The 56039-nt window shown below is 66.1% G+C and carries 53 protein-coding genes and 1 tRNA gene (1 of these 54 running past the window's edge); 27 read left to right on the forward strand and 27 right to left on the reverse strand.

All coding sequences use genetic code 11. The annotated features are described in order from the left end of the window. Nucleotides 1–88 precede the first annotated feature (88 nt). From mobC to hutI, 7 genes are all read right to left on the reverse strand, one after another. On the reverse strand, nt 89–457 hold the full coding sequence (gene mobC / locus HUW43_RS11330) for a plasmid mobilization relaxosome protein MobC (protein WP_188237512.1): 369 nt from the start codon (nt 455–457) through the stop codon (nt 89–91). Between the two features lie 295 nt (nt 458–752). Next, nucleotides 753–1583 (reverse strand): MaoC family dehydratase N-terminal domain-containing protein, encoded by an 831-nt coding sequence (locus tag HUW43_RS11335; protein ID WP_188237513.1) that lies wholly within the window; start codon nt 1581–1583, stop codon nt 753–755. Then, nucleotides 1583–2746: an acyl-CoA dehydrogenase family protein gene (locus HUW43_RS11340; RefSeq protein ID WP_188237514.1), complete on the reverse strand. Its 1164-nt coding sequence runs from the start codon at nt 2744–2746 to the stop codon at nt 1583–1585. The genes HUW43_RS11335 and HUW43_RS11340 overlap by 1 nt, the downstream gene beginning before the upstream one ends. Before the next feature lie 149 nt (nt 2747–2895). Next, entirely contained in the window at nt 2896–4557 is a 1662-nt protein-coding gene (gene hutU, locus HUW43_RS11345) for a urocanate hydratase (protein ID WP_188237515.1), read from the reverse strand. Then, entirely contained in the window at nt 4554–5357 is an 804-nt protein-coding gene (hutG, locus tag HUW43_RS11350) for an N-formylglutamate deformylase (protein ID WP_188237516.1), read from the reverse strand. Before hutG ends, hutU begins: the two co-directional genes overlap by 4 nt. Next, entirely contained in the window at nt 5357–6877 is a 1521-nt protein-coding gene (hutH, locus tag HUW43_RS11355) for a histidine ammonia-lyase (protein ID WP_188237517.1), read from the reverse strand. Before hutH ends, hutG begins: the two co-directional genes overlap by 1 nt. Further along, nucleotides 6874–8085 carry an imidazolonepropionase gene (hutI, locus tag HUW43_RS11360; RefSeq protein WP_188237518.1) on the reverse strand — a complete coding sequence of 404 codons (1212 nt, stop codon included), beginning with the start codon at nt 8083–8085 and terminating at the stop codon, nt 6874–6876. Before hutI ends, hutH begins: the two co-directional genes overlap by 4 nt. Before the next feature lie 29 nt (nt 8086–8114). Between hutI and HUW43_RS11365 the strand changes: the two genes are divergently transcribed. The 10 genes from HUW43_RS11365 to HUW43_RS16025 all read left to right on the forward strand — a co-directional run bounded on the left by HUW43_RS11365 (nt 8115) and on the right by HUW43_RS16025 (nt 18589). Further along, complete coding sequence (locus HUW43_RS11365) at nt 8115–9464, forward strand: formimidoylglutamate deiminase (RefSeq protein ID WP_188237562.1); 1350 nt, start codon at nt 8115–8117, stop codon at nt 9462–9464. Continuing rightward, on the forward strand, nt 9461–10141 hold the full coding sequence (locus HUW43_RS11370; RefSeq protein WP_188237519.1) for a UTRA domain-containing protein: 681 nt from the start codon (nt 9461–9463) through the stop codon (nt 10139–10141). Before HUW43_RS11365 ends, HUW43_RS11370 begins: the two co-directional genes overlap by 4 nt. 141 nt (nt 10142–10282) lie before the next feature. Continuing rightward, on the forward strand, nt 10283–10855 hold the full coding sequence (locus HUW43_RS11375; protein ID WP_188237520.1) for a hypothetical protein: 573 nt from the start codon (nt 10283–10285) through the stop codon (nt 10853–10855). Nucleotides 10856–10870: 15 nt separating this feature from the next. Continuing rightward, nucleotides 10871–12772 (forward strand): RiPP maturation radical SAM C-methyltransferase, encoded by a 1902-nt coding sequence (locus HUW43_RS11380; RefSeq protein WP_188237521.1) that lies wholly within the window; start codon nt 10871–10873, stop codon nt 12770–12772. Then, on the forward strand, nt 12769–14307 hold the full coding sequence (locus HUW43_RS11385) for a radical SAM/SPASM domain-containing protein (protein WP_188237522.1): 1539 nt from the start codon (nt 12769–12771) through the stop codon (nt 14305–14307). Before HUW43_RS11380 ends, HUW43_RS11385 begins: the two co-directional genes overlap by 4 nt. Continuing rightward, nucleotides 14304–15329 (forward strand): hypothetical protein, encoded by a 1026-nt coding sequence (locus HUW43_RS11390; RefSeq protein WP_188237523.1) that lies wholly within the window; start codon nt 14304–14306, stop codon nt 15327–15329. The genes HUW43_RS11385 and HUW43_RS11390 overlap by 4 nt, the downstream gene beginning before the upstream one ends. Further along, nucleotides 15322–16338: a JmjC domain-containing protein gene (locus HUW43_RS11395; RefSeq protein WP_188237524.1), complete on the forward strand. Its 1017-nt coding sequence runs from the start codon at nt 15322–15324 to the stop codon at nt 16336–16338. The genes HUW43_RS11390 and HUW43_RS11395 overlap by 8 nt, the downstream gene beginning before the upstream one ends. Then, nucleotides 16338–17282: a trypsin-like serine peptidase gene (locus tag HUW43_RS11400; RefSeq protein ID WP_188237525.1), complete on the forward strand. Its 945-nt coding sequence runs from the start codon at nt 16338–16340 to the stop codon at nt 17280–17282. The genes HUW43_RS11395 and HUW43_RS11400 overlap by 1 nt, the downstream gene beginning before the upstream one ends. A gap of 144 nt (nt 17283–17426) precedes the next feature. Beyond that, on the forward strand, nt 17427–18236 hold the full coding sequence (locus HUW43_RS11405; RefSeq protein ID WP_188237526.1) for a universal stress protein: 810 nt from the start codon (nt 17427–17429) through the stop codon (nt 18234–18236). 95 nt (nt 18237–18331) lie between these two features. After that, the gene (locus HUW43_RS16025; protein ID WP_223181488.1) at nt 18332–18589 is read left to right on the forward strand and encodes a transposase; all 258 of its coding nucleotides are present in this window, start codon (nt 18332–18334) and stop codon (nt 18587–18589) included. 193 nt (nt 18590–18782) lie between these two features. Here the strand turns inward: HUW43_RS16025 and HUW43_RS11415 are convergent. The 3 genes from HUW43_RS11415 to moaA all read right to left on the reverse strand — a co-directional run bounded on the left by HUW43_RS11415 (nt 18783) and on the right by moaA (nt 20735). Beyond that, a tRNA-Asn gene (locus tag HUW43_RS11415) sits at nt 18783–18857 on the reverse strand. Nucleotides 18858–18917: 60 nt separating this feature from the next. Continuing rightward, a complete protein-coding gene (locus tag HUW43_RS11420; protein ID WP_188237527.1) occupies nt 18918–19688 on the reverse strand; it encodes an NAD kinase in 771 nt (256 codons plus the stop codon). A gap of 30 nt (nt 19689–19718) precedes the next feature. Continuing rightward, nucleotides 19719–20735: a GTP 3',8-cyclase MoaA gene (gene moaA, locus HUW43_RS11425; protein ID WP_317450860.1), complete on the reverse strand. Its 1017-nt coding sequence runs from the start codon at nt 20733–20735 to the stop codon at nt 19719–19721. 59 nt (nt 20736–20794) lie between these two features. Here moaA and HUW43_RS11430 point away from each other — a divergent pair, with 59 nt between their 5' ends. After that, a complete protein-coding gene (locus HUW43_RS11430; RefSeq protein ID WP_188237529.1) occupies nt 20795–21991 on the forward strand; it encodes a GGDEF domain-containing phosphodiesterase in 1197 nt (398 codons plus the stop codon). A gap of 24 nt (nt 21992–22015) precedes the next feature. Here HUW43_RS11430 and mfd read toward each other — a convergent pair whose 3' ends face one another. Both mfd and HUW43_RS11440 read right to left on the reverse strand, forming a co-directional pair. Further along, nucleotides 22016–25531 carry a transcription-repair coupling factor gene (gene mfd, locus HUW43_RS11435; protein WP_188237530.1) on the reverse strand — a complete coding sequence of 1172 codons (3516 nt, stop codon included), beginning with the start codon at nt 25529–25531 and terminating at the stop codon, nt 22016–22018. Then, complete coding sequence (locus HUW43_RS11440; protein ID WP_188237531.1) at nt 25528–25788, reverse strand: succinate dehydrogenase assembly factor 2; 261 nt, start codon at nt 25786–25788, stop codon at nt 25528–25530. Before HUW43_RS11440 ends, mfd begins: the two co-directional genes overlap by 4 nt. A 171-nt stretch (nt 25789–25959) precedes the next feature. Between HUW43_RS11440 and recG the strand changes: the two genes are divergently transcribed. Beyond that, the gene (recG, locus tag HUW43_RS11445; protein WP_188237532.1) at nt 25960–28026 is read left to right on the forward strand and encodes an ATP-dependent DNA helicase RecG; all 2067 of its coding nucleotides are present in this window, start codon (nt 25960–25962) and stop codon (nt 28024–28026) included. Between the two features lie 168 nt (nt 28027–28194). On the opposite strand, the gene HUW43_RS11450 is transcribed toward recG, so the two are convergent. Next, nucleotides 28195–28536 carry a PilZ domain-containing protein gene (locus tag HUW43_RS11450; protein WP_188237533.1) on the reverse strand — a complete coding sequence of 114 codons (342 nt, stop codon included), beginning with the start codon at nt 28534–28536 and terminating at the stop codon, nt 28195–28197. A gap of 74 nt (nt 28537–28610) precedes the next feature. Further along, nucleotides 28611–29837, reverse strand: coding sequence for a tyrosine--tRNA ligase (gene tyrS, locus HUW43_RS11455; protein WP_188237534.1), 1227 nt, complete (start codon nt 29835–29837; stop codon nt 28611–28613). Nucleotides 29838–29878: 41 nt separating this feature from the next. On the opposite strand from tyrS, the gene HUW43_RS11460 reads away from it, so the two are divergent. From HUW43_RS11460 to HUW43_RS11470, 3 genes are all read left to right on the forward strand, one after another. Continuing rightward, nucleotides 29879–30427, forward strand: coding sequence for a DOMON-like domain-containing protein (locus HUW43_RS11460; RefSeq protein WP_188237535.1), 549 nt, complete (start codon nt 29879–29881; stop codon nt 30425–30427). Next, a complete protein-coding gene (locus HUW43_RS11465) occupies nt 30424–31632 on the forward strand; it encodes an exo-beta-N-acetylmuramidase NamZ domain-containing protein (RefSeq protein WP_188237536.1) in 1209 nt (402 codons plus the stop codon). Before HUW43_RS11460 ends, HUW43_RS11465 begins: the two co-directional genes overlap by 4 nt. A gap of 158 nt (nt 31633–31790) precedes the next feature. Beyond that, a complete protein-coding gene (locus HUW43_RS11470; protein WP_188237537.1) occupies nt 31791–33035 on the forward strand; it encodes a M24 family metallopeptidase in 1245 nt (414 codons plus the stop codon). Between the two features lie 128 nt (nt 33036–33163). On the opposite strand, the gene HUW43_RS11475 is transcribed toward HUW43_RS11470, so the two are convergent. The 3 genes from HUW43_RS11475 to HUW43_RS11485 all read right to left on the reverse strand — a co-directional run bounded on the left by HUW43_RS11475 (nt 33164) and on the right by HUW43_RS11485 (nt 36182). Then, the gene (locus HUW43_RS11475; protein WP_188237538.1) at nt 33164–34021 is read right to left on the reverse strand and encodes a DUF817 domain-containing protein; all 858 of its coding nucleotides are present in this window, start codon (nt 34019–34021) and stop codon (nt 33164–33166) included. Then, nucleotides 34014–34820 carry a lipid II flippase Amj family protein gene (locus HUW43_RS11480; protein ID WP_188237539.1) on the reverse strand — a complete coding sequence of 269 codons (807 nt, stop codon included), beginning with the start codon at nt 34818–34820 and terminating at the stop codon, nt 34014–34016. The genes HUW43_RS11475 and HUW43_RS11480 overlap by 8 nt, the downstream gene beginning before the upstream one ends. Before the next feature lie 183 nt (nt 34821–35003). Then, on the reverse strand, nt 35004–36182 hold the full coding sequence (locus HUW43_RS11485; protein WP_188237540.1) for a vWA domain-containing protein: 1179 nt from the start codon (nt 36180–36182) through the stop codon (nt 35004–35006). A gap of 385 nt (nt 36183–36567) precedes the next feature. On the opposite strand from HUW43_RS11485, the gene HUW43_RS11490 reads away from it, so the two are divergent. Together HUW43_RS11490 and HUW43_RS11495 are read left to right on the forward strand one after the other, a co-directional pair. Then, a complete protein-coding gene (locus HUW43_RS11490) occupies nt 36568–37491 on the forward strand; it encodes an alpha/beta fold hydrolase (protein ID WP_188237541.1) in 924 nt (307 codons plus the stop codon). Between the two features lie 215 nt (nt 37492–37706). After that, entirely contained in the window at nt 37707–38495 is a 789-nt protein-coding gene (locus tag HUW43_RS11495; RefSeq protein ID WP_188237542.1) for a helix-turn-helix domain-containing protein, read from the forward strand. Nucleotides 38496–38535: 40 nt separating this feature from the next. Here HUW43_RS11495 and HUW43_RS11500 read toward each other — a convergent pair whose 3' ends face one another. Continuing rightward, nucleotides 38536–38949 carry a hypothetical protein gene (locus HUW43_RS11500; RefSeq protein WP_411157943.1) on the reverse strand — a complete coding sequence of 138 codons (414 nt, stop codon included), beginning with the start codon at nt 38947–38949 and terminating at the stop codon, nt 38536–38538. A gap of 7 nt (nt 38950–38956) precedes the next feature. Here HUW43_RS11500 and HUW43_RS11505 point away from each other — a divergent pair, with 7 nt between their 5' ends. Continuing rightward, entirely contained in the window at nt 38957–40114 is a 1158-nt protein-coding gene (locus HUW43_RS11505) for a serine hydrolase domain-containing protein (RefSeq protein ID WP_223181485.1), read from the forward strand. Nucleotides 40115–40249: 135 nt separating this feature from the next. Here HUW43_RS11505 and HUW43_RS11510 read toward each other — a convergent pair whose 3' ends face one another. Both HUW43_RS11510 and pdxH read right to left on the reverse strand, forming a co-directional pair. Further along, the gene (locus tag HUW43_RS11510) at nt 40250–41071 is read right to left on the reverse strand and encodes a PhzF family phenazine biosynthesis protein (RefSeq protein WP_188237544.1); all 822 of its coding nucleotides are present in this window, start codon (nt 41069–41071) and stop codon (nt 40250–40252) included. Then, on the reverse strand, nt 41068–41646 hold the full coding sequence (gene pdxH / locus HUW43_RS11515) for a pyridoxamine 5'-phosphate oxidase (RefSeq protein ID WP_262926803.1): 579 nt from the start codon (nt 41644–41646) through the stop codon (nt 41068–41070). Before pdxH ends, HUW43_RS11510 begins: the two co-directional genes overlap by 4 nt. Before the next feature lie 132 nt (nt 41647–41778). On the opposite strand from pdxH, the gene HUW43_RS11520 reads away from it, so the two are divergent. From HUW43_RS11520 to HUW43_RS11550, 7 genes are all read left to right on the forward strand, one after another. Further along, entirely contained in the window at nt 41779–42696 is a 918-nt protein-coding gene (locus tag HUW43_RS11520; RefSeq protein WP_188237545.1) for a DnaJ C-terminal domain-containing protein, read from the forward strand. Nucleotides 42697–42699: 3 nt separating this feature from the next. Beyond that, nucleotides 42700–43767 (forward strand): YihY/virulence factor BrkB family protein, encoded by a 1068-nt coding sequence (locus tag HUW43_RS11525; RefSeq protein WP_188237546.1) that lies wholly within the window; start codon nt 42700–42702, stop codon nt 43765–43767. Nucleotides 43768–43784: 17 nt separating this feature from the next. Continuing rightward, on the forward strand, nt 43785–44612 hold the full coding sequence (gene fabI, locus HUW43_RS11530; protein WP_188237566.1) for an enoyl-ACP reductase FabI: 828 nt from the start codon (nt 43785–43787) through the stop codon (nt 44610–44612). Further along, nucleotides 44605–45135: a GNAT family N-acetyltransferase gene (locus HUW43_RS11535; protein ID WP_188237547.1), complete on the forward strand. Its 531-nt coding sequence runs from the start codon at nt 44605–44607 to the stop codon at nt 45133–45135. Before fabI ends, HUW43_RS11535 begins: the two co-directional genes overlap by 8 nt. 3 nt (nt 45136–45138) lie before the next feature. Beyond that, nucleotides 45139–46215 (forward strand): chorismate synthase, encoded by a 1077-nt coding sequence (gene aroC, locus HUW43_RS11540; protein ID WP_188237548.1) that lies wholly within the window; start codon nt 45139–45141, stop codon nt 46213–46215. Nucleotides 46216–46316: 101 nt separating this feature from the next. Next, entirely contained in the window at nt 46317–48107 is a 1791-nt protein-coding gene (locus HUW43_RS11545) for an SLC13 family permease (protein WP_188237549.1), read from the forward strand. A 96-nt stretch (nt 48108–48203) separates the two neighbouring features. Further along, nucleotides 48204–49508, forward strand: a complete 1305-nt coding sequence (locus tag HUW43_RS11550; RefSeq protein WP_411157944.1) for a dicarboxylate/amino acid:cation symporter — start codon at nt 48204–48206, stop codon at nt 49506–49508. 9 nt (nt 49509–49517) lie between these two features. Here HUW43_RS11550 and HUW43_RS11555 read toward each other — a convergent pair whose 3' ends face one another. After that, entirely contained in the window at nt 49518–50333 is an 816-nt protein-coding gene (locus HUW43_RS11555; RefSeq protein ID WP_188237551.1) for a hypothetical protein, read from the reverse strand. Between the two features lie 159 nt (nt 50334–50492). On the opposite strand from HUW43_RS11555, the gene HUW43_RS11560 reads away from it, so the two are divergent. Both HUW43_RS11560 and HUW43_RS11565 read left to right on the forward strand, forming a co-directional pair. Then, on the forward strand, nt 50493–51902 hold the full coding sequence (locus HUW43_RS11560) for a cytochrome P450 (RefSeq protein WP_188237552.1): 1410 nt from the start codon (nt 50493–50495) through the stop codon (nt 51900–51902). 66 nt (nt 51903–51968) lie between these two features. Next, nucleotides 51969–52685 (forward strand): extensin family protein, encoded by a 717-nt coding sequence (locus HUW43_RS11565; RefSeq protein WP_317450861.1) that lies wholly within the window; start codon nt 51969–51971, stop codon nt 52683–52685. Here the strand turns inward: HUW43_RS11565 and HUW43_RS11570 are convergent. The 6 genes from HUW43_RS11570 to sufC all read right to left on the reverse strand — a co-directional run. Further along, complete coding sequence (locus HUW43_RS11570) at nt 52682–53119, reverse strand: GNAT family N-acetyltransferase (RefSeq protein ID WP_188237553.1); 438 nt, start codon at nt 53117–53119, stop codon at nt 52682–52684. The two genes, HUW43_RS11565 and HUW43_RS11570, sit on opposite strands and share 4 nt — an antisense overlap. Before the next feature lie 2 nt (nt 53120–53121). Next, on the reverse strand, nt 53122–53472 hold the full coding sequence (locus tag HUW43_RS11575) for a HesB/IscA family protein (RefSeq protein WP_188237554.1): 351 nt from the start codon (nt 53470–53472) through the stop codon (nt 53122–53124). 115 nt (nt 53473–53587) lie between these two features. Further along, the gene (locus HUW43_RS11580; protein ID WP_188237555.1) at nt 53588–54058 is read right to left on the reverse strand and encodes an SUF system Fe-S cluster assembly protein; all 471 of its coding nucleotides are present in this window, start codon (nt 54056–54058) and stop codon (nt 53588–53590) included. Beyond that, nucleotides 54055–55299, reverse strand: coding sequence for an aminotransferase class V-fold PLP-dependent enzyme (locus HUW43_RS11585; protein ID WP_188237556.1), 1245 nt, complete (start codon nt 55297–55299; stop codon nt 54055–54057). The genes HUW43_RS11580 and HUW43_RS11585 overlap by 4 nt, the downstream gene beginning before the upstream one ends. Next, the gene (locus tag HUW43_RS11590) at nt 55296–56027 is read right to left on the reverse strand and encodes a SufD family Fe-S cluster assembly protein (protein WP_188237557.1); all 732 of its coding nucleotides are present in this window, start codon (nt 56025–56027) and stop codon (nt 55296–55298) included. The genes HUW43_RS11585 and HUW43_RS11590 overlap by 4 nt, the downstream gene beginning before the upstream one ends. After that, nucleotides 56024–56039, reverse strand: partial view of a Fe-S cluster assembly ATPase SufC gene (sufC, locus tag HUW43_RS11595; protein ID WP_188237558.1) — the end only. Its footprint extends 728 nt past the window's final position; only the last 16 of its 744 coding nucleotides appear in the window; its start codon lies off the right edge, out of view; its stop codon occupies nt 56024–56026. Before sufC ends, HUW43_RS11590 begins: the two co-directional genes overlap by 4 nt.

The following is a 56039-nucleotide window of genomic DNA, read 5'->3' on the forward strand; positions in this document are numbered from 1 at the left end:
ATGGCCCACGGCCACAGCCGAAATTACACCACCTTGACGGACGCGACCCCAAGCTGACGACCACCGCTGCGCTTTGAGGCTTTGAGGATCATGGCCGTGCATCGATGTCCAATGCTTGGATCAGGAGTTGGCGCATGTGATTGATATCCGCAGTCGCGGACATCAACGCTTCCTCTGTGTCAGGTGTGACCGCGCGGCTTCCCGTGTTCGTCGCGCGCGCAAGCTGGTTCACATTGTTCGCCAACCTTGATTGACCAAGAAGGCCGAGCAATTGCGCGAGGGCTTGATGATCTTTGACCGGAAACTTTCCGCACTTGCGGGGCGCGACCGTTTCCGGATCGAGCAAGCGCGAGCGGATATATGCGCCGAGCGCCATGCCAGCGGCATCGCGCTCTAGCTTTGCACGTTCTTCAAACGTGAGACGCAGCGAGAAGGGCGGGATGGTGCGCTCACCCATTGCACCTCTCCGATTTGCGCTTGCGGATCAGCGACGCGCGGCGAGTCGAGAGATCGATATCGATGCTCTTAGTCGCTGGAGTTGGCGCACTGATTTGCGGCAGAGGTTTGGCAACGTCATTCGCGTTTGCGGGCACTTGCCACGCTAGCGATGTGTGCTTGAGAATGTTATCCCACTTAGTCAGCACCGCCCATAGAGAGTTCGAACCCTCTCCATGGAGGTGCACCATCGTTTCCGCGGTTCGGCTACGCTGGAAATGAACTGGATTATCGGTCGCGGGTTGTCGGCATTGGCTTCAGGTCAGCGTCGCACGCATCGTTCGGCGTCCGGTCGCATCGCGCGACCATAGCCGGGTTTCTTCGCCGTCGCGCGCAAGGCAGAGGTCGAAGGGGGCGCCGTCGGTGAGCGGTGCTTCGGCGCGGAAGGCAAAGCTGCGCGGGACCAGTCCGGCGCGCAGGCCATGGTCCATCAGCAGTGTCGCGATAAGGGGGCCGTGGACGACCAGCCCGGCGTAACCTTCGACATTACGGGCATAGTCGCGGTCATAATGGATGCGGTGTGCGTTGAACGTCAGCGCCGAGTAGCGGAAGAGCAGCACCGGGTCGGGCATGATGCTGCGGACGGCATCGGCGGGTTCGGGGCTGACGGGCGCGACCGGCGCTGCGGCGGGGGCAGATCCCGCCGCCTCGCGAAACACGATATCCTGTTCTTCGCGAATCGCAGAGATACCATTTGCGAAAATCTCGTGGCGCAGCGTCACGAACAAAAGATCGCCGCCCGCGCCGCGCTTGGGGCTGATGGCGTCGATCGTTGTCACGCGGGTCAGCGTGGCGCCCACGGCTATGGGCGACAGAAAGTCGATGCGGCTGCCCGCCCACATGCGGCGCGGAAGCGGCACCGGCGGCAACAGGCTGCGGTTGTCGCGGCGCGGGTGGCCGTCCACGCCGATGGACGACTGGCGCGCCGTCGGCAGGAAATAAAGCCAGTGGCCGAGCGGCGGAACCATGTCCGGCGCCCACGGCGGCATGTCGTGGTCGAGAAGCGCCGCAAGGCCCGCAAGCGGTGCGGCGGTCGCGACGTCGTCGCGCGTCTCGCTGCGACCGACCCAGGCGGAATAATCGTCCATCAGAAACTCTTGGGCAGGCCCAGCACGTGCGTCGCGACATGACTGAGGATCAGGTTCGTGCTGATCGGAGCAACCTGATAGAGCCGTGTTTCGCGGAACTTGCGCTCGATATCATATTCCTCGGCAAAGCCGAAGCCACCGTGCGTCTGGACGCACATGTCGGCGGCATACCAGCTGGCTTCGGACGCCAGCATCTTCGCCATATTCGCTTCGGTCCCGCAATCGGTTCCTGCGTCGAACAGCCGCGCGGCCCTGTCGACCATTTCGGCAGCCGCGGCGATCTGGACATAAGCGCGCGCGATCGGGAACTGGACCCCCTGATTGGCACCGATGGCGCGGCCAAAGACCGAGCGGTCCCTGGCATAGGCGGCCGCGCGATCGACGAAGAAACGGCCGTCGCCGATACATTCGGAGGCGATCAGGATGCGTTCGGCATTCATGCCCGACAGGATATAGCGAAAGCCCTTGCCCTCTTCGCCGATCAGATTGGCGGCGGGGACTTCGAGGTCGTCGAAGAAAAGTTCGGTCGTTGCATGGTTGAGCATCGTGCGAACGGGACGGATGGTCAGACCCTTGCCCACCGCTTCGCGCATGTCGACGAGCAGCACGCTCATTCCGTCGGAAGCTTTGGCGCATTGCTCGCGCGGCGTGGTGCGGCAGAGCAGGATCATCAGGTCCGAATGTTCGGCGCGGCTGATCCAGATTTTCTGGCCGTTGACGACATATTTGTCGCCGATTTTCCTGGCAAAGGTGCGGATGCGCGTCGTATCGGTGCCTGCGGTCGGTTCGGTGACGCCAAAAGCCTGCAAGCGAAGCTCGCCGCGCGCGATCGCGGGCAGCCAGGCCTGCTTCTGCGCCTCCGACCCGTGTTTCAGCAGCGTGCCCATCGTATACATTTGCGCGTGGCACGCACCGCCGTTGCAACCCGACCGGTGGATTTCCTCCAGCACGGCGGTCGCCGCGCCAAGGCCGAGGCCCGACCCGCCATATTGTTCGGGGATGAGCACCGACAGGAAGCCCGCTTGGGTCAGCGTGCGGACGAACTCGGTCGGATAGATGCGGTCGCGGTCGAGCCTTTGCCAATAATCGCCCGGAAAATCGGCGCACAGGCGGCGCACCGCCTCGCGGATTTCGGGATGGCTCTGCTGCTCGGCTTCGGACATCGGTGTTCAGCTCTCCCCTGATCGTCAGGGAGAGGCTTAGGGTACGAAGCATCATGCGCCAAGCCCTATCGGGGCCTTGCCGCGATTCCCCCTTGTTTGATCGCCATCCCGGCATTCGCCGGTGCGACGGACGCAAGGGATGAGGGCGCCTAGATGCTCGGCAGGTCGAGGCCCTTGTCGCGCGCGCAGGCGATGGCGATGTCATAGCCCGCGTCGGCGTGGCGCATCACGCCCGATGCCGGATCGTTCCACAAAACGCGTTCCAGCCGCTGCGCAGCTTCTGGCGAACCATCGGCGACGATCACCATGCCGCTGTGCTGCGAATAGCCCATGCCGACGCCGCCCCCATGGTGCAGCGACACCCAGGTCGCGCCCGACGCGGTATTGAGCAAGGCATTGAGCAAGGGCCAGTCGCTGACCGCATCCGACCCGTCGCGCATCGCTTCGGTCTCACGGTTGGGCGAGGCCACGGAACCAGAGTCGAGGTGGTCGCGGCCGATCACGACGGGCGCTTTCAGCTCGCCATTCGCGACCATTTCGTTGAAGGCAAGGCCCAGCCGGTGGCGGTCGCCGAGCCCGACCCAGCAGATGCGCGCGGGCAGCCCCTGGAACCGGATCTTCTCCCGCGCCATGTCGAGCCAGTTGTGGAGGTGCTTGTTGTCAGGGAGCAGCTCCTTCACCCTGGCGTCGGTCTTGTAGATATCCTCAGGATCGCCGGACAGCGCCGCCCAGCGGAAGGGGCCGATACCGCGACAGAATAGCGGGCGAATATAGGCGGGGACGAAGCCCGGAAAGTCGAAGGCATTTTCGACCCCCTCGTCCTTTGCCATCTGACGGATATTATTGCCATAATCTGTTGTTGGCACGCCCGCCGCCTGCATGTCGAGCATCGCGCGGACATGCGCCGCCATCGATGCCTTCGCGGCCTTTGCCACGGCGGCGGGATCGCTCTCGCGCTTTGCGAACCATTGGTCGAGCGTCCAGCCCGCGGGGAGGTAGCCGTTCACCGGATCGTGCGCCGACGTCTGGTCGGTGAGCAGGTCGGGGCGGATGCCGCGGCGGGCCATCTCGGGCAGGATTTCGGCGGCGTTGCCCAGCAGGCCGACCGACACGGGCCGCCCCTCGGCATGGCTCGTCTCGATCATCGCCAGCGCTTCGTCGATGCTCGATGCCTGCTTGTCGAGATAGCCCGTGCGCAGGCGCATTTCGATGCGGCTTGGCTGGCATTCGATCGCGAGGCAGCTTGCGCCCGCCATTACCGCGGCGAGCGGCTGCGCGCCGCCCATGCCGCCGAGCCCGGCGGTAAGCAGCCAGCGGCCCGAAAGGTCGCCGCCATAATGCTGGCGGCCCATTTCGACGAAGGTTTCGTAGGTGCCCTGCACGATGCCCTGGCTGCCGATATAGATCCAGCTGCCCGCGGTCATCTGGCCGTACATCATCAGCCCTTTGCGATCGAGCTCGTGGAAATGCTCCCAATTCGCCCATTCGGGAACGAGGTTCGAGTTCGCGAGCAGCACGCGGGGCGCATTTTCGTGCGTCCGGAAGACGCCAACGGGCTTGCCCGACTGGATGAGCAAGGTCTCGTCGCCTTCCAGTCGCTTCAGCGTCTCGACGATCCGGTCATAGCTTTCCCAGTCGCGTGCGGCGCGGCCGATGCCGCCATAGACGACCAGTTCGTGCGGCGCCTCGGCGACGTCGGGGTGAAGATTGTTCATCAGCATCCGCATCGGCGCTTCGGTGAGCCAGCTTTTGGCGGTGATTTCGGCACCGGTTGCCGGGCGGATCACGCGGCTGTTGTCGAGACGGGTCATGTACGTCCTTTCGCAAAATCGAGGGTCGCGGCAATCACTTGCTCCAGAACGGGCCGGATCGCGGGATTGGGGTCGAGGGGGGAGGGCCAGTTGCCGTGGGCGATCGTGTCGGGCTCGGCCATATAGCCGCGCTGCGCAAGCTCCATCTGGATCGCATGAATGCCATCGTCGGGGCAGCCATAGTGGCGCGTCGTCCAGCCGCCCTTGAAACGCCCGTTGACGATGTGGCTGTGGCCGCTCGCGGCGCAGATGTTCGCGACGACGGTTTCGAGTTCGGGTGCGCATGTCGTGCCCCCGTTGGTGCCGATGTTGAATTGCGGCAATTCGCCGTCGAACAGGCGCGGGACGTGGCTGCGGATCGAGTGGGCGTCGTAGAGGACGACCCGACCATGCGTGGATTTCACGCGGTCGAGTTCGGCGGTCAGCGCCTCATGATAGGGGCGGTGATAAAGATTAAGCCGCTGGGTGATCGATGTTTCGTCGGGCTGGTCGAAGCGATAGAGGGGTTCGCCATCGAATGTCGTCGTCGGACACAGTTCGGTCGTCGCCTGTCCAGGATAGAGCGACGCGCCCGACGGATCGCGGTTCATGTCGATGACGCTGCGCGAAATGTCGGTCGCAACCAGCGTCGCACCCATATCGGCGGCAAAGGCGTAAAGCTCTGCAATCCACCAGTCGGTGTCGATCTGGGCGTGCCATGGCGAGACGAATTGTTCGTCGAACCCCGCCAGGTCGGTCCCGCCGTGCGGGAAGGCGATGACAAGCGGCGCGTCGCCGCGATGGACGCGCAGCCAATGCATCAGCCGACCCCCGGCAGATTGGCGGGAACCGCAGCGACCAGGCTGCCGTCGCGGATCAGCGCGATCGCCGCTTCCATATCGGGATGGAAATGGCGGTCGTCCTCGAGCGTCGGCACCGCGGCGCGAAGATGCCGGTGCGCGGCTTCGAGCGCGTCGCTGGACCTGAGCGGCGCATGAAAGTCGATCCCCTGACAGGCCGCCAGCAATTCGATGCCGATCACCGCGCTCGCATTGTCGGCTATGTCGAGCAGGCGACGCGCGCCGTGCGCGGCCATCGACACATGATCCTCCTGATTGGCGCTGGTCGGGATGGAATCGACGCTCGCGGGGTAAGCGCGTTGCTTGTTCTCGCTGACCAGTGCGGCGGCGCTGACCTGCGGAATCATGAAACCGGAGTTGAGGCCGGGACGCGGGGTGAGGAAGGCGGGAAGGCCCGACAGTGCCGGATCGACGAGCATCGCGATGCGGCGCTCGGCAATCGAGCCGATTTCGCACAGCGCCATGGCGATCATGTCGGCGGCAAAGGCGACGGGTTCGGCGTGGAAATTGCCGCCTGACAGTGCTTCATCGGTGTCGGCAAAGATCAGCGGATTGTCCGAGACGCCATTCGCTTCGATCGCGAGCGTCGCCGCCGCCTGCCGGAGCAGATCAAGCACCGCGCCCATCACCTGCGGCTGGCAGCGGAGGCAATAGGGATCCTGCACGCGCGGATCGTCGACCGCGTGCGAGGCGCGGATCGCCGATCCCGCCATCAGGCCGCGGAGCGCGTCGCCGACCTCGCGCTGTCCCGCGTGGCCGCGCAGAGCGTGAATGCGTGCGTCGAACGGCGCATCGGAACCCTTGGCGGCCTCGGTCGACAGCGCGCCCGTAATCAGGGCCGACCGGAACACCGTTTCGGCGCGAAACAGCCCCGCGAGCGCATTGGCGGTCGAAAACTGCGTGCCGTTGAGCAGCGCCAGCCCTTCCTTTGGGCCAAGCTCGATCGGCGTGAGATCCGCCTGCGCCAGCGCTTCGGCGGCGGGCAGGGTTTGACCGCCAACCTCGATTGCGCCGACGCCGATCATCGCCGCGGCCATATGCGACAGCGGCGCCAGGTCGCCGCTCGCGCCGACCGATCCCTGCGACGGAACGACGGGGGTGAGTCCCCTGGCGAGCATCGCTTCGAGCATCGCGACCGTCTCGCGTTTCACACCCGACGCACCCATCCCGAAACTGGCCAGCTTCAGCGCCATCATCAGGCGGACGATCTTCGTCGGCGATGGGGCGCCGGTGCCCGCGGCATGGCTGAGGACGATATTGCGCTGAAGCGTCGAGAGTTCGTCGTCGGCGATGCCTACGCTCGCGAGCTTTCCAAAGCCGGTGTTGATGCCGTAGACGGGGGCGCCCCTTGCGACGATGCGCGCCACCGCGGCGGCGCTCGCGTCGATCGCCTCCCATGCGCCGACGCTCAGTTCGGCGCTCGCGCCCTCATAGATTTCGCGCCAGTCGGCGAGCGTCATGGCGCCAGGCTTGATGATCATTGTCCATCCTTGATGCGTTGGTGAAGCGGATTGAAGCCGACGCGGTAGACAAGCTCGGCGGGGTCGCTCACGTTCCAGATCGCGAGGTCGCAGGCCTTGCCGGCTTCGAGCGTCCCTATCTCATCCGACAGGCCGAGAGCGGCGGCGGCGTTGACCGTCACCCCGCGCAGCGCCTCTACTACCGTCAGGCCGAACAGCGTCGCGCCCATGTTGAGCATCAGCAGCAGCGAGCTTGTCGGCGAGGTGCCGGGATTGTTGTCGGTCGCGAGCGCGATCCGCACTCCGAGCCGGCGCATCGCGTCCACCGGCGGCAGCTTCGTCTCGCGCATGAAATAAAAGGCGCCGGGGAGCAGCACCGCAACGGTGCCCGCTTCAGCCATCGCGCGCACATCATCTTCGGTCGCATATTCCAGATGGTCGGCGGACAATGCCCCATGCCGCGCCGCAAGCGCGCTGCCGCTCAGCGCCGACAATTGTTCGGCGTGGAGCTTGACCTTGAGCTCATGCGCCTTCGCGGCAACCAGGACGCGCGCGCACTGTTCGGGTGAAAATCCAATGCCTTCGCAAAAGGCGTCTACCGCCGTCGCGAGCGGCGCAGCGGCGGGGATCATCTCGCCCACGACGAGGTCAATATAGGCGTCGCTGTCGCCCCGATATTCGGGGGGCAGCGCATGTGCGCCAAGGAAAGTCGGTTCGACGCGGATCGCGCGGTGCTCGCCGAGCGCCCGCGCGGCGCGCAGCATCTTCAGTTCGTCATCGACCCGAAGCCCATAACCCGACTTGATTTCGATTGTCGTGACGCCCTCTGCGATCAGCGCGTCAAGGCGGGGAAGGGCGCTCGCGAACAGTTCGGCCTCGCTCGCTTCGCGCGTTGCGCGCATCGTCGAGACGATCCCGCCGCCCGCGCGCGCAATCTCTTCATAGCTCGCGCCTTCGAGCCGCATCGCCCATTCGTTGGCGCGGTTGCCGCCGTGGATCAGGTGCGTGTGGCAGTCGATCAGGCCGGGCGTGATCAGCCGCCCTTCGACGTCATGGGACTGTCCGGCGGCCGCAGGCGCCCCGGTAACCGGCCCCGCATAGACGATCCGCCCGTCCTTTGCCGCGACCACGCCGTCGTCGATCAGGCCGAGGTCCCCTCCGGCCATCGTCGCGAGTCGGGCGTTGGTCCAGCATTGCTCCATCTGGACAGTCTCGCGCCGATGTATCATTATGTCTAGACATAATATGAGGACGGATGATGGCTTCGCTCTGGTTCGAACGCGCGTGGATCGGCAATCGGTGGGAAAAGGACGTGCGGCTCCGCATCGCGGACGGGCGGATTGCGGGGATCGAAACCGACCTTGCGGCGGCGGCGGGCGAAGAGCGCCACCGCGCCGCGCTGCCCGGCCTCTGCAACGTTCACAGCCACGGTTTCCAGCGCGGTATGGCAGGGCTTTCGGAACGCCGCAGCCGCCCGGACGACAATTTCTGGAGCTGGCGCGAGATCATGTACCGCTTCCTCGACCGGCTGACGCCCCGGGATGTCGCGGCGATCACCGCGCAGGCCTATGTCGAGATGCTCGAAGGCGGCTTCACGCGCGTCGGCGAGTTCCACTATCTCCACCACGATCCCGCGGGCGCGCCCTATGCCGATCCGGCCGAGATGGCGGGCGCGATCGCAGAGGCGAGCGCGGCAACGGGCATCGGCCTGACGCTGCTGCCCGTCTTTTACGCGCATGGCAATTTCGGCGCGGTGCCGCCGAGCCACGGCCAGCGGCGTTTCCTGAACGACATCGACGGCTTTGCGGCGCTGATCGACGCGTCGCGGGCAAAGCTTGGCGGCGACGCCAATATCGGCGTTGCCCCGCATTCGCTGCGCGCGGTAACGCCCGGCGAACTGGCGGCGTTGCTTGAATTATCGCCCAGCGGGCCGGTGCATATCCATGCCGCCGAGCAGGTAAGGGAAGTTGCCGATTGCGTCGCGTGGAGCGGCGCGCGGCCGGTCGAATGGTTGCTGGACAACGCCGGGGTCGATGAACGCTGGTGCCTGATTCATGCGACCCATCTCGACGAAAGCGAAGTGCTTCGCCTTGCCGCCAGCGGTGCGGTGGCGGGGCTTTGCCCGATCACCGAAGCGAATCTTGGTGACGGCATCTTTCCGGCGACCGATTATCTTGCGGCGGGCGGGCGCTTCGGGGTTGGCACCGACAGCAATATATGGATCGATGCGGCGGGCGAACTGCGCGCGCTGGAATATTCACAGCGGCTGGCGCATCGCGCGCGGGCGCTGTTGGCGGATGACGCCGCGCCCTTCGTCGGCGCCAATCTGTTCGGCCGTGCGCTCCACGGCGGCGCGCAGGCGCTCGGCGTGCCCGCGGGGCTTGCCGTCGGCCAGGCCGCCGACATCGTGTCGCTCGACCTCGATCATCCCGCCTTTGCCGGGGCCGACGATGCGACGCTGCTCGACCGCTGGATCTTTGCGGCGCGTGGCGGGGTGATCGATTGCGTGTGGCGCGCGGGCGAAAAGCGCGTCGAAAAGGGCCGCCATGTCGCGGCGGCGGCTATCGCCTCTGCCTATCGCACCTGCCTCGACCGGCTGCTGGCATGAACCCCGCGCGGCGCATCCGCGACGAAATCGCCGCCGCGATCCGCTCGGGCGAATGGCGCCCCGGGGACCGCGTGCCGACCGAACAGGAACTGGCCGCGCGCCATGGCTGCGCGCGCGCGACGGTGAGCAAGGCGCTGGGCGAACTCGCCGCAGCGGGGCTGGTCGAGCGCCGCCGCAAGGCGGGCACATTTGTGGCGCACCCGCCGGTCCATTCGGCGGTGATGGCGGTGCCCGACCTTGCCGAACTGATCGCCGCGCGGGGTGAAGTCTATCGCTGGTCGCTGAAGGCGATGCGCATCGAAACGGACGGGGTGGCGCAGTGCCCGCCGCCTGCGCTGCGCGTTGAGGGTATGCATTTCGCGGCCGGCGAAGCGTTCGCGCTGGAAACGCGCTTCATCGCGCTCGACGAGGTGCCCGACGCGGCGAATGCCGACTTTCGGGCGGAAGCGCCCGGCACCTGGCTGCTTGGCCATATACCATGGACCGAGGCGCGCCATGTGATCCGGGCGGTCACGCCGACGCGGATCGAGGCGGCGCAACTCGGCGTGGCGACGCGCGCCGCCTGCCTTGAGCTCGATCGCACCACCTGGCGCGCCGGCCGCGTCGTCACTCACGTCCGGCAACTGTTCCGCGGCGACCGTTTCGACCTCGTCGCCGAGTTCAACGCCGGGACGTGACCGGGCGGCCGTGCGGCGAGGTGGCAAGCGGGGGCAATCATCGATTAACCACGTCCGGCAACGCAACGGAAATCTTTATTACCGACTGTTAGCAAAACAGAAAATGCCTGGGTCGCGTCCGTTGCTTGCAGGAGACGACACGTGGCAGAGTCAAAATCATCCACTTCGGTGGCCGCCCGCCTCGATGCGATCGAGGCACAGATCAAGCAGATCATTGAAGCGCTTCACGGTTCGGGCGGCGTGTCCGGGCCTTCGACGACGATCGAACTCACCGGCGAGGAACTCGACAAGATCGGCGATGCGCTGGAAGACCTTGACAGCCGCCTGACCGATCGACAGCGGCTTTATTTTCTCGGCATTTTGGGAGCGGCGGCGCATCATTTCCAGCAGGTGCTGGCAACCGAGGGGCCGTCGATCGAGAATATCCGCACGATCAAGGTCGCCAATGCGGCGCGCATCCGCGATGTTAAACTGTCCGACGCTTTCCAGGGGCTTACCAAGGTCGAGCAGGGCCGGCTCGGCAGTATCCTGTCACCTGGAGGCGATGTGATGGATTCGGTCGGTGTGGGCGTTGGCGTCGCCTGCGTCGGCGTCGACTGGTCGAAGGATCTGGCGACCGACCAGCTCGGCGGATGGCGCACCAACCCGGCCTTTGGCGGTGCGGTCGTCAATCCGGGGCCGTTGGGCGGCCTGCCTGGGGGATTCGGGCGTTAAGCCGGACGGTTCGACATGAACGCCCCCGTCAAAAGGCCGCGCCGCCGAGCGGCCGCCGCGGAGGAGGCTGCGCCAGAGGCGAAGGAAGCGGCGTCGGCGCGATCGGTTCATTCGATCGCGCTGGTCGCCGCCCCCTTCAACTCCTTTCGCCGCCCCTCGATCCAGGTCGGCCTGCTCGCCGCGATCGCACGCCAGTGCGGCTGGACTGCGCGAACGCACCATCTGTTCCTCGATTTTGCGGTGATGATCGGCAGCGAATTTTACGAACGCATCGCCAATGATCGCGGCGTGGCGGTGGGCGACTGGCTGTTTTCGGTCGAGGCTTTCGGTCCCGATGCGCCCGATGGCGACGGACGCGCGATGCTCGCGGCTTTCGATCTCAAGGACGCCGAGCAATTGTTGATCGTGCGGCGCGATGTCGTGCCGCGCTTCGTCCGGCTGGCGGCCGAAGAGATTGCGCGATCGAACCCAACGGTCGTCGGTTTTACCTCGACCTTTCAACAGACCGCGGCGGCGATTGCGATTGCCCGGCGGCTGCGATCGATGCTGCCGCGCGCGCGCTTCCTGTTCGGCGGCGCCAATTTCGAGCGTGACATGGCGGCCGAATGGATCGCGCATGTCCCCGAGGTCGAATTGGTGCTGAGCGGCGAGGCCGATGACAGCTTTCCGGCGCTGCTGCGTGCCATTGACGCGGGCGAGGGGATTGATCGCGTCGCTGGACTGAGCTGGCGCGACGATGACGGGACGGTGCGGCAGAACAAGCCCGCGAAGATGATCACCGCGCTCGACCGCAATCCGACCCCCGATTACGCCGAATATTTCGATCGCGCCGAATATCTGGGCCTCGTCCGGACCGGACTGCGCAACGACGTCCGCATCCCCTTTGAAAGCGCGCGCGGATGCTGGTGGGGCGAGCATAGCCACTGCGTCTTTTGCGGGCTCAACGCGCTGACGATGAAGTTCCGGTCCAAGTCGCCTGACCGGGTGTGGACCGAGCTTGCCGAACTTGCCGAGAGGCATCGAAGTTATCATTTCGAGGCTGTCGATAACATCGTCGACCGCGATTACCGCGGCGCGCTGTTGCCCAGGCTGTCGGCGGCGGATGCGACCTACGACATTTTCTATGAGGTCAAGTCGAACCTGAAACCCGACGAGATTCGCGATCTGGCAGATGCGGGAATCCGCACAATCCAGCCCGGAATCGAAAGCCTGTCGACCCCGGTGCTGAAACTGATGCGCAAAGGCGTGCGCGGGCTTGACAATGTCAACCTGCTGCGCTGGTCGGCCCATTATGGCGTCGCGGTGAGCTGGAACGTGCTGTGGGGCTTTCCGGGCGAGAAAGCCGAATATTATGCCGAACAGGCGGACTTGTTCCGCCATCTGCACCATTTGCAGCCACCCTCGGCGGGGCTGCGCGTATGGCTCGAACGCTATAGTCCGTTGTTCAAGGACGAAGCGAGCTTTCCCAAGACATCCCGCAAGCCCGAACGCTCGCTCGACTTTATCGTGCCCGCGCGGATCGACAAGGAGGCAATTGCCTATTTCTTTGAATATGAACTGGAAAACACGCTGGCCGACCACGATTTCGACAGCATGGCCGAGGCGATCGGCGTCTGGAAAGAGGCGTGGATGCGCGGTTGGCGCCCGCAACTGCGCTATTTCTCGTCGCCCGGTGTCGTCACCGTCGAGGACAGCCGCCACGCGCCCGAACCGCGGCTGACGCGCCTCACCGGACGCGACGCGCGCATTTTCCAGGCGCTGCTTGAAAAGCCGCTGAGCGCCGGGCGTGTCGCCGAGCTGATCGACGAACCGCTCCAGCGCGTCGAGCGCTCGCTGCGCCTGCTGAGCCATGAAGGGCTGATCGCGAGCGAAGGCGGGCTGCACCTGTCGCTGCCATTGCCGGCACGGCGGCGATGAACGTCGCCGTGACCGGGACCGCCGCGGCGGGGATCGACGGCGTTACCGTCGAACGGCTGGCCGCGACCCTGCGACCGGAGGATGATGCGGTCGCGGCGCTGCTGCTCGATCGCGCGCGCTCGCTCCTGGCCTTCCTGCGAGCCGGTGCGTCGGTGCCGCTGCTTGCCGCCCCGACAGGTGCGCTGCCCGCCGACGTGCGGCAGGCGCTCCGCGCCAGGCCCGGCCTGCGCGCGGGGACGAGTAACGGCGCCGCCGCGCTGGCCGCGCTGGAGGCGACGCGGCGACGGCTGCGCGCACGGCTGTCCCCCGGCGAAGCAGGAGCATTCGACCAGCTGGTCCATCTGGGTGCCGCACCCGCCAGCGGACTGGCGATGATTCCCGCGCCCGCGCTCGGCCTTGCCGACCCCGCCTTTGCGGCCGCCGAACCGGCCGAACCGGCCGCGCCGCCGACGGGCTTTGCCGACCTCGTGCTGATCGCGAAGCTGACCCGCCATTGCAATTTGCGCTGCACCTATTGCACCGACTGGCGCGAAGGGCCGGGGAACCAGATGACCCCGGCGACGCAGGCGCTGATGGTGCGCCGTGTCGCCGAGGACCGGTCGATCGCGGCGGCGCGTTTCATCTGGCACGGCGGTGAACCCAGCCTGATCGGCGTGCGCAAGATGCTCGGCTTTCTGTGGTTGCAGGCGCGGCTGCGACGGCCGGGGCAGATATTTGCCAATTCGATCCAGACCAACGCCGCTGCGCTGCCCGACCGCGCGGTCGCGCTCTGGCGGCTGTTCGACTTCAAGGTCAGTGTCAGCCTCGACGGACCGCGCGCCATCCACGACCGCCAGCGACGCACGGCGCGCGGAGGCGCATCGTTCGATGCCGTCATCGACGGGATCGCGCGGCTGCGCGAGGCGGGTATCTTTGCCGGGGTGCTGATCGTCGTGACGCCGGAAATCGCGGCCTATCCGATCGAAAGGCTGGTCGGCGAACTGGTCGATGCGGGTGTCCACGCAGCGGGTTTCCTGCCCGTGCGGCCCGATGCGGGGACCGGTAAGGGCCCCTATCTGCCGCCCGCCGCTTTTTCGGATTTCCTGATCCGTCTGTTCGACCTGCTCCGCACACGCCCCGACCTGCGCTTCGACGTCCGCGAGATCGACGCGCTGCACGCGGCATGGCAGCGACGGCCGACGGGCTTTTGCGAGCTCAACGGCCCCTGCCTTGGCGGTTATTTCGGGATCGAACCCGACGGCACGGTGCGCCACTGCGACAAGTTCCTGGGGTCGGCAAGCCACGCGCTCGGCAATCTGGCCGAGCGCAGCCTTGCCGATATCCGCGCAAGCGCCGGGATGGCGGCGCTGAAGCAGCGCGAGGCCGAACGCTGGCTGCGGCTGCGGTCGTGCGCCTGGTATGGGCATTGCAAAGGCTGGTGTCCGCACGAGAGCCATATCGCCGCACTGCGCGGCGAGACTGCGCGCTGTTGTGGGCTGGCCCCGGTGTTCGATCATTTCGCGGCGCTCGCGACCGCCGAAAGGCTGAGCGCATGAGTGCGGCCGCAATTGCCTGCCATGCCTGTGCCGCCGCGCGCCGCGCCTCGCTCGGCGTGGCCGCTGCGCCGCGCGGCGCGTTGCTCGCGCTTCCGGGCTGCGCCTGCCAGACGCTGCCCTCGGGCGAACGACGCAAGCGGCTGCTCGTCCCCGGCGCCGGGCCGCTCGCCGAACTGTCGGCACGCTATTTCGCCGAGGTCCGGCATTGGGTCGCGGTGGCCAAAGGGTGCGACGTGCGTGCGCTGGGAGCGGCCGCCGACGTCGCGCTGGGGCTTGGCGCGGGATGGCGACGCTGCGACGCGGCGGCGCGCGCGACCGGCGAGATGCTCGAACGCTATGGCGCCGCGCTGGTGCCGCCGGGAAGCGGCGCACGCGTTGTGCTGACCGACTGGCGCGGGGCGGTGTGCGGCGACGGACCGGCGGCGGCGGCGTGGCTGCCCTATCACCGGCACGGGCGTCCAGCGCTTCCCGCGTCGTCGACGGGACTCGGCTTTGCGTTCGACCGCAATCGCGCGCTGCGCGCCGCGGCGCACGAGATGATCGAACGAAGCGCGATCGACACGCTGGCGCGGGACGGGGCGCGCCGTGCAAAGCCGTTGGGTCCGGTGCGCATCGGCAAGGTTTCGGGGCATGGCTTTCACATCGCGGCGCCATTGCCCGTCGCGCTGGTGCTGGTCGCCGACGGGAGCGGCCGGATCGTAGCGGCCGGGGCGGCGGCCAGGACCGGAATCGATGCGGCGCTGATCGCGGCGCGGCGCGAGGCGGCGCTTGGCTGGCTTGTCGCGCAGGGTCGGGTGCTGCCGGGCGCGGGGCTGGATGGCGCGGGCCTGCTGGGGCCGCTCGCCGACCTTCCGCTGTCCGAATGGCCCGTGGCGCGGCGCCGCGGCGCCGTGGAGCCGCCTTTGTCACCGCGCGGGGCGTTGACGCGCCGCTTCGCATTCGCCGACCTGACGCCGGGCGACATCGCGGCGGCGGGCGGATGGGTCGTGCGCGCGATGGAAAGGACGGCCGCCGATGCTTGACATGGTGCCGCCGCACGCCACCGATCGGGTACGGTTGCTTTGCGGCAGCGATGCGCGCGCCGTCGCCCCGCTGCTCGACGCGGCCGCGTCGGCGGTTGAGGTCGCCGCAGGCGTGCGCCTGCTGCGCGGTGGCGGGGCGGTCTGGCGCGGGCAACCACGAGCGGTCGCCAGGCGGCTCGCGGCCGCGCTGCGACCCCGGCCCGACCGCGACGAGATACGCGCGTTCGACAGCCGCGCGGGCGCCGTCACCGCGCGCCATCTGGGCGAAGCCGTCGTCGACGCCGACCGCGTGGGCGACACGATCGACAGCGGCGGCACCGTCGTGTTCCAGAAGGTCGACAGCCTTGATTTCCACTGGCACCGGCTGGCGCGCGCATTCGAGGGGGCGACGCGCCAGCCCGCCCAGATCAATGTCTATGCGGGCGCACCGGGCGCACCGGGACTGGAATGGCATCGCGACCCGCACGATGTGCTGATCCTGCAATTGGCGGGCGCCAAGATTTTCGCGGTCGAGCGCGATGCGGGCGCCGCCGACATCGCGCTCGCCCCCAGCGACCTGTTGTGGCTGAGCCGCGGCGTCGGCCATCGTGCGACGAACGGCGCCGCGGGATCTATCCATGCCTCGCTTGGCCTGCTCCACTGGATGCGCGACGCGATGGCGGTGCCGGTCATCGACCGGCGGCCGCTGGCTTCGCCGGTCGCCCGCTGTCGGCTGAGCGTCGAAGAGCGCGGCGCCGCGCTGCTCGGTTGGCGCCCGTTTCGCAAGCTGCCCCCCGACGTGGCCGACGGCGAGCTTCTGCGGCCCGACCTGCTCGCGCTGATCCATCTCGCGCGGCGCGAGTCCATTCTCGATCTTGGCGGGTTTCGCCGCGCGTTGGGCGGCGAGGAGGCAAGGATGATCGAAGCGGGGCTTTGTCCGCCGAGCCTGCGGCAATGGCTCGGAACCCGTTTGAGGCCGGTGCGCGTCCTGGCCGACCTGATCGCGCCGCTGGATCCCGGAGAAACATGATGCGAAGCGACGATCGTTCCCGCTGCCTGCTCGATCTCGTCCGGCGAGACCGGCCCCGCTGGTTGCAGCAAGGCCGGACGATCGCGCGGCGCGAAGTGACGAAGGCGCAGGAATCGGTGGGCGCCACCGGAATCGGGCAGGACGAACTGGTTGCGCTGACCGAACGCCTCTCGCCCGAACTGCCCGCCGCCGCGCTGTCGCCGGGCGAGGTTGATACGCTGGAGGCGATCGTCCACACCGAATTGCGCCCCGCGCTGCTGGTGCAGGACGGCACCTTTTTGCCGCCGCCGGAAGAATGGCGGCATCTTGAAACCTATCGCGCGGGGATCGACCGGGCGATTGCGCGGACATGCCGCATCGAAACGGAGGGCGGCATCGCGCTCGACTGGGTCGGCACCGGCTTTGTCGTCGCGCCCGACCTCGTCGCGACCAATCGCCATGTTGTGCAGGAGTTCGCGTCCCACGAGCCCGGCCGCGGCTGGCGCATCCACGACGGTGTCACGGTGCGCGCCGATTTCCGGCAGGAGATCGGCAGCACCGCGGTCGCCGATGTGCCGGTGACGGGTATCTGGGGTGTCCATGATCGCTTCGACATCGCCATCCTGCAGATGCGACCCGGCCTGTGTCCCAGCCCGATCCCGGCGGGCCTCGCCAATCTGGCGGCGCAGCGTGATGTCGTGGTCATCGGCTATCCCGCCTATGACTCGCGACGGAATGACGCCGCCGTCATGGACCGCATCTTTCGCGGCATCTATAATGTGAAGCGCGTGCAGCCGGGGCGGATCATGCTGCGCGACACCGCCAATTACCTGCTGCGCCACGACAGCTCGACGCTCGGCGGCAATTCGGGATCGCCGGTGATCGACGTTCGGACCGGTCGTCTGATCGGCATTCACTTTCGCGGGCAATATCTGCGCTGGAACGACGCCGTCGACATTTCCTGACCGATCGCGCATAAATGGGATCCCCGGCAATCGACGGCTGCCGCGGTGACCGCCCCGTCGCGAAAGTCGCTCGCGGGTTGACGCGGATCAATGATATGATCCCGCAAAATGATCCAATCTCATCCCCTCGCAGGAGACTGGACGATGAAGAATATCCTCGTTCACGCCGCGGGCGACGAAGGCTTGACCACGCGGATCGAAAGCGCGCTGGCGATCGGCCGCCGCTTTGGCTCGCATCTCAGCTTTCTGATCAGCTCGCCCTATCAGCAATTTATCGCAGCCGATCCGTTCGGCGGCGTCTATCTGGCGAAAGAGCAGCTGGCGCAGGCCCAGATCGCCGATGCCGAGCTGGAACAGCGACTGCGCGCCGAACTCGAGCGCGAGGATGTGCCATGGGATGTCGCGGTGGCGGACGGCGATGCGTTGTCGACGATGGCGCTCGCCGCGACGCTGGCCGATCTTTCCCTTGTCTCGCTTGACACGTCCGACCGGCGAGGGCGGCATGCGTCGACCATCGCCGGCGACCTGGCGCTTACGGTCCCGGTGCCGGTCCTCGCGCTGCCCGCCGACGCCCCGCCGATCGACCTCGATGCGCCGGTGATGGTGGCGTGGAACGGCAGCCCGCAGGCGGCGAGTGCGCTGCGCGCCGGCGTTGCGCTGATGCGCGACGCCGCTTCGGTCACGCTGGTAACGGTTGGCGACGACGACGGCCGCGTCGCGGCGGAGGATGCGCTGCGCTATATGTCGCGGCACGGCGTCCATGGCGAGCTGCGCCGCGAGGCGAAGGGAATGGATGCTTCCGAAGAAGTGCTGGTGCGCGTTGCTGACGAGATCGGCGCCGGGCTGGTCGTCATGGGCGCCTTTGGCCGGTCGCGGCTGCGCGAAACATTGTTCGGCGGCGTCACGCGCTTCATGCTCGACGTCGCGCCCGCGCCCCTGCTGCTCATGCACTAGGACCGATCGACATTCAGGGGATTCCCAAAGCGGGAGATGCCTGATTCATAGGACTCCGCCTTTGCGGAGGGACTCGTGGGATCAAGCGATACGCGCTGAGCGAAGCGCAGTGGCAGCGGATCGAGCCGCTGTCGCCGGGCAACGCCTGCTATCCGCGACGGACGGCTTCGGACAACCGGTTGTTTGTAAACGGCGTGTTCCGGGTTTTGCGGTCCGGCGCCCGCTGGTCGGACCTGCCCGAACGCTGCGGCAAGCCGAGTCGGCGTGCAATCGCTTCACCCGCCGGGCGCGCGCGGGCGTCTGGGCGCGAATGTTCGCCGTGCTGGCCCGCGACTGCGACAATGGCTAGCTGACGATCGACAGCTCGATCGTCCGCGCCCATGCCCAGGCCGCAGCTGCCCAAAAAGGGTGCACACGACCAGGCTTTTGGGGCGCTGCCGAGGAGGATTGACGTCGAAGTGGCCTATCGCAGCCGACAGCTTCGGCCGCCCCGTGCGCTTCATCCTGATCGTCAGAAGGCGGAACGCCGCACAATGGCAAGGAAAATGGCTCCCCGGGCAGGATTCGAACCTGCGACCAATCGATTAACAGTCGATTGCTCTACCGCTGAGCTACCGAGGAACATCCCGCCGTGGCAGGCGAGGCGCTCCTTTGCCGCCGCTTGCCGGATATTGCAAGCCCTCAAACGATAAATTGTTCCATCGCGATGCGTTCGTCGAGGCCCTGGTCGGGATCGAACAGCAGGGTCAGCGGCCGGCTGCGGTCGGTGGTGACGAGAACGGTCTTTACGTCGCGGATTTCGCGCTGGTCGGCGACCGCGCTGACCGGGCGTTTGGCCGCTTCGCGCACGTTGAAGCGGATGCTCGTCGATTCGGGGACGAGCGCGCCGCGCCAGCGCCGCGGGCGGAAGGGGCTGATCGGGGTGAGCGCCAGCATCGCCGAATCGAGCGGCAGGATCGGGCCGTTGGCGCTAAGATTATAGGCGGTCGATCCCGCGGGGGTCGACACCAGCACGCCGTCGCAGGCCAGTTCCTCCAGCATCGTCCGTTCGTTGATCATCACTTCCAGCTTGGCGGCCTGGCGCGTTTCGCGCAGCAGCGAAATCTCGTTGATCGCGGGCAATATGTGGCGCTCGCCGCTGACCGTCACGATGTCGCCCGACAGCGGGTGGATCAGATAGGGGCGCGCCGCGGCGACGCGGTCCAGCAACCCCTCGACGCGAAATTCGTTCATCAGGAATCCGATCGTGCCGCGGTTCATCCCGAACACCGGCAGGCTGCGCCGCTGGTCGAGCAGCTGGTGAAGCATATGAAGCAGGAAGCCGTCGCCGCCGAGCGCGATCAGCAGATCGGCCTCGCCGACGTCGACAAAGTCATAGAGCGGGCGCAGTTCGGCCTCGGCCTCCATCGCGGCGGGCGCGTTCGATGCGACAAGCGCGATCTTGCGAAACATGTGGTCCGGTTCCCCCTTGCGGCCGCCGCGTCAGCCGCCCGTTGCACTCATATGACGCGCGACCGCCGGTGTGGATTCGCGTTCGATGCGAAAGTCGTGCGCGCGGGGTTTGCCAGCGAGGGCGCGGTCGATCAAGCCGTCGACGTCGCCGCCTTCGCGCAGCGCCGCGCGCAGGTCGACATGGTCATCCTGTCCCAGGCACATATAGACGCGCCCCTCGACCGTCAGGCGGATGCGGTTGCACGTCGCGCAGAAATTGTCGCTGAGCGGGGTGATGAGGCCCAGCGTGACCGGGCTGTCCGCGACCGCAAAATAACGCGCGGGACCGCCGGTGCGCTTGTCGAGCGGACAGATGGCATGCGCGTCGCGGAGCGGGGCGATGAACTGGTGCAGGGGGATATAATGGTCGCTGCGGTCGTCCTCGACCTCGCCAAGCGGCATGGTTTCGATAAGCGTTAAGTCGCAGCCATTGTCGGCGCACCAGCGAAGCATCGGCAGCAGCTGGTCCTCGTTCAGCCCGGCAAGCGCGACCATGTTGATCTTGACCGCGAGCCCCGCGCGCCGCGCCGCGGCGATGCCGTCGAGAGCGATGGCAAGGTCGCCGACACGGGTGATGTGACGGAAAGCCGCCGGATCGAGCGTGTCGAGACTGACATTGACGCGCCGCACGCCCGCCGCCGCGAGCATCGGGGCATGATCGGCGAGCCGCATTGCGTTGGTGGTGAGCGTCAGTTCGTCGAGCCCTTTGCCGATCAGCGCGCCGAGCCGCATGGCCAGCGTGTCGATTCCGCGCCGCACCAGGGGTTCGCCGCCGGTCAGCCGGATGCGCCGGATGCCGCGCGCGACGAATCGTTCGGCCAATTCGGTCATTTCTTCGATGCTGAGCACTGCCGATTTGGGCAGGAAACGCATATCTTCGGCCATGCAATAGCGGCAGCGAAGGTCGCACCGGTCGGTCACCGACAGGCGTAAATAACTGATCCGGCGGCCATGGCCGTCGATCAGCGGCGCTGCCGCCGCGGCGGGGGGAGATTTTGTGAAAGCCACCTGCATCTTGTGATGCAAAAGGCAAGCGTTTGGCAAGCAAAGCCTGTTAGGGAAACCCGATGAATCGCTTGTCCGAATCCCTGACCGCCTGCGCCCGAAAGATCGAAGCGCAGCACGATCGTCACGACGAGGATGCCGGGGTCATTCTGGTGCAGGTCGACCAGATGGCGCGCATCAATAACAGCGCGGGGACCGCCGCAGGCGACGCGGTGCTGGACGAAATCGGCCGACGGCTCGAAAACTTTGCCGGTGACGAGTTCGGACCCGGTTCGTGCGTCGAGCGGCTCGACGGGCCGCGCTTCCTGATCGTGCCCGCGACGCCGATCGCGCTCGGCGCGCTGCGGGCGCAGGAACGCGCGCTGCACGTCGCGCTCGCCGAACCGATCGTCGGCGACCCGCACGGCCGCCTGTCGATCCGCATCGCCACGGCACTGATCGTGCGCGACGAATCGGTTGCCGAACAGCTGCTGCAGGCGTGCGAACAGCTCGCGCGGCCCGCGTCGGCGCGCGACGGCGTGATGGTCCATGCGGCGCTGTCGCGGAACGAGGTCGTGATCCATTACCAGCCGCAATATGATGTCGCGACCGGCGCGATGACCGGGGTGGAGGCGCTGCTGCGCTGGCAGCATCCCGAACTCGGCCTGCTCGGCGCGGGGCCGCTGGTGACGGCGGCGCGCGCGGCGCGCCTCGAATGCGAACTGACCGAACATGCGCACCGGATCGCGCTCAACGAAATGGCGCGCTGGCCGGGGCAGCTTGGGCGGCTGCGCGTGTCGCTCAACATCACCGCCGCTGACCTCGGCGATCCCGACTTCGCCGCGCGGTTCGCGGCAATGGCCAGGGATGCAAAGGTCGATCCCGACCGGCTGACGCTCGAACTGACCGAACAGGCGATGCTGAGCGACCCCGCGAGCGCCGCCGAGCAGTTGGCGCAGATCCGCGCGCTCGGCTGCGCCATCGCGATCGACGATTTCGGCACTGGCTATTCCAGCCTGTCGCTGCTCGCGCGGTTGCCGATCGATTATCTGAAGATCGACAGCGGCTTTACCCGCACGATCGACGGCAGCGACCGCGACCGCATCGTGGTGCGCGCGATCGTCGATCTGGCGCGCGCTCTGGGCCTGCTGGTGGTGGCCGAGGGGATCGAGAATGAACGCCAGCTCGCGCGGCTGGCCGAGATCGGGGTGGCGACGTGGCAGGGATTCCTGAAATCGGGACCGGTGCCGGGGGACCAGTTGCTAAAGCTGATGGAATGATCGTCGCCTTCGCGGGGGGCGACGCTATGAAGCCTGCCGCGCCAGTTTGCCCAAACCCTTTGACAATTGCAGCGCGCCGTTGAGCCTAGCGCCGGTGCTCGCCCACTCGCCGCTGACCGACAGCTTGTTGTCGGGGCGAATGCGCGCGCGGCCCTTCAGCCGTTCGACATAGGCGATCAGGCCGGGGACGTTGGCGAACGCGTCGCCGTGGAAGCTGACAAGCGCGCCCTTGGTGCCGACGTCGAGCTTGGCAATGCCTGCGAGCTTCGCATTCGCCTTGATCTCCATGAGCTGAATCAGGTTCGCGGTTTCGGGCGGCAGCGGGCCGAAGCGGTCGATCATTTCCGCGGCGAAGGCGTCGAGTGCGGCGCGGTCCTCAGCCTCGTTCAGGCGGCGATAGAGCGCCATGCGCAGCGGCAGGTCGGGGACATAATCATCGGGGATGAGGATCGGCGCGTCGATGGTGATGACGGGGGACAGCGCCTCGCGCGGCGGCAGCTTGCCCGCGCCTTCGGCCTTGGCGACAAGGATCGCTTCCTCCAGCATCGACTGATAGAGTTCAAAGCCGACCTCGCGGATATGCCCCGACTGTTCGTCGCCGACGAGATTGCCCGCGCCGCGAATGTCGAGATCGTGGCTCGCGAGCTGGAAGCCCGCGCCCAATGTGTCGAGATCGCCGAGCAGCTTGAGGCGCTTCTCTGCCGTGTCGGTGATCGCTCCGCCCTCCGGCGTCGTCAGATAGGCATAGGCGCGCGTTTTCGACCGTCCGACGCGGCCGCGCAGCTGGTAGAGTTGCGCGAGTCCGAAGCGGTCGGCGCGGTGGACGATCAGCGTGTTGGCGCTCGGAATGTCGAGGCCGGATTCGACGATCGTGGTCGAAACGAGCACATCATATTTGCGGTCGTAAAAGGCGCCCATCCGTTCCTCGACCTCGCCTGGCGCCATCTGGCCGTGCGCGACGACATATTTGATTTCGGGCACGCGGGTGCGCAGATATTCCTCGATGTCGGGCAGGTCCTTGATCCGCGGGGTGACAAAGAAGCTCTGCCCGCCGCGGTCGTGCTCGCGCAGCAGCGCCTCGCGGATCACCACCGGATCCCACGGCGCGACATAGGTGCGCACCGCGAGCCGGTCGACCGGCGGCGTCTGGATGACGCTAAGCTCGCGCAGCCCCGACATCGCCATCTGGAGCGTGCGCGGGATCGGCGTCGCGGTGAGCGTCAGCACATGGACGTCGGACTTCAACTGCTTCAGCCGCTCCTTGTGGACGACGCCGAACCGCTGTTCCTCGTCGACGATGACGAGGCCCAGATTCCTGAACTCGACCGATTTTGCGATCACTGCGTGGGTGCCGACGACGATGTCGATCTGTCCGCTGGCCAGTCCGTCGCGGGTGCGTTGCGCCTCGGCGGCGGGGACAAGGCGCGACAGGCGGCCGATATTGACCGGAAAGCCCTTGAACCGCTCGGCGAAGTTGGTGAAATGCTGGCGCGCAAGCAGGGTGGTCGGCACCACCACCGCAACCTGCACCCCCGCCATCGCCGCGACGAAGGCGGCGCGCAGCGCGACCTCGGTTTTGCCGAAGCCGACATCGCCGCACACCAGCCGGTCCATCGGGCGCCCCGACGCCATATCGGCGAGCACCTCGCCGATCGCGCGGTCCTGATCGTCGGTTTCCTGATAGGGGAAGCGGTCGGCGAAGGCGGGATAGGCGGCATCCTGTGCGAGTATCTCGCCCGGACGGAGCGCGCGCTGCGCCGCGGTGGCGAGCAACTCGCCCGCAATTTCGCGGATGCGTTCCTTCATCCGCGCCTTGCGCCGCTGCCACGCTTCGCCGCCCAGCCTGTCGAGCGCGACGCCCTCGCTTTCGCCGCCATAGCGCGAGAGGACGTCGAGATTTTCGACCGGAACGTAAAGCTTGTCGCCGCCCGCGTAGGTCAGCGCGACGCAGTCGTGCGGGCTGCTTCCGACCGGGATGGACGTCAGCCCTTCATAGCGGCCGATGCCATGATCGAGATGGACGACGAGGTCGCCGACGCTGAGCGTCGCCAGTTCGGCAAGGAAGGCGTCGGCGCTCTTGCGGCGCTTCTGGCGGCGGACGAGGCGTTCGCCGAGAATATCCTGCTCGGTGAGCAGGCTGATCGCATCGCTGGCAAAGCCGTGATCGAGGGGGAGGATGATGAGAGCGACGTTGCCCGTCGCGGTGTCTCGACTTTGCCCGACATCAACGGACGTTGAACCCAGCGCTTCCTGCCACGTATCGACCTGAACCAGCCCCGTCACGCCATGGTCGCGGAGCAGACCCGACAGACGTTCGCGCGCGCCGCCCGAATAGCTGGCGATGATCGTGCGGCGACCCTTGCGGCGTTCGTCCGACAGATGGTCGGCGACCTTGTGATAGACATTAAGGTCGGCGGCGCGTTCGGGGGTGAAATCGCGCGCGGCAAAGGTTTCCAGATCGACGACCGATGCGGCGGGCGGGACATCGAAGGGCGTGACGATATGGATCGGGCGCGTTGCCGCTGCTTCGGTCCATTCGCGCTCGGCCAGATAGAGCGCCTCTGGCGCGAGCGGGCGGTAGCTGCCCGGTGACTCGCGTTCGGCGGCGACGCGGTTGGCATGATAGTCGACGATCGCGGCGAAGCGCGTCTCGGCGGTTGCGTCGGTGCGGTGGCCGCGCAGCACCGGCGTTGCGGGGTCGATATGGTCGAACAGGGTCGCGAGCCGCTCCTCGAACAGCGGCAGCCAATGATCCATGCCCGCCTGCCGCCGCCCGTCGCTGACCGCCTGATAGAGCGGATCGCCGGTCGCCTGCGCGCCGAACAATTCGCGATAGGCGGAACGGAAGCGCTTGATCGTCGTCTCGTCGAGCAAGGTTTCGGACGCGGGGAGCAGTTGCAGCGCCGTGGCGGGGCCAAGGCTGCGCTGGTCCGCGGGGTCGAAGCGGCGGATGCTCTCGATCTCGTCGCCGAAAAAATCGACGCGCAGTCCCGTCTCCTCGCCCGCGGGAAACAGGTCGAGCAGGCCGCCGCGCACCGCGAACTCGCCCTGATCGGCAACGGTATCGACGCGGCTGAAGCCATTGGCGACAAGCAGCTCGGCGAGCGCGTCGCGGTCGATCCGCTGGCCGGGTGCCAAGGTCGTCGCGAGCTGGCGGATGCGGAAAGGCGTCAGCGTGCGCTGGGTGATCGCCGCAACGGTGGTCAGGATCAGCTCGCCGCGCTTCGGCGCCGCCTGCAAGGCGGATAGCGTCGCCAGCCGGTCGGCGCTGACGCGCATCGAAGGCCCGGCGCGATCGTAAGGGAGGCAGTCCCACGCGGGAAAGCGGTGGACGATGATGTCGGGCGCGAAAAAGGGTGCGGCGTCGGCGATCGCCTGCATCGCGGCATCGTCGGTCGCGACATAGACGAGCCGCTTGTCGCTCGCACGCGCGAGGTCGGCGAGCAGCAGCGGCAGGAAGCCGTCGGCGGCGCGCGCCAGCGTCAGCGGCGCGGACGCCTGCCCGATGGCGGCGAAAATATCGGCGGCGGGTCGCGTCATGGTAGCGGGATATAGTCGAGCCGGCGCATCGCCGCGATGAGGTCGGGCCTGTCGAGATGCGCGGGGGGCGCGGCGGTGCCGAGCGCCCATGCCATGATGTCGACGTCGTCCTCGTCGACCACGGCTTCGAACCATGCGATCTCGGATTCGCCCCAGACGGGCGAATAACGGTCGAAAAAGCCGCCGATCATGTAATCGGCCTCGCGCGTGCCGCGGTGCCAGGCACGGAATCGGAGGCGTTTGAGGCGGTCGGTCATGGCGGGCCTTTTAGAGCGGTGACGGACATCGTCTCGTTCCGTTCGTGTCGAGCGAAGTGGAGGCATAGATCAGTCCAGCGCCCTGCCGAGGGGCATCTCGACTTCGCTGGATGCGAACGGAGATGAGGGGCTGGGCAAGATGAAGGATTAGGGTTTAGACACGCCCTAGCGATGCGACCCGAAATCCTCAACCCGCTCTTTGCCGCGCTCACCGACCTGAAAGGCGTCGGGCCGCAGCTGGCCAAGCCGCTGGCGCGGCTGGGGCTGGAGCGCGTCGTCGACGTGCTGTTCCATCTTCCGACCGGGCTCATCTCGCGCGTCTCCGTCGACCGGATCGACCAGGCGCAGCCGGGGCAGACGATCATCGTCGAGGTGACCGCGCGCGACTATCGCCCCGGCCGCTCTCCACGCGCGCCCTTCGGGGTCGAGGCGTTCGACCGTGCGGGCGACCATGTGCGGCTCGTCTATTTCGGGCGGACGTCGGGGCTGGCGCGCAAGCTCTTCCCGATCGGTGAGACGCGCCGCGTGTCGGGGCGGCTCGATCTGTATGGCGAGACGCGCCAGATCGTCCATCCCGACCATGTCGCCGAACCCGGCGATGGCGGTGCGATAGCCGAGCATGAGCCTGTCTATCCGCTGACCGAGGGGCTGACCAACGCGCGCCTGTCACAGCTTGCGGCGGTGGCGCTCGAACGGCGGCCCGAACTCGCCGAGTGGATCGACGCGCCCCTGCTCGCCAGCCGGGGCTGGCCGGCGTGGCGCGAGGCGCTCGCGCGCGCACATGCCAGCCCGCGCGACGAGGCGGCGCGCGACCGGCTGGCCTATGACGAGATTTTCGCGAACCAGGTCGCGTTGATGCTGATCCGCCAGCGGCTGCGCAACCGCAGGGGGCGCGCGATCGTCGGCGATGGCCGCCTGACAGGCAGGTTGCGGTTGCCTTTTGGCCTGACGGGGGCGCAGGAGCGCGTGGGGCGCGAGATTGCGGGCGACATGGCGCGGGACACGCCGATGCTGCGGATGCTGCAGGGCGATGTCGGGTCGGGCAAGACGCTGGTCGCGCTGCGCGCGATGCTCACCGCGGTCGAGGCGGGGACGCAGGCAGCGCTGCTGGCGCCGACCGAAATCCTTGCGCGCCAGCATTTCGCGACCTTGCAGACGATGCTCGCCGGGCTGCCGGTGAACCTTGCGATATTGACCGGGCGCGACAAGGGGCGGGTGCGCGAATCGACGCTGATGGGGCTGGCCGACGGCAGCATCGACATTCTGGTCGGCACCCACGCGATTTTCCAGCAGGCGGTGACATACAGGGATCTCGCGCTGGTCGTCGTCGACGAACAGCATCGGTTCGGTGTCGCGCAGCGGCTGATGCTCACTCAAAAGGCCATCCGTCCGCCGCACTTGCTGGTGATGACCGCGACGCCCATCCCGCGCACGCTTTTGCTCGCCAACCATGGCGAGATGGACGTGTCGCGGCTTGACGAGATGCCGCCGGGGCGCACGCCGGTCGACACGCGCGTCGTGTCGGTCGAGCGGCTGGACGAGGTCGTCGCCTCGCTCGAACGCCATCTTGCAACCGGCGCGCAAGCCTATTGGGTCTGCCCGCTCGTCGCCGAGAGCGAGGCGAGCGAGCTGGCCGCAGCCGAAGAACGCGCGGCATTGCTGCGCGAGCGGCTGGGCGCCGACCGTGTCGGGCTGGTGCATGGCCGGATGAAGGGGGGTGACAAGGACGATGTCATGGCGCGCTTTCAGGCCGGGGCGATCGGCGTGCTCGTTGCGACCACGGTGATCGAGGTCGGTGTCGATGTTCCCGCCGCCAGCCTGATGGTCGTCGAACATGCCGAGCATTTCGGGCTGGCCCAGCTGCACCAGCTGCGCGGCCGCGTCGGGCGCGGGTCGCCGAAATCGGTGTGCCTGCTGCTGCGTTCGCCGACCCTGTCGGATACGGCGCGCGAGCGGCTGGCGTTGATGCGCGAGACCAACGACGGGTTCGTGATTGCCGAAAAGGATCTCGAACTGCGCGGCGGCGGCGAACTTCTGGGCCTCAAGCAATCGGGGGAGGCCGACTACCGGCTTGCGAATCCCGATCAATTGGTGCGCTTGCTCCCCGTCGCTCACGACGATGCGCGCCTGTTCGTCGAACGCGACGGCGGCATGGACGGCGCGCGCGGCGATGCGGTGCGGCTTTGCCTCTACCTTTTCGAGCGCGATGCGGCGGTGCCGTTACTAAGGAGTGGCTGACCCGCGCGGGCGCGTCGCACGCCATTCGTGCCGGGCTTGCCAAAACGCCGTTCGTCTTGTTTCTGCGCCGAAAGGAAGAATGCCCCCCTTCGACGGCCTGCCAAGGCAGGCGCGCAGGACCGGTTTCGGCAAGCTCGGGGCGAACGGGTTTCGAGGAATCCGCGTCTTCTAATTCACATCGGCGCGCGCGCCCATCGCGCGGATCATCGGCAGATAATCCTCGGCGGAGATGGATTTTTCGAACTGCACACCGGTCTTGCCGCCCAGCGACCAGACCACCTTGGCGGCCGCCCGGCCGATGATCGGCATCCGGAATACGACAAGGTCGCCGGGATCGAGCCCGCGTTCGAAACGCATCAGCAGGCCGTCGGCGCTGATGTTGACGCAGGTGCACATTTCCTGCCGACCGTCAGGCATGACGAAGGGCAGGCGGCAATAGACGTCGCTCCGCGGAGCGATCCGCTGGTCGAGGCCGACATAATGGGCCTTGCTCGTGTCGATCTTGCGCATTTTCGTGGACCTTGCTGGTTTGGGCATGACGTTCCACCGGAATGCTGAAGAAGTGGTAAATGATCTTTGCCGCCTTAACGGGTCACGAGCCCGTGTTTTTTGGCGCCGAGGCTCAGGGGAACGTCGCCGTCGGACGGGACGATGCGATGGGCGGGGTCGCGAACGACGCTGCCGCCGACCTTCACCGCGCCCTCTTCGAGCTTGCGGCGCGCTTCCTTGTTCGACGCGGCGAAGCCGAGTTCGCGCAGGGCATCGACGATGCCGATCCCGTCGGCAGGCGCCGCGACGCGCGGAAGGTCGCCGCCAATCTGTCCCTTTTCAAAGGTTTGCGCCGCCGTTTCGGCGGCAGCCTTGGCCGCGTCGGCGCCGCGGCACATCGCGGTCGCCTCGTTCGCCAGGATTTTCTTCGCCTCGTTGATCTCGGCGCCCGCGAGCTTTTCCAATCGCGCGATCTCGTCCAGCGGCAGGTCGGTAAAGAGCTTCAGAAACTTGCCGACGTCGCGGTCGTCGCAGTTGCGCCAATATTGCCAATAGTCAAAATGGGACAGTTGATCGGGATTGAGCCAGACCGCGCCGGCGGCGGTTTTGCCCATTTTGGCGCCCGCGGCGGTGGTGAGCAGCGGAGTCGTCAGGCCATAGAGGTCGGCGCCGTCCATGCGGCGTCCCAGCTCCATGCCGTTCACGATATTGCCCCACTGGTCCGACCCGCCCATCTGAAGCCGCACGCCCATTTCGCGCGACAGGTGGCGAAAGTCATAACCCTGGAGGATCATGTAATTGAACTCGAGGAAGGTCATCGGCTGTTCGCGATCGAGCCGCAGCTTGACCGAATCAAAGGTCAACATGCGGTTGATCGTGAAATGCGTGCCGACTTCCTGGAGCAGCTCGATATAGCCGAGCTTGCCGAGCCAGTCCTGATTGTCGACCATCACCGCGTCGGTCGGGCCGTCGCCGAAGTTCAGGAACTGCCGAAAGATGCCGAAGATCGACGCGATGTTCGCCGCGATCGTCTCGTCCGAGAGCATCTTGCGGCTTTCGTCGCGCCCCGTTGGGTCGCCGATCCGCGTCGTTCCGCCGCCCATCAGCACGATGGGCTTGTGCCCCGTCTGTTGCAGCCGGCGCAGCATCATGATCTGAACGAGGCTGCCGACGTGGAGCGAGGGCGCGGTGGCGTCGAACCCGATATATCCGGGGACGATCTGTTTCGCGGCAAGCGCATCGAGCCCTTCCGCGTCGGTCATCTGATGGATATAGCCTCGCTCGTCGAGAAGGCGCAGCAGGTCGGATTTATAGTTCGTCATAGCGGGCGGGCGCTTAGCATGGGGTTTGATATTTGGATAGCATGCGCAAGGAGCTGATCTGTCACCCCGGCACGCCCGCGCGCGCCGTGCGATCGGTCGCGGTCGAGGTCAGCCTGTCGTTCGACGATGGCTTTGCCCTCCGTTTCATCGTCGCCGGCGCGATCGCCGATCTGGTGCTGCCCGATGGCGAGGGCGAGCTGGTCATCGCCGACAGCGCCACCGACGGCCTGTGGGAAAGCACCTGTTTCGAGGCATTTCTGACCGAAGAGGGGCAGGCGGATTATACCGAATTCAACTATGCGCCCGATGGGCGCTGGGCCTGTTACCAGTTCGACGATTATCGTTCGCTCCTGCGCTCCGACGATCTGGCGCCGTGGGAAATCTCGGCGGAACGCGGCGAACAAAGCTATGCGCTGCGGATCGAGCCGGGCATTTTTCCCGATGTCGGCGCAAAGCTGGGCCTCGCCGCGGTGATCGAGGAAATCGATGGCACCAAAAGCTATTGGGCGCTCGCCCATCCGCCGGGGCAGCCCGATTTCCACCATCCCGATTGCTTTGCCCTGACGCTTGAGGCACGCGGGCGGGCATGACGACGCTTTTCGGTATCGACCGCCTGCTCGCCGACCCGGCGCTCCTGAAACCGCTCGGGGGCAAGCGCGTCGCGCTGCTCGCCCATCCCGCCTCGGTCACGGCCGAATTGACGCACAGCCTTGATGCGCTGATTGCCGCGGGGGTCAAGGTCACGGCGGTGTTCGGCCCGCAGCATGGCGTGCGCGGCGACCTGCAGGACAATATGATGGAGTCGCCCGATTTCACCGATCCGGTGTATGAAGTGCCATGTTTTAGCCTATATGGTGAGGTGCGGCGCCCGACCGGCCAGTCGATGCACAGTTTCGACGTGATGCTCGTCGACCTTCAGGATCTCGGCTGCCGCATCTACACATATGTCACGACCCTGCTCTATGTGCTGGAGGCCGCGGCGCAGCATGGCAAGGCGGTGTGGGTGCTCGACCGCCCCAATCCCGCCGGGCGACCCGTCGAAGGGACGCGCCTGCGTTCTGGTTGGGAAAGTTTCGTCGGCGCGGGGCCGATGGTCATGCGCCACGGGCTGACGATGGGCGAGATGGGGCACTGGTTTATCCGCCATTTCAACCTCGATGTCGACTATCGCGTCATCGAGATGGAGGGATGGGAACCCGATGGCCCCGGCTTTGGCTGGCCGGCGGATCGCGTCTGGATCAACCCCAGTCCCAATGCGCCGAACGTCAACATGGCCCGCGCCTATGCCGGCACGGTGATGGTCGAGGGCGCGACGCTCAGTGAAGGGCGCGGCACGACGCGCCCGCTCGAACTGTTCGGGGCGCCCGACATCGACGCCAAGGCGGTGATCGCCGAGATGCACCGGCTGGCGCCCGAATGGCTGGGCGGGTGCAAGCTGCGCGACATCTGGTTCCAGCCGACCTTCCACAAACATGTCGGGCAACTTTGCAGCGGCGTCCATATCCATGCCGAGGGTGCGTGGTACGACCATGCCGCCTTTCGCCCGTGGCGCGTGCAGGCGCTGGGGTTCAAGGCGATCCGCTCGCTCTGGCCCGACTATCCGATCTGGCGCGGGCTCGATTTCAAATATGAATATACCGAGGACATGCTGGCGATCGACGTGATCAACGGCGGACCGGAGTTGCGCGCGTGGGTCGACGATGCGGACGCCGAACCGGGCGACCTCGATGCGCTCTCGCTGCCCGATGAGGCGGGCTGGCGGGACGAGGTGGAAGGGCTTTTGCTTTATCGTTAGTCGATTTTCGCGAACATCAGATCCGTTCGTGCCGAACTTGTCGAAGCACCGTTCTTCCATGACGCTGACGGAAAGAACGGCCCCCTTCGACTGGCTTGTCGGTCGAAAGGGGACAGGCTTCGACAGGTTCGGGTGAACGGGAACGGGAGAGAGTTGTGATGCACCGGCGGCAATTCATGCGGACTGCGGCACTGACCGGACTCGCATTGACAGCATCGGTATCGGCGCTGGCCGCCGATACGGCGGGCCTGCCCAACCTTGCCGCGGCCGCGGTGCCGATCGGCACCGCCGAGCGCATGGCGCGGATCGCCCAGGCCAGGGAATTGATGGCCGCGAACGACATCGGCGCGCTGCTGATCGAGCCGGGATCCAGCCTGATCTACTTCACCGGGGTGCGCTGGTCGCGCAGCGAAAGGCTGACCGCCGCGGTGCTGACGCGCGAGGGCGAGGTGGCGGTGGTCACGCCCTTTTTCGAAGAACCATCGGTGCGCGAAAGCCTGGGCGTCGGCGCCGAGGTGCTGACCTGGAACGAGGATGAGAACCCGCTTGCTGCCGTCGCGGCCTGGCTTGGCAGACGCGGGCTGGCCAGGGGCAAGATCGGAGTCGAGGAAACGGTGCGGTATTTCGCAGTCGACGGGCTGAAGCAAGCCATGCCCGACGCCACCCTCGTCAATGGCGCGCCCGTCGTGCGCGGGTGCCGGATGCACAAATCCGCGGCCGAAATTGCGCTGATGCAGGTCGCGAACGACATCACGGTCGCCGCCTATCGCCACACGGCGCCGCGGATCGAGGCCGGGATGACGCCCGCCGAGATCGGCGCGATCATGCGCGCCGCGACGGTGGCGCTCGGCGGCAAGAGCGAGTTCGAGCTGATCCTGCTCGGCGAGGCGAGCGCTTATCCGCATGGGAGCGGCAAGCCGCAGGCGGTGACGCCGGGCGAGGTGGTGCTGATGGACTGCGGCGCCTCGGTCCATGGCTATCAGTCGGACATTTCGCGCAGCTTCGTTTACGGCAAGGCGAGCCCGCGCCAGCGGCAGGTCTGGGACCAGATGCGCAAGGGACAGGATGTCGCCTTCGCCGCCGCAAAGCTTGGCACCCCGGCGGGCGCAGTCGATGACGCGGTGCGCGCATATTATGAAAGCCTCGGCTGGGGACCGGACTATAAACTTCCCGGCACCTCGCACCGCACCGGTCATGGCATCGGGCTCGACGGGCACGAGCCGGTGAATCTGGTGCGCGGCGAAACGAAGCGGCTTGCGCCCGGCATGTGTTTCTCGAACGAGCCGGGGATTTATATTCCGGGCGAGTTCGGCATCCGGATCGAGGATTGTTTCCATATGACCGACAGCGGGCCGAAATGGTTCAGCGAACCGCCGCCGTCGCTGGATCATCCTTTCGACTGATAAATCCGTTCACCCCGAACCTGGCGACGCCTGTTCTGGGCGACTGACCAATCCGCCGAAGGGGGCCGTTCATTCCTTTGGCGCCGCAGGAAGAAGGACGGCGCTTCGACCAGCTCGGCACCCACGTATCAGGCGTTCGCGTCAGGTTCTTTCGGCCGCTGCACCAAACTTACCAGCACGAACGAAATGATCATCAGCAGATACCAGCTGCCGAGCTTTTCCGGCCCGACCATGTGCCAGCCGTCATTCTGGCTCGGATAGGTCCAGGCGCGGGCAAAGGTGCCGATATTTTCGGCGAACCAGATGAACAACGCGACCAGCCCCCAGCCGACGAGCAGAGGCATCCGGCGATGGACGTGGAGCGGACGGAACCACACCTGACAGCGCCAGAAGAGCAGGCCGGTCGCCGCGAACAGCAACCAGCGGACGTCATAGGTCCAATGGTGGGCGAAGAAATTGATATAGATGGCGACGGCAAGCACATAGCTTGTCCAGACTGGCGGATAGCCCGTGTAGCGAAAGTCGAAGATCCGCCAGACGCGCGCGATATAGCTGCCGACCGCGGCATACATGAAACCAGAGAAAAGCGGCACCGCGCCGATGTGGAGCAGGCTCGCTTCGGGATATTGCCACGATCCCGCGGCGGTCTTGAACAGTTCCATCACCGTGCCGACGATGTGGAAGATGAGGATGACCAGCGCTTCCCGTGGCGTTTCGAGCCGAAAGGCGAGCATGGCAAGCTGGATGAGCAGCGCGCCGATGGTGATCGCGTCGTAGCGATGGAGCGGCGCATCGTCGGGCCAGAAGAAATGCGTGCCGAGCAGCAGTGCGAGCATCAGGCCGCCGAACAGGCAGGCCCAGCCCTGCTTGAACCCAAACACCAGAAGTTCGAGAAACCAGCCGCGCGGCCCCGGCGTAACCGCCATCGCTTCCAGTTGCGCGCGAACCGCGTGAAAGCGGCTGTGGCCGCGTTCGCGATCAGACATGGACCGCAACCCACGCGATCAGCATCGCGGCAGGAAGCAGCAGCGCCTGCGCCAGCACCGTACCGGCAAGGCGGCTCAGCGAGATGAGGGTAATCGCGCGGCGGAAGTCGGCCTCGTCGACCTTACCCTCGACCGCGTCATCGGTCATCACCGACAATTGCGGGTCGATGAAAGCGAACAGCAGGATCGTCGCAAAGCCGTTGATCAGCGCCGACAGCTGCGACGCGGTAACGCGAAACTCTGGCGCAAGATAGCCGGCATAGAGCGACGCGACGACGCCGACGGCGAGCAGCGATTGCGCAAGGCAGTTGGCGATCAACACGCCCCAGCCGATGCCCTTCGGCATCCGCCAGTTCCTGAGGTGCGACAGGCCGGGAAACGTCAGTGATCGGGCCAATGTCCGAAGCCCGCTCGGACTTGCCGCCTTCAGCGCGAGCTTCGTCGTCGACCGATTATCCTGATACCAGCCGATCGCCGCGGCGAACATGCGCTGCCCCGTCGGCACCAGCAAAATGCCGATCAGCGTCGCCACGCTCGCGGCCGCCAGCACCAGCTGCATGTCGAGGAACAGATGCCCGCCGCTGCCGTCGTGGATACGCGTCTCGATCCGCTTGGCAAGGAAAGGCCCAAGGAAGCTGTTCGAGGTGCGCGAGAAGAGCACGAGGATGTTGAACAGCGCGAACGACATGGCGATGCGGCGGGTGCGCACCCCGGCGATGCGCGCGGCATAGGCGAGCGCGCCGATCAGGTTGATGAAGCCGGTGAGCAGCAGGATCGTGACAAGGGGGAGGTCGATCATGGCGGGCCTGAAGGAGCTTCTGAAATCCGTTCACGTCGAGCGAAGCCGAGGCACCCATCGGTCGCGCGCGGCGTTGGGGTGTCTCGGCTTCGCTCGACACGAAGGGGATTAGGGGATCGGTTCAACATTGCCAGCGAAGAAGTCGTGATCCCGGTCTGCGCCGGAATCGGGGAGCGGCGGGAATCAATGCTTGCGCGTCAGTTCGCGCATCGCATCGTCAAGGCCCGCGAGGGTCAGCGGATACATGCGGTCGTTCATCAGCTGTTTGATCAGCTTCACCGACTGGGTGTAGCCCCAATGCGCTTCGGGCACCGGGTTCAGCCACACCGCTGCCGGATAGACATGCGTAATCCGCTGGAGCCACACCGCGCCCGATTCTTCGTTGAAATGTTCGACGCTGCCACCGGGGTGGGTGATTTCATAGGCGCTCATCGACGCATCGCCGACGAAGACGACCTTGTAATCATGGCCATATTTGTGAAGGATGTCCCACATCGGCGTGCGTTCGGACCAGCGACGCCGGTTGTCTTTCCACACCCCTTCATAGGGGCAGTTGTGGAAATAGAAGAACTCCAGATTCTTGAACTCGCTCGTCGCGGCGCTGAACAATTCCTCGCACAGCTTGATGAACGGGTCCATCGACCCGCCGACGTCGAGGAAGAGCAGCAGCTTGACCGCATTGCGCCGCTCGGGGCGCATCTTGATGTCGAGCCAGCCCTGCCGCGCGGTGCCGTCGATCGTGCCGGCTATATCGAGCTCGTCGGCTGCGCCCTCGCGCGCGAACTTGCGCAGTCGGCGGAGCGCGATCTTGATGTTGCGGGTGCCGAGTTCCTTTGTGTTGTCGAGATTCTGGAACTCGCGCTTTTCCCAGACTTTCAGCGCGCGCTTGTGCCTGCTCTCGCCGCCTATGCGGACGCCTTCGGGGTTATAGCCCGAATTGCCGAAGGGGCTGGTGCCGCCGGTGCCGATCCATTTGTTGCCGCCCTCATGGCGCTTCTGCTGTTCCTCAAGCCGCTTTTTCAGCGTCTCCATGATCGCGTCCCAGTCGCCCAGCGACCTGATCGCTTCCATCTCTTCGGCGGTGAGATATTTCTCGGCAACGGCTTTCAGCCATTCTTCGGGAATGTCGACGGGATTCTGACCGTAATCGGCGAGCAGTCCCTTGAAAACCTTGTTGAACACCTGGTCGAAACGATCGAGCAGGCCTTCGTCCTTCACAAAAATCGCGCGGGATAGATAATAAAATTGTTCAGGGGTGCGGTCGATGACCTCGCGGTCGAGCGCCTCCAGCAGCATCAGATGCTCTTTCAGGCTGGCGGGAATGCCCGCGGCGCGAAGCTCGTCGAGGAAACCGAAAAACATGCGGCAGGCGTAACCTGTCGACGCGGCGGGTGCAATCACTTTACGTTTACGGAAGGTGACGGACGGCCGGAGCAAGATCCATTTTCGGATGACGCCATTTGGCCGGGATCTGCCGTTTACATTCCCCCGGAACGGGGAGGGGGCCCGTTTCGAAACGGAGATGGAGCGACCGGAACATGGCATCGTGACGAGAGTTTGGGTCTTTCCGTCCGCCCTGCGGGTTGCCGTCCCCCGTTCCGGGGAGGAACCGCCATGTCCGCTTCCACCCCGACCGGATCGCCCGCTGATCTCACGCGCCATCGGCGTCCGGGCACCTGTTGCCGCTTGCCAGGCGCGGCGATCGCCGCCAGATTGGTTTTGAAACGAAACCAAAGGAGCGATGCGCATGATCGGCGATTTCGAGCAACAGCGGGTGACGCTTTCGACCGGCATCGAACTCGACGTGGTCGATATCGGGCCGCGCGACGCGCCCGCGCTGATCTTCCTCCACGGTTTTCCCGAATCGCATCGCACCTGGCGGCACCAGCTTCCCCATTTTGCGGGCCGCTTTCGCTGTATCGCGCCCGACCAGCGCGGTTATCGCGGGTCATCGAAGCCGCCGGAGGTCGACGCCTATACCCCCGACAAGCTGATCGCCGACATTTTCGCTCTCGCCGACGCGCTCGGCGTCGACCGGTTCACGATCGTGGGACATGACTGGGGTGGAGCGATTGCGTGGGGTGTTGCGCTGGGCGGTCAGCCGGGCGGGCTCCACCCGGCGTGGGCGGGGCGGGTGACGCGGGCGGTGATCGCCAACGCGCCGCACCCCGCGATCTTTCAGCGCCTGCTTGCCACCAATGCCGAACAGCGCGCCGCGAGCCAGTATATCCGCATCTTTCGCGACCCCGCGAGCGATGCGATCATCGCCGACCACGGCATTGCGGGCCTTCTGGCCCACGCCTTTGCGGGAAAGGTGCCGAGTGGCGGGTTGCAACCCGCCGACGAGATCGGCCGTTTGCTGAAGGACTGGGAGGATCGTGACGCCTGCCGCGCGATGGTCAACTGGTATCGCGCCTCGCCGCTGACCGTGCCCGCGATGGACGAACCCTATGCCGATCCGCCCGCGACGCCATTTCCCACGCTTGATATCCCGACGCTGGTGATCTGGGCGCTCGACGATGTCGCGCTGCCGCCGTGCAATCTCGACGGCATGATCGAACTCGTCCCGGCGGTCACGATCGTCAAGGTGCCCGATTGCGGGCATTTCGTGCCGTGGGATGCGCCCGACGCCGTCAATGCGGCGATCGATTCCTTCCTCGCGCAAGACTGAGCGGATCGCCGAAAAAAATGGCGGGCGGCCCATGAGCCGCCCGCCGTTGGGGGGGGTCTGTGCTTGCGTGTCTGGGGCACGCGAAATCATATTTTGCCACACGCAAAATCACCCGGTTGCGACCAGGGCCGAAGACTTTGGGCGGGGCGAGTTAACCATATTATCGGCCGATATGGCAGGCTTTCAGATTCTCCCATTCCTGCCATATTCCTGTCATGGACGTTGGCGGACTCAGGGTTGCCTCGATCACCGACCGGATCGATGGCCCGTCAAGCTGGACAATCGAACGCGATGTCCACGCGCTCATCCTCTATGAGGCCGGAAGCTATCACTGGCTCGAAACCTGGCAGGACGGGCAATGCACGTCGCTTGGCGATCCCTTGCCGGGCGAGATGTGGTTGATCCCCGCAGGGTGCGTCTATCGCGCCGAAGCCAAGGGCGGCGGCGTGCGCTACATCGACATAGAAATCCCGCGCTCGCGGCTGACTGTCGCGCCGGGCACTCGCGCCCTCGCCGCGCATCACGATCGGGTGCTGGCGGCGCTGGGCCGCGCGCTCGCAGCCGGCGATGGCGCGGCGGCCGATCCCTTTGTCACCATCCTTCACGAAACGCTGGCCGGAATGGCCAGCCGCTGCAACCCGCCCGCGATCGGCGATCGCATCAACCAGCTGATGCGTTTCATCCAGGCCCAGCTCGAAATGCCGCTGACCGTCGAGGATATGGCGGCCGAGGCCGGCATGTCGGTCAACAGCCTGATCGTCCATTTCGCGCGCGCGACGGGGCGGACGCCCGCGCAATATGTGCTGCGCCAGCGACTGCGCCGCGCCTGCTGGTTCCTGATGAACCGCCCGCTGTCGATCGCCGAGATAGCCTTTGCCACCGGCTTTTCCAGCCACGCGCATCTGTGCGCAAGCTTTCGCCGCAAGCTGGGCATGTCGCCGGGCGAGTGGCGACGGCGGCATCGGTCGGCTGTCCTGCCCGACGTCGAAGGCGCGGCAGTTTGACCGGGCTGAAGAGGCACCGACCGACTGGTCGTTGTCGGCCCTAACTTTCCGGGCGGAGCAGGCAGCCGCTTGCCCCCGCATAGCGCGCGCTGCGCGATGCGAGCAGCGGGACGCTGCCGATGACCGTTTTCGTGTCGGGATCTTCGCTCAGCGACACCATCTCCATCCCCGGCTCGAAGTCGCTCTGACAGCTTTCCAGGCTGCGCCCCTGGACATAGCGGCATGAACAGCCGACGCGCGCGGCATAGGCGGCGCCGAGTTCGGCCCGCGCCCTGAACGCCGGGAATTGCCAGATCGCGAACCCGGCGAGCAGCACCCCGACGATCAGCACCCACGGCAGGCACCCGCCCCAGCGGCTCGGTTTTTTGCGTGGCGAAACCGGGCCGGGCGATGGTGGCGGTGCGGGCGGGGTCGTCGCGCCCGTTGATGGATCGGCGGGGTTGGTGCTATTCACCCGGCCCATGATGATGAAAAAACGGCTGCTGGCAAGTGCCGCCCTCGCGATGCTTGGCGCCTGGTCGCTGACGCAGGCGGCGGGGCAGGGCAGCCTCGCCCCGGCAGCGCCCGCGCCGAAGTTCGGCCTTTCGCTCGACGATGTGGCGGCGGCCGACGCACCGCCCGCGCTTCCCCCCTTGCCCGCGGCCATCCGCGCCCGCGCCGACGCGCTGTTCTCCGATGCAGAGGCGGTGGGACAGACGCGCGCTCTGCTGGTGCTGCGCGATGGCGAGCCGATCTATGAACGCTATGCCGCCGGGTTCGGCCCCGACAGCAAGCTCATCAGCTGGTCAATGGCAAAGAGCATCACCGCGGTGCTCACCGGCTTTCTGGTGGCCGACGGGCAATTGTCGCTCGACGGTCCGGCGCCAGTCGCGGCGTGGCAGCGCAGCGGCGATCCGCGCGGCGCGATCACGCTCCGCCACCTGCTCCACATGTCGTCGGGCCTTGAACATGTCGAAAATGGCGATCCCGTCTGGGACGGCGACACGGTGGAGATGCTGTTCGGCGGAGGCGCCGACGACATGGCGGGTTTTGCCGAAGCCAAGCCCGCGGCGGCGCAGCCCGGCGAGGTGTTCAATTACAGCTCGGCGACGAGCATCATCCTCGCGGACATCATCGCCGACACGCTGACCCCGTCGGAAAGCCCCGACGCGCGGCGCGAGGCGATGCGCGACTTTATCGCCGGGCGGCTCGTCGAACCGCTCGGCATGACCAGTCTGACGCCCGAATTCGATGCCAGGGGCACGATGATCGGCGGGTCGATCATGCACGCGGCCGCCCGCGACTATGCGCGGTTCGGCGAGTTTCTGCGCAACGACGGCGTCGTGGGCGGCCAACGGCTGCTTCCCGAAAGCTGGATCGACTTCATGCTGGCGCCGTCGGCGAACGATGCCGGCTATGGCGGGCATATCTGGCTCAACCGCCGCCGTCCGGCGGGTGCCCAGCCCGCGCTCTGGCCCGATCGCGGCCCGAACGACCTGTTCGCCGCGATCGGCCATCAGGGGCAATATATCATCGTTTCACCGTCGCAGCGCGTGACGATCGTGCGGCTGGGCGTCACCAGGGACGATCAGTTTCCGGCGCTGCGTCGCCATCTGGCCGATTTGACCGCGGCGCTTTGAGCCGGTTCGGCAAGGGTCGCCGGTTTCGGCCGGAAGCGGTCATAACCCAAAAGAAAGCCCATCCTTCTCAAGCGAGGGGGTAAACGGCCGCTACGACATCTCGCCGCCCCAAGGCCGACTCGGCTCGCCCGTTGACTAAAGCAGAAAATCGCCCACCAGCGTGGTGACGCAATGGCCCGTCAGTTCGACCATGTCGCCGTCGAGGCGGCAGCCGACGTGGCCGCCGCGCGCGCTTGCCTGACAGGCGGCAAAGGCATCGCGGCCCAGCCGCGCCGTCCAATAGGGGGTGAGCACGCTGTGCGCCGATCCGGTGACCGGGTCTTCGTCGATCCCGGCGCCGGGCGCAAAGACACGGCTGACGACGTCGGCGCCCGACGGGTCGCCGGCGCCCGGTGCGGTCGCGATATACAGGATGTCGCTGCCCTCGCTCAACGCGCGAAAGTCGGGCTTGAGCGCACGCACGCTCGCCGCGTCGGGATAGACGATCAGCGCATATCCGTTCGCGTGCCACAGCGTTTCGACCGGTTGCCCGCACAGCGCGCGGACGATGTCGGGCATCGCCCTGGGCAGGGGCGGATAGGCGGGCAGCGCCATCCGATAACCCTCATCCTCACCGTTGCGCGCGACCCGCAAGATGCCGGCCTTGCGCGTGCGAAAACGCATGTCGCTGCGCCACTGCGCCGCTGACAGCAGCACATGCCCGCTCGCCAGCGTCGCATGGCCGCACAGCGCAACCTCGACCGTCGGGGTGAACCAACGCAGCTCATAATCGGCCTCGCCGCTTTCATCGGGCACGAGGAATGCGGTTTCCGACAGATTATTTTCGGCCGCGATCGCCAGCAGCGTCGCATCGTCGAGCCATTCGTCGAGCGGCATCACGGCGGCCGGATTGCCCGTGAAGGGACGGTCGGCAAAGGCATCGACGCGACTGATCGCAAGGCGGCGCGGTGCGCTCATGGGTATAGATATCCCTTCGTCCAGCCATCGCCGGTGCGCTCGAACAGGGTGCGTTCGTGGAGCCGGTGGGCACGGTCCTGCCAGAACTCGATGCGTTGGGGCGTCACGCGCCAGCCTGACCAGCGTGGCGGGCGCGGCACGTCCTGCCCCGCAAAGCGCGCCTGCATTTCGGCAAAGCGCGCCTCGAAGGTCGCGCGGCTGTCCAGCGGGCGCGACTGGTCGCTCGCCCAGGCGCCGAGCTGGCTGTCGCGGCTGCGCGTCGCGAAATAGGCGTCGGCGGTGGCGTCGTCGACCGGTGTGGCGCTTCCTTCGATGCGAATCTGGCGGCGCAGCGATTTCCAGTGGAACAACAGCGCGACATGCGGGTTCGCGGCCAGTTCGCCGCCCTTGCGGCTGTCAAGGTTGGTGTAGAAGACGAAACCGTCGGGCCCATGCCCTTTCAGCAGCACCATGCGCAGCGAAGGGCGCCCGTCGGGTGTCGTCGTCGCGAGCGCCATCGCATTGGAATCATTTGACTCGCTTGCTCGCGCTTCGGCGAACCAGTTGTCGAACAGGGCCAGGGGATCGTCGATCATGCACGCGGTCATAATGCGCAGAACGCGCATGGTCGAGCGACATGTGCGGAACTTGATCGCCGCGGCCCGCATTCCCACATCGCCGCGCAATGGGCCTTCACGGCCAGTCGTTAATCAGGCTACAGGAGCAAGATGGCCGATCCCTATTCCACCCTTGGTGTTACGAAAAGCGCGAGCGAAGCCGAGATCAAGTCTGCCTATCGCAAGCTTGCCAAGGAATTGCACCCCGACAGGAACAAGGACAATCCGAAGGCGTCGGAACGCTTTTCCGACGTGACCAAGGCCTATGACCTGCTTTCGGACAAGGCGAAGCGTGCGCAATATGACCGCGGCGAGATTGACGCCGACGGCAATCCGGCCATGCCCTTCGGCTATGGGGGCGGCGGTTTTCGGGGCGATCCGCGCGCACAGGGCGGGTTTTCCGGTTTCGGCAATGACGGCGCCGATTTCGGCGATATTTTTGAAGGTCTGTTCGGCGGACGCGGCAGCGGGCCTTTCGGCGGGTTCGGCGGGCGCAGCGCACCGCCGCCCAAAGGAGCCAACATCCCCTATCGCCTGTCGGTGTCCTTCGTCGACGCGGCGACACAGGCGCCGCAGCGGATCACACTGGCCGACGGCAGTACGATCGACCTCAAACTGCCCGCCGGGGTCGAAACCGGAACGCAGATGCGCCTGGCCGGCAAGGGTCAGCCGGGACCGGGTGGCAACGGCGACGCGATCGTGACGATCACGGTCAAGGACCACCCCTTTTTCGTGCGCGACGGCGCCAACATCCGGCTCGACCTGCCCGTCACGCTGGCCGAAGCAGTGAAGGGCGCGAAGGTGAAGGTGCCGACGGTCGACGGCCCGGTGATGCTGTCGATCCCCGCGGGTTCCTCGTCGGGCAAGGTCATGCGGCTCAAGGGCAAGGGGTTCAGCCAGAAGGGCGGCGGCCGCGGCGACCAGCTGGTGCGGATCATGGTCGACCTGCCCGCCGACGACGCTGCGCTGGTCAAGCTGCTGGGCGAATGGCACGATCCGCGCAACGTGCGGGCGGACCTCGGCGTGTGACGCGTGGCTGAGGTCAGGGATAACGGACGCGCGGCGGCGCTGGAGCGCGAGGTTGCCGACGAGGTCGGCAAGGAGTTTCTGGCCGAAGGCCATTCGCCCGAATCGCCCGAAGCGCGCGCCGAGCAGGCGAAACGCGTCCATCTGCGCGCGCGGGCGCTGGGGGTTATAGAGCGCGGGCGCGAACAGCTTGGCCCCGGCACGCGCGCCTATCGGATCGTGCGCCGCGTCGTCGTCGGCACCTATACCGACGGCTTCATCCACGCGGGCAACCTGGCCTATCTGGCGCTGATCGCGCTCTTTCCCTTTTTCATCCTGCTCGCCGCCGCGCTCAGCCTGTTCGGCGGCAGCGTCGGCGGCGAGCGCGCGGTCGAAGCGGTTTTCTCGACGATGCCGCCGACCGTCGCCAAGGCCTTGGCCGGTCCGATCCGCGAAGTGATGACCGCGCGCACGGGCATCTTCCTGTGGCTCGGCGCGCTCGTCGCGCTGTGGACCGTCGGCAGCCTGATCGAAACGGTGCGCGACATTCTGCGGCGTGCCTATGGCACGCATTTCAGCAAGGGGTTTTTCCATTACCGCCTGCTGTCGATCGGCATCATCACCGGCGCCGTCGTGCTGATGCTGCTGTCGTTCAGCATGCAGGTGCTGATCGTCGGGGTCGAGCAGTTCGTGACCCGCGTGCTGCCCGAACAATATCAGGACTGGGGCGTCGTGCTCATTTCGCGCGCCGTCTCCGGTCTGGGGCTGTTCGTCGCGATTTACCTGCTCTTCTACAGCCTGACACCGTCGAAATATCGCCGACTGAAGCGTTGCCCCAAATGGCCGGGGGCGCTGTTCACGACCCTATGGTGGATCGGCGTCACGCTGGCGCTGCCGCCCTTGCTCGCCGGCCTGCTCAGCTATGATGCGACCTATGGCAGTCTTGCAGGGGTGATGGTCGCGCTGTTCTTTTTCTACCTCGTCGGATTGGGTATGGTGATGGGCGCCGAACTCAACGCCGCGCTCGTCGAGGTTGAGGATTTGGGCCATGACGCTATGGGGCGCGTGGACGACGTGACAGTCGACGACAAATAAGGCCGGAGAATATGGAAATGACGGGTCTGATGAAGGGCAAGCGCGGGCTGATCATGGGGCTTGCGAACGACAAGTCGCTCGCCTGGGGCATTGCAAAGGCGCTTCACGCGCATGGCGCGGAGCTTGCGATCTCCTATCAGGGGGACGTGATGCTGAAGCGCGTCAAGCCGCTTGCCGACCAGCTCGGTTGCGATTTCCTGATCGATTGCGACGTTGCCGACATGGACAATCTGGACGCGGCCTTCGCGACGCTCGGCGCGCGCTGGCCGACGATCGACTTTGTGGTCCACGCGATCGGTTATACGAACAAGGAAGCGCTGCGCGGCAAATATGCCGATGTGACACTTGACGACTTCCTGATGACGATGAACATCAGCGTCTACAGCTTTACCGCGGTTGCCCAGCGCGCGACGGCGATGATGACGCCATTCGATCCCGAAACGGGCAAGGGCGGCGGGTCGCTGCTGACCCTCAGCTACTATGGCGCCGAAAAGGTCATCCCGCATTACAACGTCATGGGCGTCGCCAAATCGGCGCTCGAAACCAGCGTCAAATATCTCGCCAATGATTATGGTCCGCAGGGGGTGCGCGTGAACGCGATCTCGGCAGGGCCGATCAAGACGCTCGCCGCATCGGGCATCGGTGATTTCCGCCTGATCCTGAAATGGAATGAATATAACGCCCCGCTGCGCCGCAACGTGACGATCGACGATGTCGGCGGTTCGGCGCTCTATCTGCTCAGCGATCTGGCGAGCGGTGTGACGGGCGAAACGCACCATGTCGATGCGGGTTACCACACTATCGGCATGAAGCAGGAAGACGCGCCGGATATTGCGCTTGCCTGATGGCCTTGCCGTCCGCGCGGCGGGCGCAGAAGATGCCGATGCCATCGATGCGGTCATCCGCGCCGCCTTTGCCGGAACCCAATATGGGTATCAGGGCGAGGGCGAACTGGTGCGGATGATCGAGGCGGATGGCGATGCGCTGGTGTCGCTCGTCGCCGAACAGGGCGGCGAAATCGTCGGCCATGTGCTGTTCAGCCGGATGGCTGTGAACGCCGACGGCCGCACCGTTGCGGCAGCGGGCCTTGCGCCCGTTTCGGTTACGCCTGCGCGGCAGGGGCGGGGCATCGGCGACGCCTTGATCCGCGCGGGGCTCGATGCGCTCCGCGAACAGGGTGTCGTGATGAGCTTCGTGCTTGGCCATGCGGACTATTATTCACGCTTGGGCTATTCGCCCGGACTGGCGGCGCGTTTCGTTTCACCCTTTTCAGGCCCGCATTTCATGGCGATGATGCTGGACAGCGCCGCCGAATGGCCGCAAGGCGGCCGGGCGGATTATGCGCCGGCATTCGGCCGGTTGGGGTAAGCGATGAGTTTCAACAGCTTCGGACGCGTTCTTCGCTTCACGACCTGGGGGGAGAGTCACGGCCCCGCACTCGGTGCTGTGGTTGATGGCTGTCCGCCCCGCCTGTCCTTGTCCGAGGCCGACATCCAGCCCTTTCTCGACAAGCGCCGTCCGGGCCAGTCGCGTCACACGACCCAGCGACAGGAACCCGACCAGGTGCGCATCCTGTCGGGGGTGTTCGAGGGCAAGACGACGGGCACGCCGATCAGCCTGATGATCGAGAATGTCGACCAGCGATCAAAGGATTATGGCGAGATTGCTGAGGCCTATCGCCCTGGCCACGCCGATTATGCCTATGACGCCAAATATGGCATCCGCGATTATCGCGGCGGCGGGCGGTCGAGCGCGCGCGAGACCGCGGCGCGCGTCGCCGCGGGCGCCGTGGCGCGGCTGGTGATCCCAGAGGTTCAGATTCACGCCTGGGTCGCCGAAATCGGCGGCGATGCGATCAACCCTGAAAACTTTGACCTTGAAGAAATCGACCGCAATCCCTTTTTCTGTCCCGATCCGGCCGCGGCGCAGCGCTGGCAAGCGCTGATGGATGCAGCGCGCAAGGCGGGCAGTTCGCTGGGCGCGGTCGTCGAATGTGCGGCGAGCGGCGTTCCCGCCGGGTGGGGGGCGCCCATCTATGCCAAGCTCGACAGCGACCTTGCCGCCGCGATGATGGGCATCAACGCGGTGAAGGGGGTCGAGATCGGTGCGGGTTTCCACGCCGCGCGGCTTCGCGGCGAGGAGAATGCCGACCCGATGCGGCCCGCGACCGACGGCAGCAACCGCCCCGATTTCCTGTCAAACAATGCCGGCGGCGTCGCGGGTGGCATTTCGACCGGCCAGCCCGTCGTCGTGCGCGTCGCCTTCAAGCCGACCAGTTCGATCCTCACCCCCGTGCCCACGGTGAACAAGGCGGGCGAGGCGACCGACATCGTGACCAAGGGCCGCCACGACCCCTGCGTCGGCATCCGCGGCGCGCCGGTGGTCGAGGCGATGATGGCGCTGGTGCTCGCCGACCACAAGCTGCTCCACCGGGCGCAGTGCGGATAGCGTGGTCGGGCCGGTTTGAAACACAAGCTCACATCATGCCGTCATTCCGGCCTTCGCCGGAAGGGCGGTCGAGATGAAGTTGAGCAGGCTTCGGTGGTAAGATGATCGACGTCGCCCGCGCCTTTGTCACCGAATATCAGGCGATCATCGGCCTGGTCGTCCTGGCGGTGATGTTCGTGGGTTTCGTTCTGGAACGCTTTCCGGCAACCGTCGTCGCGATCCTCGGCACCTGCGCCTTCCTCTTCCTCGGCATATTGTCGGGGCGCGACCTTTTCTCGGTCTTTTCAAACCCGGCGCCGGTGACGATCGGCGCCATGTTCATCCTGTCGGGCGCGCTGCTGCGCACAGGCACGTTGGACGCCATTGCAAGCCGGATCATCGCGCGTGCGCAGCGACATCCAAAACTGGCGCTCGCCGAAATGTTCCTCGGCGTCTATGTCGCCTCGGCCTTCCTCAACAACACGCCGGTCGTCGTCGTGATGATCCCGATCATGCTCCGGCTCGCGGCGGCGCTCGACCTCAGCGCCAAGCGCCTGCTGATTCCGCTGTCCTATGTGGCGATCCTTGGCGGCACGACGACGCTTATCGGCACCTCGACCAACCTGCTGGTTGCGGCGGTGGCGGAGGACAGTGGCCTCGACCGCTTCGGTATCTTCACCATCACGCCGGTCGGACTGGTCGCGGGGGCGGTTGGGGCTTTGGGGCTGCTGTTTATCGCGCGGCGCTTCCTGCCCGACGATGCGCCGAACCAGATTGCGCTCAGCCAGGACCACCGCTCCTTTCTGTCCGAAGTGCGGATACTGAAGGGTGGCAATCTGGTGGGCCGCCGCATCGGCGATGTGCCCTTCGCCAAGCGGGCCAACGTCAGGCTGGTCGGGCTGAAGCGGGGCGGCTCGCTGCGCCGCACCGCGCTTGCCGACGAAAGGTTGCAGGTCGATGACCGGCTGGTGCTGCGGCTCGAACTGGCCGAGCTGCTCTCGCTTCGCGCGAACAAGAATGTCGCGATCGGGCTGACCGCCGGGCATGACGATGTCGAACAGGATGAGGCGGAGATCGTCGAAGCGATGATCGCGCCCAGTCATCCCGCGATCGGCCGCCGCCTTGTCGAAATCCCCTTTCTGTCGGCGTTGCGCGTCCGCATCCTTGGCATTGCGCGCTTTCGCAAGACGCCGGGCCCCGATCTGCCCAATGCGCGGATCCAGGCGGTCGACCGCGTGCTGGTTACCGGCCCGGCGGACCAGATCGAACAGATGTACGGCAATCCGCACCTCTATGGCGTCGGCTCGACGACCGAACGCGAGTTTCGGCGCGGCAAGGCGCCGATCGCGGTCGGCGCGCTGCTCGGCGTCATTCTGCTTGCCGCGCTCAACGTGATGGACATCGGCGTTGCGGCGATCATCGGCGTCGGGCTGATCCTCGTGACGCGCTGCATCGACGCCGACGAGGCATGGGATTCGATCGACGGCAATGTGCTGGTGCTGATCTTCGCCATGCTCGCGGTCGGGCTGGCGCTCGAAAACTCCGGCAGCGTGGCGTTGGTGGTCGACAAGCTGACGCCGATTCTGGTCGACGTGCCGCCGTGGGGGCTGGTGCTTGCCACCTATGTCATTTCGGTGCTGCTGACCGAGGTGGTGACCAACAATGCGGTTGCCATCCTGGTCACCCCCCTGGCGATTGCGGTGGCGCGCGACCTTGGCGTCGATCCCTATCCGCTGGTCGTCGCGGTGATGTTCGCGGCGTCGGCGAGCTTTGCGACGCCGATCGGTTATCAGACGAACACACTCGTCTATGCGGCGGGCAATTACCGCTTCGTCGATTTCCTGCGCGCCGGCATTCCGATGACCGTGTGCGTCGGCGCCGCGACGGTCGTTGCGATCAGCCTGTTGATGTAAACGCGCCGGTTGCGCGCCATTTTCGCCGCCGCTAGGGTCCGCGCCCTTACAGGTCGCAAACAGGGGGAAGAATTGATGGCCGAAGCGAGCATCGTGATGCCGGCCGAGGGGCAGGAAGACGCGCGCGCGCGGCGTCTGCAATGGCGGATGCTGATCGGCTTTGTCGTCGGCCTGCTGGCGGGGCTGGCCGCGCATTATGGCGCCGCGGGGCAACCGTGGGTCGACGAGGTGATCTTCTATCTCGGCAAGGTTGGCGATGTCTTCTTGCGCCTGCTCTTCATGCTGGTCATCCCGCTGCTGGTATCGGCGCTGATCGTCGGCGTGGCCGAGATGGGCGAAATGCGCGCGCTCAAGACGGTGGGGCTGCGCACGCTGATCTACACCATCCTCGTGTCGACGATCGCGGTTGCGATCAGCCTGCTGGTCGTCAACCTGCTCCAGCCGGGCGCGGGCGTCGATCCAGACGTCGCGCGCTCGCTGATCGCGGACGGCGCCGAGCGCGCAGGCAGCATCATCCAGACGAGCCGCGAGGCCAAGGCGGGGGCCGACGCGATCGTCGCGATCGTCCCCAATAATTTCTTCCTTGCGATGAGCGAGAACGACGTGCTTGCGGTGATGTTCTTTGCGCTGTTTTTCGGCATTGGGCTGATGATGGTGCAGACGCCGCAGACGCAGGTGTTGAAAAGCGCGATCGAGGGTGTGTTCGAGGTCGCGATGAAACTGATCGGGCTGGTCATCCGCCTCGCGCCCATCGCCATTTTCTGCTTCATGTTTAACCTTGGCGCGCAATTCGGCGTCGACCTGCTTGTCCGCCTGTCGGCGTTTGTCGGTGTGGTGTTGCTGGCGCTGGGTTTGCAGATGTTCGTCGTCTTTCCGATCCTGCTCAAGACATTGGCCGGCAAATCGCCCATCGCCTTTTTCCGCGAAACGCAGGAAGCGTCGGTGATGGCCTTTTCCACCGCTTCGTCGAACGCAACCTTGCCGACGGCGCTGCGCGTCGCGCACGACCGGCTGCACCTGCCCGACCGGGTTGCGCGTTTCGTGCTTACCATCGGCGCGACCGCGAACCAGAACGGCACCGCGATGTTCGAGGGCGTGACGGTGATCTTCCTTGCACAATTCTTCGGTGTCGACCTGACCTTGCAACAACAGATCATGGTGATGGCGGTGTGCATCCTGGGCGGCATCGGGACGGCGGGCGTTCCGGCAGGCTCCTTGCCGGTGATCGCGCTGATCCTTGCGATGGTCGGCGTTCCGCCGGCGGGCATCGGGCTGGTGCTTGGCGTCGACCGTTTCCTTGACATGTGCCGCACGACGCTGAACGTCATCGGCGACCTTGTCGCTGCAACGGTCGTTTCGGCCGGGATCGACGATCAGCCCGATGCGCCGGGCCCCGTCTGACCCTTTTGTCTATTGATCGCGCACCTTGCTGGGCGGGTCTACGCGGTTAGCGCGCACGCGAATTGGCGGCGTCGCTGGCGTGCCCGCTCTCGACGGGGGAGTCGATTGAACGGCCGGTCCCGCGGCAGGATGCGCGCTCTTGACAATCGGATCCGTGTCGGACGGCGCTGCGCCGCTCGCTGGCCGTTGCTGGCGCGAACGTTGCGTCGCGCGTGTCTCCCTTTGTCCGCGCGGCCGCGAATATATCTCGCCCGGCTCGGTCGCGGGCAGGTTGCGGATCGCTCGCGGCGTGCCGGTCATGCCTTCGGCGGACCGCCGCGGACGGGCGCCACGCGGGCGATCATCATCGTGCGCGTCGCGAGTCCAGCCGGGCCGCCCTTTGCCGCGCCCGCGGTCGTCATCGCGGTCGCGATGCCAGCCAGGCCGGCCGGCTTTCCCGTCGCCGCGCTTGCCATGATATTTCCACCAGGCGCGGCGGCCGCCCCAATAGTCCAGATAATGGCCGCGCAGCGGATAGCGGTTGCGATAGCGGTCGAACATCCACAGTCCGTGACCCGGATAATAATAATTGTCGTACCAACCGCCGCCAAAGCCGATCTGGACGAACCCGCTGCCATAATCGGCGGCGTCATAGCAATCATAGCCGTAGCCGTCGTCATAGGCATAGCCGTCATAATCATAATAGGCATCGCCATAGCGCGCCGCGCAATCGCTGCGCGCAGCAAAGCTTGCGCCATAGACGTCGCCATAATAGCAGCCGGACAGCATCGTCGTCGCGAGCGTGCCGAATGCGACGGAAAGGAGGCGCGGGAAACGCATGGGCATGGACTCGGTCCTTCTCGGCCGGCGGATTGCGACCTTGGGGTCGAAACTGCCCGAGCCGAGTTGAATTGGCGGTGAATGGCGTGCAATGCCTTACTTGCACCATTGTCAGTAGTGCGATACCCATCGGGCCAACGCCAGGATAGACAAGGATTCGACCCGATGAACGCGCCGACGCAAATCCAACCCGCCAATCCTCGCTGGTCCGCGGCACGCTTCGGCCCGGATACCCGGCATTGGCTGCCGCGCAACCCCGACAGCGCGATCGACCATATTCCGGGCGAGGACGGACTGCCCCTGATCGGCAACACGCTCGAACAGCTGCGCGACTATCCCGCCTTTGCGCGCCGCATGGTCGCCCGATATGGCCTCGTCTATCGCAACAACAGTTTCGGCGGGCGCAGCGTCGCGTTGCACGGGGCGGAAGCGAACGAGCTGGTCATGTTCGATCGCGACAAGATTTTCTCGTCCGAACAGGGCTGGGGGCCGGTGCTCAACCTGCTCTTCCCGCGCGGCCTGATGCTGATGGATTTCGAAAAGCATCGCGCCGACCGCAAGCTCCTGTCGGTCGCCTTCAAGCCCGAACCGATGCGCCACTATGCCGACGCGCTCAACGACGGGATCAGGGGGCGCGTTGCAAGCTGGAGCGGCAAGAGTTTCAAATTCTATCCCGCAATCAAGGAGCTGACGCTCGACCTCGCCGCCACCAGCTTTCTCGGCATCCCCTGGGGTCCAGAGGCGGACAAGGTCAACAAGGCCTTCGTCGACATGGTGCAGGCGTCGATCGGCATTGTGCGCCGCCCGTTCCCTTTCACTGCGATGGGCCGCGGCGCCAGGGGCCGCGCCTATCTGGTCGACTATTTCAGCCGCATGGTCCCCGAACGCCGCGAAGGCGCGGGCGAGGACATGTTCAGCCAGATCTGCCGCACGCGCGACGACAATGGCGATCATATGAGTGTCGATGCGATCGTCGATCATATGAACTTCCTGATGATGGCGGCGCACGACACGATCACCAGTTCGATCACCACGCTCGTCTGGGAACTTGCGCGCCATCCCGAATGGCAGGACCGGCTCCGCGAAGAGATGCTCGCCGTCGCCCCCGCGGGCGAGGGGGTCGGCCACAACAGTCTTGGCGAGCTCGAACTTACCGAATGGGCGTTCAAGGAAGCGTTGCGGCTCGTGCCCCCCGTGCCGAGCTTTCCGCGGCGTGCGCTCAAGGATTTCGAGTTCGGCGGCTATCGCATCCCGGCGGGCACCCCGGTCGGCGTCAGCCCCGCTTTCACGCATATGATGGAGGAACATTGGCCCGAACCTCACAAGTTCGACCCGATGCGATTTTCGCCGGAGGTCGCGCGCGGGCGGCATAAATATGCCTGGGTGCCTTTCGGCGGCGGTGCGCATATGTGCCTGGGGCTGCACTTCGCCTATATGCAGGCGAAGATCTTTTTCCATCATGTCGTCACGACGCACCGGATCAGCATTGCGCCCGGCTATGCTCCCGAATGGCAGATGCTGCCGATTCCGCGTCCCAAGGACGGGCTGACCGTGACGTTCGAGCCGCTGAAATAATCGTCGCCGTCGCGGGGGGCGGCAACTGTCCTTGTCCGCACGCGTCAAGTCCGTCATCTGGGACGCGTGACGACTCTCCGCCCCTATTTTTTGTGGTTCGCCGTCGCGCTGCTCCTCGCCTTCGCCGCGGTTCGCGGCGTGCAATGGATGCGCGATCACCCCGAACATCTTCCCGGCGCGCGCTTTGAACTCGCGCATCCACAGGGGTGGGCGACGCATCGCAAGCTGGTTGCACTCGCCGACGACGATGCCGCCTGCTTCGCCGCCTTTGACCGTTCGGGCGCAGGCTATTTGCGGCGGCCGGTCGTGGGCGAGGGCGTGTGCCGGGCCAGCCAGCGCATGATTCTGACCGGCAACAGCCTGGTCCCGACGATGCGCCCCGCGAACGCCGCGCCCGGCTGCGCCGTTACCGCGGCGATGGCGCTGTGGACGCGCGACGTCGTGCAGCCCGCGGCCGATCGTTATTTCGGACAGCCGGTCGTCGAGCTGGAAAATCTCGGCAGCTATAATTGCCGTAAAATTGCCGGCGGTGCAGCGCAGAGCCAGCATTCGACCGCCAATGCGATCGACATTTCGGCTTTCGTGCTTGCCGACGGCACGCGGATCGCGATCATCAACGACTGGCAACCGGGCGATCGGCGCAGCGAATTCCTGCGCGCGGTGCGCGACGGATCGTGCGGCCTGTTCTCGACGGTGCTGTCACCCGACCATAATGCCGCGCACGCCGATCATTTCCACTTCGATATGGCCGCGCGGACGGCTGGGTGGACGGTTTGCCGCTAAAGCGGCTTTGAATAGAGAATCGTGCGTGCTTCTTCTTTGAAGCCGCTGGTTTCGTGCCACGTCTGGCTGATTATATTGTCCAGTTCGACATCCGATCCGACGCGGTCGTGACCGCGCTCGCGCGCGCGCGCTTCGATCGCCGCCAGCAAGGCGCGGGCGCCGCCCCTCCGTCGCAACGCTGCATCCACCCACAGACCCTCGATATGCGGATAGGGCGGCACGGCGCAGCCGTCGAACATCGTGCGGAGCTGGACCTCGGCAAAGCCGACCGCGCGATCACCCGTGTCCGTGAGAATGAAATTCCACAGGGTCGGGTCGGCCAGCATCGCCGGCAATTCGCTGGCGAGTTCCGCCGCCTCTGCGTCGGGCCACAGTCGGGCGCGCATCGCGGCCCAGGTGCTGACATCGTCAAGGCGCGCATCGCGAACGATCATCGTCAAACGGTGAAGCTTTCGCCGCAGCCGCAGGCGCCCTTGGCGTTCGGATTCTCGAATACGAAGCCCGCGGCGAAATCATCCTCGACCCAGTCCATCGTGCTGCCGATAAGGTAGAGGACCGACGCGCCGTCGATGTAGAAGGTGCCGCCCGGCGTCTCGATCTTTTCATCGAACTTCGCCTCGTCGGTCACATAGTCGACCGAATAGGCAAGCCCCGAACAGCCGCGCCGCGGCGTCGACAGCTTGACGCCGATCGCGCCTTCCGGGGCCGCGGCCATCAGCTTCGCGATGCGCGCTTCCGCGTTGGGCGTCAGCGTGACGGCGGCGGGACGGGTTCTGGTTTCGGTCATTTCCAACTTCCTTTCCCGTTCGCGTCGGGCGACGTCGAGACACCCCGAAACCGCGAACGAACGACAGGCATCCCGGCTTCGTCCGACACGAACGGAATAAACATATGGGTGCTGCTCACAACATCCCCAGTTCCAGCCGCGCCTCGTCGCTCATATTGGCAGGCGACCAGGGCGGGTCCCAGACAAGGTTCACTTCGGCGTCGCCGACGCCCGGCACCGCGCCGACGCGCAGTTCGACCTCGCCCGGCATCGATTCGGCGACCGGGCAATGCGGCGTCGTCAGCGTCATTGTCACCAGCACATGCCCTTCGTCGATCTCGACATTATAGATCAGGCCCAGGTCATAGATGTTCACGGGGATTTCGGGATCATAGATATCCTTGAGCGCCGCGATAACGGCCTCGTAGAGGTCGCCGCCGACCGCCGCGGGGTCGACCGCCGCGGGCTTGGCGGCAAGGAAGCCCTCCAGATAATCGCGCTTGCGTTCCAGCTTTTCGGGCGCGGTTTCGGCGTCCAGCGCGCGCGCCTTTGGCGGCGCCGCGACGCGCGTGACTTCTTCTACCCTGATCGTCCGCTCCTCGTTCATCCGAAAATCCTTTCGACGCGGGCGAGGCCGTCGATCAGCGCCGCCACATCGTCGTCATTGCTGTACAAACCGAAACTCGCGCGCGCGGTCGCGGCCACGCCCAGATGTTCCATCAGCGGCTGCGCGCAATGGTGCCCGGCGCGGATCGCGACGCGGCTTTCGTCCAAGATGGTGCCGATGTCGTGCGGATGAACCCCCGCCATCGAAAAGCTGACGATTCCGGCGCTGTTTTCAGGGCCGTAAAGGGTGATGCTGTTGCGCCGCGCAAGCTGGTCGCGCAGGCTGCCGACCAGCGCCCGTTCGTGCGCGTGGATCGTCGCAACCCCGATGGCCTGGACATAATCGACCGCCGCGGCCAGCCCGATCACCTCGACGATCGCGGGCGTGCCCGCTTCGAAGCGGGTGGGGGCGGGGGCATAGGTCGTCCCGGCAAAGGTCACGCGGTCGATCATCGACCCGCCGCCCTGCCATGGCGGCAAGGCGTCGAGCTTGTCGCTCCACAGCACGCCGACGCCGGTGGGACCGTAAAGCTTGTGCCCCGAAAAAACATAATAGTCGCAGCCGAGCGCCGTCACATCGACCGGCAGGCGCGGCACCGCCTGGCACCCGTCGATCAGCAGCTCGGCGCCGACGCGATGCGCCAGTTCCGCCGCGCGCGCGACGTCGAGCGGGCTGCCGAGCACGTTCGAGACATGCGCAAAGGCGACCATATTATGTTCGGGGGTGAGCAGCTTCTCGGCCGCATCAAGGTCGATGCGGCCGTCCGCCGTCAGCGGGCAGACGTCAACCTCCCACCCCGCGAGCTGCCACGGCACGATATTGCTGTGGTGTTCGAGCGTCGAGAGCAGCACGCGGCCTTTGCGTGGATGCGCGTAAGCGACCAGGTTGATCGCCTCGGTCGCCCCGCGCACGAACGCGACCTGGTCCTCCTTTGCGCCGATGAAGCCTGCAATCCGCCGCCGCGCCGCCTCATAGGCAAGCGTCATATCGGCCGAGCGCGCATAGACGCCGCGATGCACGGTCGCATAGTCGCGCCCCATCGCGTTCACCGTCGCGTCGATGACGGCCTGCGGCTTTTGCGCGGTCGCGGCGGTATCCAGATAGTGCCAGCCGGGGGTAAGGCCCGGAAACTGCCCCCTGATCCCGCTGGTGTCGAGGCAAGTCGGGACACCCGGCGTGCGTGCGCTGCCGAGGGGCGTCTCGACTTCGCTCGATGCGCACGGGGAAGAGAGGCTGCTCATACCAATTCCCCCAGCTTGGCGAGCGCGAGCTGCTGAAGCCGCGTTTCTTCCCCGGCCCCGTCGAAAACCCCCGCGACAAAGGCTTGGAGCAGCATTGTCTTTGCCTCGGCGGGCGGTAGCCCGCGCGACTGGAGATAATAGAGCGCTTGTCCGTCGAGTTCACCGATTGCGCAGCCGTGCGCGCATTTCACGTCGTCGGCGAAGATTTCGAGTTCGGGCTTGGCATTGGCGGTTGCGCTGCGGTTCAGCAGCATCGCCTTTACATCCTGTTCGCTGTCGGTCCGCTGCGCATCGCGTGCAACGGCGACCTTGCCCAGATAGGTGCCGGTGGCGGTGCCGCCGAGGACCGATCGCACGACCTGCCGCGACGTCGCGCCCGGTTCGGCGTGGGTGACGGTGGTGACGATCTCGAGATTCTGTTCCCCGCCGCCGATCTGCGCGGCGCCGAGCGTGAAATCGGCGCCTTCGTGCAGTGTTACCGCAAGCTCGATGCGGCCATAGGCGCCGCCGATGTTGAGGATATGGAGCGACGCCGTCGCCCCTTTGCCGATGATCATTTCGATCTGATGGATCGCGCCTTTGTCCTGCACGATCGCGCGGCGGAAATCGCCGCCCGCGGGCACGACGATGCTCTCGGGCGCGGGCAGCGGCCACGCCGCGGCCACCGCGTCGATGTCGCTATAGCGCCACGCTTCGTCGCGTCGCGAGGGGAGGGTGGTCACGCTCAAGCGGCGATCTCC

Origin of the sequence: Sphingopyxis sp. LK2115 (assembly GCF_014595975.1) — a bacterium.
In the GTDB taxonomy this organism is placed as follows: Bacteria; Pseudomonadota; Alphaproteobacteria; order Sphingomonadales; family Sphingomonadaceae; genus Sphingopyxis.

Excerpts from the sequence above, each read along its gene's own strand:
- mobC (WP_188237512.1), bottom strand. The coding sequence starts at position 457 with ATGGGTGAGCGCACCATCCCGCCCTTCTCGCTGCGTCTCACGTTTGAA.
- HUW43_RS11335 (WP_188237513.1), bottom strand. The coding sequence starts at position 1,583 with ATGGACGATTATTCCGCCTGGGTCGGTCGCAGCGAGACGCGCGACGAC.
- HUW43_RS11340 (WP_188237514.1), bottom strand. The coding sequence starts at position 2,746 with ATGTCCGAAGCCGAGCAGCAGAGCCATCCCGAAATCCGCGAGGCGGTG.
- hutU (WP_188237515.1), bottom strand. The coding sequence starts at position 4,557 with ATGACCCGTCTCGACAACAGCCGCGTGATCCGCCCGGCAACCGGTGCC.
- hutG (WP_188237516.1), bottom strand. The coding sequence starts at position 5,357 with ATGCATTGGCTGCGCGTCCATCGCGGCGACGCGCCGCTTGTCATCGCC.
- hutH (WP_188237517.1), bottom strand. The coding sequence starts at position 6,877 with ATGATCATCAAGCCTGGCGCCATGACGCTCGCCGACTGGCGCGAAATC.
- hutI (WP_188237518.1), bottom strand. The coding sequence starts at position 8,085 with ATGATACATCGGCGCGAGACTGTCCAGATGGAGCAATGCTGGACCAAC.
- HUW43_RS11365 (WP_188237562.1), top strand. The coding sequence starts at position 8,115 with ATGGCTTCGCTCTGGTTCGAACGCGCGTGGATCGGCAATCGGTGGGAA.
- HUW43_RS11370 (WP_188237519.1), top strand. The coding sequence starts at position 9,461 with ATGAACCCCGCGCGGCGCATCCGCGACGAAATCGCCGCCGCGATCCGC.
- HUW43_RS11380 (WP_188237521.1), top strand. The coding sequence starts at position 10,871 with ATGAACGCCCCCGTCAAAAGGCCGCGCCGCCGAGCGGCCGCCGCGGAG.
- HUW43_RS11385 (WP_188237522.1), top strand. The coding sequence starts at position 12,769 with ATGAACGTCGCCGTGACCGGGACCGCCGCGGCGGGGATCGACGGCGTT.
- HUW43_RS11390 (WP_188237523.1), top strand. The coding sequence starts at position 14,304 with ATGAGTGCGGCCGCAATTGCCTGCCATGCCTGTGCCGCCGCGCGCCGC.
- HUW43_RS11395 (WP_188237524.1), top strand. The coding sequence starts at position 15,322 with ATGCTTGACATGGTGCCGCCGCACGCCACCGATCGGGTACGGTTGCTT.
- HUW43_RS11400 (WP_188237525.1), top strand. The coding sequence starts at position 16,338 with ATGCGAAGCGACGATCGTTCCCGCTGCCTGCTCGATCTCGTCCGGCGA.
- HUW43_RS11405 (WP_188237526.1), top strand. The coding sequence starts at position 17,427 with ATGAAGAATATCCTCGTTCACGCCGCGGGCGACGAAGGCTTGACCACG.
- HUW43_RS11420 (WP_188237527.1), bottom strand. The coding sequence starts at position 19,688 with ATGTTTCGCAAGATCGCGCTTGTCGCATCGAACGCGCCCGCCGCGATG.
- HUW43_RS11430 (WP_188237529.1), top strand. The coding sequence starts at position 20,795 with ATGAATCGCTTGTCCGAATCCCTGACCGCCTGCGCCCGAAAGATCGAA.
- mfd (WP_188237530.1), bottom strand. The coding sequence starts at position 25,531 with ATGACGCGACCCGCCGCCGATATTTTCGCCGCCATCGGGCAGGCGTCC.
- HUW43_RS11440 (WP_188237531.1), bottom strand. The coding sequence starts at position 25,788 with ATGACCGACCGCCTCAAACGCCTCCGATTCCGTGCCTGGCACCGCGGC.
- recG (WP_188237532.1), top strand. The coding sequence starts at position 25,960 with ATGCGACCCGAAATCCTCAACCCGCTCTTTGCCGCGCTCACCGACCTG.
- HUW43_RS11450 (WP_188237533.1), bottom strand. The coding sequence starts at position 28,536 with ATGCGCAAGATCGACACGAGCAAGGCCCATTATGTCGGCCTCGACCAG.
- tyrS (WP_188237534.1), bottom strand. The coding sequence starts at position 29,837 with ATGACGAACTATAAATCCGACCTGCTGCGCCTTCTCGACGAGCGAGGC.
- HUW43_RS11460 (WP_188237535.1), top strand. The coding sequence starts at position 29,879 with ATGCGCAAGGAGCTGATCTGTCACCCCGGCACGCCCGCGCGCGCCGTG.
- HUW43_RS11465 (WP_188237536.1), top strand. The coding sequence starts at position 30,424 with ATGACGACGCTTTTCGGTATCGACCGCCTGCTCGCCGACCCGGCGCTC.
- HUW43_RS11470 (WP_188237537.1), top strand. The coding sequence starts at position 31,791 with ATGCACCGGCGGCAATTCATGCGGACTGCGGCACTGACCGGACTCGCA.
- HUW43_RS11475 (WP_188237538.1), bottom strand. The coding sequence starts at position 34,021 with ATGTCTGATCGCGAACGCGGCCACAGCCGCTTTCACGCGGTTCGCGCG.
- HUW43_RS11480 (WP_188237539.1), bottom strand. The coding sequence starts at position 34,820 with ATGATCGACCTCCCCCTTGTCACGATCCTGCTGCTCACCGGCTTCATC.
- HUW43_RS11485 (WP_188237540.1), bottom strand. The coding sequence starts at position 36,182 with ATGTTTTTCGGTTTCCTCGACGAGCTTCGCGCCGCGGGCATTCCCGCC.
- HUW43_RS11490 (WP_188237541.1), top strand. The coding sequence starts at position 36,568 with ATGATCGGCGATTTCGAGCAACAGCGGGTGACGCTTTCGACCGGCATC.
- HUW43_RS11495 (WP_188237542.1), top strand. The coding sequence starts at position 37,707 with ATGGACGTTGGCGGACTCAGGGTTGCCTCGATCACCGACCGGATCGAT.
- HUW43_RS11505 (WP_223181485.1), top strand. The coding sequence starts at position 38,957 with ATGATGATGAAAAAACGGCTGCTGGCAAGTGCCGCCCTCGCGATGCTT.
- HUW43_RS11510 (WP_188237544.1), bottom strand. The coding sequence starts at position 41,071 with ATGAGCGCACCGCGCCGCCTTGCGATCAGTCGCGTCGATGCCTTTGCC.
- pdxH (WP_262926803.1), bottom strand. The coding sequence starts at position 41,646 with ATGATCGACGATCCCCTGGCCCTGTTCGACAACTGGTTCGCCGAAGCG.
- HUW43_RS11520 (WP_188237545.1), top strand. The coding sequence starts at position 41,779 with ATGGCCGATCCCTATTCCACCCTTGGTGTTACGAAAAGCGCGAGCGAA.
- fabI (WP_188237566.1), top strand. The coding sequence starts at position 43,785 with ATGACGGGTCTGATGAAGGGCAAGCGCGGGCTGATCATGGGGCTTGCG.
- aroC (WP_188237548.1), top strand. The coding sequence starts at position 45,139 with ATGAGTTTCAACAGCTTCGGACGCGTTCTTCGCTTCACGACCTGGGGG.
- HUW43_RS11545 (WP_188237549.1), top strand. The coding sequence starts at position 46,317 with ATGATCGACGTCGCCCGCGCCTTTGTCACCGAATATCAGGCGATCATC.
- HUW43_RS11550 (WP_411157944.1), top strand. The coding sequence starts at position 48,204 with ATGCCGGCCGAGGGGCAGGAAGACGCGCGCGCGCGGCGTCTGCAATGG.
- HUW43_RS11555 (WP_188237551.1), bottom strand. The coding sequence starts at position 50,333 with ATGCCCATGCGTTTCCCGCGCCTCCTTTCCGTCGCATTCGGCACGCTC.
- HUW43_RS11560 (WP_188237552.1), top strand. The coding sequence starts at position 50,493 with ATGAACGCGCCGACGCAAATCCAACCCGCCAATCCTCGCTGGTCCGCG.
- HUW43_RS11570 (WP_188237553.1), bottom strand. The coding sequence starts at position 53,119 with ATGATCGTTCGCGATGCGCGCCTTGACGATGTCAGCACCTGGGCCGCG.
- HUW43_RS11575 (WP_188237554.1), bottom strand. The coding sequence starts at position 53,472 with ATGACCGAAACCAGAACCCGTCCCGCCGCCGTCACGCTGACGCCCAAC.
- HUW43_RS11580 (WP_188237555.1), bottom strand. The coding sequence starts at position 54,058 with ATGAACGAGGAGCGGACGATCAGGGTAGAAGAAGTCACGCGCGTCGCG.
- HUW43_RS11585 (WP_188237556.1), bottom strand. The coding sequence starts at position 55,299 with ATGAGCAGCCTCTCTTCCCCGTGCGCATCGAGCGAAGTCGAGACGCCC.